General features: G+C 73.0%; 46 protein-coding genes and 2 pseudogenes. 35 read left to right on the top strand and 13 right to left on the bottom strand.

What is annotated here, in order from left to right:
- Nucleotides 1-30: 30 nt before the first annotated feature.
- Together EFE23_RS15770 and EFE23_RS15765 are read right to left on the bottom strand one after the other, a co-directional pair.
- A complete protein-coding gene (locus EFE23_RS15770; protein WP_123241686.1) occupies nucleotides 31-585 on the bottom strand; it encodes a PH domain-containing protein in 555 nt (184 codons plus the stop codon).
- 76 nt (nucleotides 586-661) lie between these two features.
- Nucleotides 662-892, bottom strand: coding sequence for a hypothetical protein (locus EFE23_RS15765; RefSeq protein ID WP_123241685.1), 231 nt, complete (start codon nucleotides 890-892; stop codon nucleotides 662-664).
- 239 nt (nucleotides 893-1,131) lie between these two features.
- Between EFE23_RS15765 and EFE23_RS15760 the strand changes: the two genes are divergently transcribed.
- The 7 genes from EFE23_RS15760 to EFE23_RS15730 all read left to right on the top strand — a co-directional run bounded on the left by EFE23_RS15760 (nucleotide 1,132) and on the right by EFE23_RS15730 (nucleotide 8,181).
- Nucleotides 1,132-2,241, top strand: a complete 1,110-nt coding sequence (locus tag EFE23_RS15760) for an AAA family ATPase (protein WP_123241684.1) — start codon at nucleotides 1,132-1,134, stop codon at nucleotides 2,239-2,241.
- Nucleotides 2,220-3,218 (top strand): DUF58 domain-containing protein, encoded by a 999-nt coding sequence (locus tag EFE23_RS15755; protein WP_199737095.1) that lies wholly within the window; start codon nucleotides 2,220-2,222, stop codon nucleotides 3,216-3,218. The genes EFE23_RS15760 and EFE23_RS15755 overlap by 22 nt, the downstream gene beginning before the upstream one ends.
- Nucleotides 3,215-4,165, top strand: coding sequence for a VWA domain-containing protein (locus EFE23_RS15750; RefSeq protein ID WP_123241682.1), 951 nt, complete (start codon nucleotides 3,215-3,217; stop codon nucleotides 4,163-4,165). Before EFE23_RS15755 ends, EFE23_RS15750 begins: the two co-directional genes overlap by 4 nt.
- Before the next feature lie 603 nt (nucleotides 4,166-4,768).
- Complete coding sequence (gene fabG / locus EFE23_RS15745; protein WP_123241681.1) at nucleotides 4,769-5,473, top strand: beta-ketoacyl-ACP reductase; 705 nt, start codon at nucleotides 4,769-4,771, stop codon at nucleotides 5,471-5,473.
- A gap of 23 nt (nucleotides 5,474-5,496) precedes the next feature.
- Entirely contained in the window at nucleotides 5,497-6,264 is a 768-nt protein-coding gene (gene fabI, locus EFE23_RS15740; RefSeq protein ID WP_123241680.1) for an enoyl-ACP reductase FabI, read from the top strand.
- A gap of 70 nt (nucleotides 6,265-6,334) precedes the next feature.
- The gene (locus tag EFE23_RS15735; protein ID WP_123241679.1) at nucleotides 6,335-7,366 is read left to right on the top strand and encodes a ferrochelatase; all 1,032 of its coding nucleotides are present in this window, start codon (nucleotides 6,335-6,337) and stop codon (nucleotides 7,364-7,366) included.
- On the top strand, nucleotides 7,315-8,181 hold the full coding sequence (locus EFE23_RS15730; RefSeq protein WP_199737094.1) for an HAD-IIA family hydrolase: 867 nt from the start codon (nucleotides 7,315-7,317) through the stop codon (nucleotides 8,179-8,181). Before EFE23_RS15735 ends, EFE23_RS15730 begins: the two co-directional genes overlap by 52 nt.
- A 21-nt stretch (nucleotides 8,182-8,202) precedes the next feature.
- On the opposite strand, the gene EFE23_RS15725 is transcribed toward EFE23_RS15730, so the two are convergent.
- Nucleotides 8,203-8,997, bottom strand: coding sequence for an Rv1486c family protein (locus EFE23_RS15725; protein ID WP_123241677.1), 795 nt, complete (start codon nucleotides 8,995-8,997; stop codon nucleotides 8,203-8,205).
- A 162-nt stretch (nucleotides 8,998-9,159) separates the two neighbouring features.
- Here EFE23_RS15725 and EFE23_RS15720 point away from each other — a divergent pair, with 162 nt between their 5' ends.
- On the top strand, nucleotides 9,160-9,972 hold the full coding sequence (locus tag EFE23_RS15720; RefSeq protein WP_123241690.1) for a DUF3097 domain-containing protein: 813 nt from the start codon (nucleotides 9,160-9,162) through the stop codon (nucleotides 9,970-9,972).
- Between the two features lie 391 nt (nucleotides 9,973-10,363).
- Here the strand turns inward: EFE23_RS15720 and EFE23_RS15715 are convergent, their stop codons facing one another.
- The gene (locus tag EFE23_RS15715) at nucleotides 10,364-11,677 is read right to left on the bottom strand and encodes a serine hydrolase domain-containing protein (protein ID WP_123241676.1); all 1,314 of its coding nucleotides are present in this window, start codon (nucleotides 11,675-11,677) and stop codon (nucleotides 10,364-10,366) included.
- Nucleotides 11,678-11,767: 90 nt separating this feature from the next.
- Between EFE23_RS15715 and EFE23_RS15710 the strand changes: the two genes are divergently transcribed.
- From EFE23_RS15710 to EFE23_RS15695, 4 genes are all read left to right on the top strand, one after another.
- Nucleotides 11,768-12,241 carry an NfeD family protein gene (locus tag EFE23_RS15710; RefSeq protein WP_123241675.1) on the top strand — a complete coding sequence of 158 codons (474 nt, stop codon included), beginning with the start codon at nucleotides 11,768-11,770 and terminating at the stop codon, nucleotides 12,239-12,241.
- A gap of 5 nt (nucleotides 12,242-12,246) precedes the next feature.
- Entirely contained in the window at nucleotides 12,247-13,353 is a 1,107-nt protein-coding gene (locus EFE23_RS15705) for an SPFH domain-containing protein (protein WP_123241674.1), read from the top strand.
- A gap of 150 nt (nucleotides 13,354-13,503) precedes the next feature.
- Complete coding sequence (locus tag EFE23_RS15700; protein WP_123241673.1) at nucleotides 13,504-14,313, top strand: hypothetical protein; 810 nt, start codon at nucleotides 13,504-13,506, stop codon at nucleotides 14,311-14,313.
- A 230-nt stretch (nucleotides 14,314-14,543) separates the two neighbouring features.
- The gene (locus tag EFE23_RS15695; protein ID WP_123241672.1) at nucleotides 14,544-16,754 is read left to right on the top strand and encodes a transglycosylase domain-containing protein; all 2,211 of its coding nucleotides are present in this window, start codon (nucleotides 14,544-14,546) and stop codon (nucleotides 16,752-16,754) included.
- A gap of 59 nt (nucleotides 16,755-16,813) precedes the next feature.
- Here the strand turns inward: EFE23_RS15695 and EFE23_RS15690 are convergent, their stop codons facing one another.
- A complete protein-coding gene (locus tag EFE23_RS15690) occupies nucleotides 16,814-17,224 on the bottom strand; it encodes a GNAT family N-acetyltransferase (protein WP_158675869.1) in 411 nt (136 codons plus the stop codon).
- Between the two features lie 73 nt (nucleotides 17,225-17,297).
- Here EFE23_RS15690 and EFE23_RS15685 point away from each other — a divergent pair, with 73 nt between their 5' ends.
- The 4 genes from EFE23_RS15685 to EFE23_RS15670 all read left to right on the top strand — a co-directional run bounded on the left by EFE23_RS15685 (nucleotide 17,298) and on the right by EFE23_RS15670 (nucleotide 22,296).
- The gene (locus tag EFE23_RS15685) at nucleotides 17,298-17,897 is read left to right on the top strand and encodes a dihydrofolate reductase family protein (RefSeq protein WP_233601007.1); all 600 of its coding nucleotides are present in this window, start codon (nucleotides 17,298-17,300) and stop codon (nucleotides 17,895-17,897) included.
- Nucleotides 17,898-17,960: 63 nt separating this feature from the next.
- Complete coding sequence (locus EFE23_RS15680; RefSeq protein ID WP_123241670.1) at nucleotides 17,961-18,782, top strand: TrmH family RNA methyltransferase; 822 nt, start codon at nucleotides 17,961-17,963, stop codon at nucleotides 18,780-18,782.
- Nucleotides 18,783-18,834: 52 nt separating this feature from the next.
- A complete protein-coding gene (gene argG, locus EFE23_RS15675) occupies nucleotides 18,835-20,286 on the top strand; it encodes an argininosuccinate synthase (protein WP_123241669.1) in 1,452 nt (483 codons plus the stop codon).
- 75 nt (nucleotides 20,287-20,361) lie between these two features.
- Nucleotides 20,362-22,296 carry a PucR family transcriptional regulator gene (locus tag EFE23_RS15670; protein ID WP_444939633.1) on the top strand — a complete coding sequence of 645 codons (1,935 nt, stop codon included), beginning with the start codon at nucleotides 20,362-20,364 and terminating at the stop codon, nucleotides 22,294-22,296.
- A gap of 167 nt (nucleotides 22,297-22,463) precedes the next feature.
- On the opposite strand, the gene EFE23_RS15665 is transcribed toward EFE23_RS15670, so the two are convergent.
- Nucleotides 22,464-23,813 carry a MurL-like N-terminal domain-containing gene (locus EFE23_RS15665; RefSeq protein ID WP_123241667.1) on the bottom strand — a complete coding sequence of 450 codons (1,350 nt, stop codon included), beginning with the start codon at nucleotides 23,811-23,813 and terminating at the stop codon, nucleotides 22,464-22,466.
- 88 nt (nucleotides 23,814-23,901) lie between these two features.
- Here EFE23_RS15665 and murD point away from each other — a divergent pair, with 88 nt between their 5' ends.
- The gene (murD, locus tag EFE23_RS15660; protein WP_123241666.1) at nucleotides 23,902-25,248 is read left to right on the top strand and encodes a UDP-N-acetylmuramoyl-L-alanine--D-glutamate ligase; all 1,347 of its coding nucleotides are present in this window, start codon (nucleotides 23,902-23,904) and stop codon (nucleotides 25,246-25,248) included.
- 1 nt (nucleotide 25,249) lies between these two features.
- Here murD and EFE23_RS15655 read toward each other — a convergent pair whose 3' ends face one another.
- The 3 genes from EFE23_RS15655 to EFE23_RS15645 form a co-directional block, all read right to left on the bottom strand.
- Complete coding sequence (locus EFE23_RS15655) at nucleotides 25,250-25,765, bottom strand: DUF6114 domain-containing protein (RefSeq protein WP_233601006.1); 516 nt, start codon at nucleotides 25,763-25,765, stop codon at nucleotides 25,250-25,252.
- A gap of 1 nt (nucleotide 25,766) precedes the next feature.
- Nucleotides 25,767-26,396 (bottom strand): DUF6230 family protein, encoded by a 630-nt coding sequence (locus EFE23_RS15650; protein ID WP_123241665.1) that lies wholly within the window; start codon nucleotides 26,394-26,396, stop codon nucleotides 25,767-25,769.
- A gap of 223 nt (nucleotides 26,397-26,619) precedes the next feature.
- Nucleotides 26,620-27,387 (bottom strand): TetR/AcrR family transcriptional regulator, encoded by a 768-nt coding sequence (locus EFE23_RS15645; RefSeq protein ID WP_123241664.1) that lies wholly within the window; start codon nucleotides 27,385-27,387, stop codon nucleotides 26,620-26,622.
- Between the two features lie 416 nt (nucleotides 27,388-27,803).
- Here EFE23_RS15645 and EFE23_RS15640 point away from each other — a divergent pair, with 416 nt between their 5' ends.
- Nucleotides 27,804-28,487, top strand: a complete 684-nt coding sequence (locus EFE23_RS15640; protein ID WP_123241663.1) for a Tat pathway signal sequence domain protein — start codon at nucleotides 27,804-27,806, stop codon at nucleotides 28,485-28,487.
- A gap of 78 nt (nucleotides 28,488-28,565) precedes the next feature.
- On the opposite strand, the gene EFE23_RS15635 is transcribed toward EFE23_RS15640, so the two are convergent.
- Nucleotides 28,566-29,537, bottom strand: a complete 972-nt coding sequence (locus tag EFE23_RS15635) for a hypothetical protein (protein WP_233601005.1) — start codon at nucleotides 29,535-29,537, stop codon at nucleotides 28,566-28,568.
- Between the two features lie 90 nt (nucleotides 29,538-29,627).
- Here EFE23_RS15635 and EFE23_RS15630 point away from each other — a divergent pair, with 90 nt between their 5' ends.
- Both EFE23_RS15630 and EFE23_RS15625 read left to right on the top strand, forming a co-directional pair.
- The gene (locus EFE23_RS15630) at nucleotides 29,628-30,500 is read left to right on the top strand and encodes a hypothetical protein (RefSeq protein WP_123241661.1); all 873 of its coding nucleotides are present in this window, start codon (nucleotides 29,628-29,630) and stop codon (nucleotides 30,498-30,500) included.
- Between the two features lie 12 nt (nucleotides 30,501-30,512).
- Entirely contained in the window at nucleotides 30,513-31,403 is an 891-nt protein-coding gene (locus EFE23_RS15625) for a hypothetical protein (protein WP_148058454.1), read from the top strand.
- A 193-nt stretch (nucleotides 31,404-31,596) separates the two neighbouring features.
- Here the strand turns inward: EFE23_RS15625 and EFE23_RS15620 are convergent.
- Nucleotides 31,597-32,491: pseudogene (locus EFE23_RS15620) on the bottom strand (glutamate cyclase domain-containing protein).
- 261 nt (nucleotides 32,492-32,752) lie between these two features.
- Between EFE23_RS15620 and EFE23_RS15615 the strand changes: the two are divergent.
- Together EFE23_RS15615 and EFE23_RS15610 are read left to right on the top strand one after the other, a co-directional pair.
- A complete protein-coding gene (locus tag EFE23_RS15615; protein ID WP_123241659.1) occupies nucleotides 32,753-34,060 on the top strand; it encodes an aspartate aminotransferase family protein in 1,308 nt (435 codons plus the stop codon).
- Complete coding sequence (locus EFE23_RS15610) at nucleotides 34,057-35,547, top strand: CoA-acylating methylmalonate-semialdehyde dehydrogenase (protein ID WP_123241658.1); 1,491 nt, start codon at nucleotides 34,057-34,059, stop codon at nucleotides 35,545-35,547. Before EFE23_RS15615 ends, EFE23_RS15610 begins: the two co-directional genes overlap by 4 nt.
- On the opposite strand, the gene EFE23_RS15605 is transcribed toward EFE23_RS15610, so the two are convergent.
- Nucleotides 35,483-36,865: an acyltransferase family protein gene (locus EFE23_RS15605; RefSeq protein ID WP_123241657.1), complete on the bottom strand. Its 1,383-nt coding sequence runs from the start codon at nucleotides 36,863-36,865 to the stop codon at nucleotides 35,483-35,485. The two genes, EFE23_RS15610 and EFE23_RS15605, sit on opposite strands and share 65 nt — an antisense overlap.
- A 202-nt stretch (nucleotides 36,866-37,067) precedes the next feature.
- Between EFE23_RS15605 and ngcE (EFE23_RS15600) the strand changes: the two genes are divergently transcribed.
- The 7 genes from ngcE (EFE23_RS15600) to EFE23_RS15570 all read left to right on the top strand — a co-directional run bounded on the left by ngcE (EFE23_RS15600) (nucleotide 37,068) and on the right by EFE23_RS15570 (nucleotide 42,143).
- On the top strand, nucleotides 37,068-38,483 hold the full coding sequence (gene ngcE, locus EFE23_RS15600) for an N-acetylglucosamine/diacetylchitobiose ABC transporter substrate-binding protein (protein WP_123241656.1): 1,416 nt from the start codon (nucleotides 37,068-37,070) through the stop codon (nucleotides 38,481-38,483).
- Nucleotides 38,484-38,550: 67 nt separating this feature from the next.
- Nucleotides 38,551-39,459 carry a carbohydrate ABC transporter permease gene (locus tag EFE23_RS15595; RefSeq protein WP_123241655.1) on the top strand — a complete coding sequence of 303 codons (909 nt, stop codon included), beginning with the start codon at nucleotides 38,551-38,553 and terminating at the stop codon, nucleotides 39,457-39,459.
- Nucleotides 39,460-39,464: 5 nt separating this feature from the next.
- Entirely contained in the window at nucleotides 39,465-40,361 is an 897-nt protein-coding gene (locus tag EFE23_RS15590) for a carbohydrate ABC transporter permease (RefSeq protein ID WP_123241688.1), read from the top strand.
- An 86-nt stretch (nucleotides 40,362-40,447) separates the two neighbouring features.
- On the top strand, nucleotides 40,448-40,936 hold the full coding sequence (locus EFE23_RS15585; RefSeq protein ID WP_123241654.1) for a hypothetical protein: 489 nt from the start codon (nucleotides 40,448-40,450) through the stop codon (nucleotides 40,934-40,936).
- A gap of 89 nt (nucleotides 40,937-41,025) precedes the next feature.
- Entirely contained in the window at nucleotides 41,026-41,403 is a 378-nt protein-coding gene (locus tag EFE23_RS15580; RefSeq protein WP_123241653.1) for a VOC family protein, read from the top strand.
- 1 nt (nucleotide 41,404) lies between these two features.
- Nucleotides 41,405-41,719 (top strand): ArsR/SmtB family transcription factor, encoded by a 315-nt coding sequence (locus EFE23_RS15575; protein ID WP_123241652.1) that lies wholly within the window; start codon nucleotides 41,405-41,407, stop codon nucleotides 41,717-41,719.
- Nucleotides 41,712-42,143: an SRPBCC family protein gene (locus tag EFE23_RS15570; protein ID WP_123241651.1), complete on the top strand. Its 432-nt coding sequence runs from the start codon at nucleotides 41,712-41,714 to the stop codon at nucleotides 42,141-42,143. Before EFE23_RS15575 ends, EFE23_RS15570 begins: the two co-directional genes overlap by 8 nt.
- A gap of 367 nt (nucleotides 42,144-42,510) precedes the next feature.
- Here EFE23_RS15570 and EFE23_RS15565 read toward each other — a convergent pair whose 3' ends face one another.
- Nucleotides 42,511-43,500, bottom strand: coding sequence for an N-acetylglucosamine kinase (locus tag EFE23_RS15565; protein WP_123241687.1), 990 nt, complete (start codon nucleotides 43,498-43,500; stop codon nucleotides 42,511-42,513).
- Between the two features lie 154 nt (nucleotides 43,501-43,654).
- On the opposite strand from EFE23_RS15565, the gene EFE23_RS15560 reads away from it, so the two are divergent.
- From EFE23_RS15560 to EFE23_RS15535, 6 genes and pseudogenes are all read left to right on the top strand, one after another.
- Nucleotides 43,655-44,617, top strand: coding sequence for a MurR/RpiR family transcriptional regulator (locus EFE23_RS15560; protein ID WP_123241650.1), 963 nt, complete (start codon nucleotides 43,655-43,657; stop codon nucleotides 44,615-44,617).
- Entirely contained in the window at nucleotides 44,614-45,363 is a 750-nt protein-coding gene (locus EFE23_RS15555) for an SIS domain-containing protein (RefSeq protein WP_123241649.1), read from the top strand. Before EFE23_RS15560 ends, EFE23_RS15555 begins: the two co-directional genes overlap by 4 nt.
- 25 nt (nucleotides 45,364-45,388) lie before the next feature.
- Nucleotides 45,389-46,804, top strand: a complete 1,416-nt coding sequence (ngcE, locus tag EFE23_RS15550; RefSeq protein WP_123241648.1) for an N-acetylglucosamine/diacetylchitobiose ABC transporter substrate-binding protein — start codon at nucleotides 45,389-45,391, stop codon at nucleotides 46,802-46,804.
- Nucleotides 46,805-46,826: 22 nt separating this feature from the next.
- Nucleotides 46,827-47,768 carry a carbohydrate ABC transporter permease gene (locus tag EFE23_RS15545; protein WP_123241647.1) on the top strand — a complete coding sequence of 314 codons (942 nt, stop codon included), beginning with the start codon at nucleotides 46,827-46,829 and terminating at the stop codon, nucleotides 47,766-47,768.
- 13 nt (nucleotides 47,769-47,781) lie between these two features.
- Nucleotides 47,782-48,735 carry a carbohydrate ABC transporter permease gene (locus EFE23_RS15540; protein ID WP_123241646.1) on the top strand — a complete coding sequence of 318 codons (954 nt, stop codon included), beginning with the start codon at nucleotides 47,782-47,784 and terminating at the stop codon, nucleotides 48,733-48,735.
- Between the two features lie 134 nt (nucleotides 48,736-48,869).
- Nucleotides 48,870-49,159 (top strand): annotated as a pseudogene (locus tag EFE23_RS15535) (bifunctional 3'-5' exonuclease/DNA polymerase); the annotation flags it as partial.

Genomic DNA, 49,159 nt, shown 5'->3' with positions numbered 1-49,159 from the left:
TGCCGGGCTCGGCGTCCGCCGGGCCGTGGCTCACAGCCCCTCCGCCCGGTCCTCGCCGAGCGCGGTGAGCCGGTCGCGAAGGCGGGACGCCTCCGCCGGCCGCAGGCCGGGTACCCGGGCGTCGCTCGCCGCCGCGGCGGTGTGCAGCTGCACGGTGGCCAGGTCGAAGGCGCGCTCCAGCGGCCCCGCGGTGACGTCCACGAACTGCATCCGCGAGTACGGCACGATGGACAGCCGCCGGACCAGCAACCCGTGCCGGACCAGCAGGTCGTTCTCGCGTTCCGCGTACCCCCAGGCGTGCACCGCCCGGACGATGGTGACCACCCGCCAGCCGGTCAGCAGCACGGTCACGCCGAGCGCCACGCCGAAGAGCCAGTGTCCGCTGATCGCCCAGCCGATGCCGAGCACCACCAGCCCGACGGCGAACAGCACGCCCAGCCGGATCAGCTCGACCCAGATCAGGTCACGGGAGATCGGCTGCCAGCGGACGGTGTCCGGCCAGGGCTCCAGCGGACCGGGTGGGGCCGGCGGGCGGCCGGCGAGGTCGCCACCGTCGGCCGGGCCGGGCTCGCTCCGCCCGCTCACGCCGCCGCCTCGCTTCGCTCGACGGCGGCGCGAGGCGCCGCGCTGCTGAGCTGACTGGCTCGCTCGCTCCGCTCGCTCACGCTTCGAGCGTAGGCGATCCGGGCAGCGCGACCACCTCGCGCAGGAAGCCGCGCGCGTCGAGGAAGTCGCCGAGCGACCCGCGGTGGTCGGCGCAGGCCAGCCAGCTCTTGCGCCGGTCGGGCTCGTGCAGGCGGGGATTGTTCCAGCGCAGCTCCCAGACGGCAGGGGCGCGACACCCCCGCGCCGAGCAGATCGGCGCCTCGTCGGCGGGAGTGGGAGTGGTCACCGGGCCCAGTCTAGGGCCGCACGGTGGAAGGTTTAGCGCCGGGCGGCCACGGGGGGAGCCGCCCGGCGACGGGGTGAATCGTACACACGCCGGCCCCCCTGTTGTCCACCCGTGTTCAGCGTTTTCCGTGCGCTGGGACGGCGCGGCAAAAATCGTCCCTCTCCCGGCCTCCCCTCCCAGGAAGGCATGACAGTCTTATACGCACCGCACCGAGACGACGACCAAGCTGTGGAGGACCGGTGGCCCAGCCGACCACGCCCGACGCCCCGACCCCGACCGAGGCCGTGCCGGACGCGCCGACCCCGGCCGCCACCACCCCGGCGCAGGACGCCGGCCTGCTGGAGCGGGCGCTGTTCGAGATCAAGCGGGTGATCGTCGGGCAGGACCGGATGGTCGAGCGGATGTTCGTCGCCCTGCTCGCCCGGGGCCACTGCCTGCTGGAAGGCGTGCCCGGCGTGGCCAAGACCCTCGCCGTGGAGACCCTGGCCAAGGTGGTCGGCGGGTCGTTCGCCCGGGTGCAGTTCACCCCGGACCTGGTTCCCGCCGACATCATGGGCACCCGGATCTACCGGCAGTCCAGCGAGAAGTTCGACGTCGAACTGGGCCCGGTGTTCGTGAACTTCCTGCTCGCCGACGAGATCAACCGGGCCCCGGCCAAGGTGCAGTCGGCGCTGCTGGAGGTGATGAGCGAGCGGCAGGTGTCCATCGGCGGGGAGACCCACCGGGTGCCCGACCCGTTCCTGGTGATGGCCACCCAGAACCCGATCGAGCAGGAGGGCGTGTACCCGCTGCCCGAGGCGCAGCGGGACCGCTTCCTGATGAAGATCCTGGTCGGCTATCCCACCGACGCCGAGGAGCGGGAGATCGTCTACCGGATGGGCGTCGCGGCGCCCGAGCCGGCGCGGGTCTTCGACACCGCCGACCTGATCGCCCTCCAGCACAAGGCCGACCAGGTCTTCGTGCACAACGCGCTGGTCGACTACGCGGTCCGGCTGGTGCTCGCCACCCGGGCCCCCGCCGAGCACGGCATGCCCGACGTGGCGCAGCTCATCCAGTACGGTGCCAGCCCGCGCGCCTCGCTCGGCCTGGTCCGGGCCACCCGGGCGCTGGCGCTGTTGCGCGGCCGGGACTACGCGCTCCCGCAGGACGTGCAGGACATCGCCCCGGACATCCTGCGCCACCGGCTGGTGCTCAGCTACGACGCGCTCGCCGACGACGTACCGGCCGACCACATCGTGCACCGGGTGATGTCGACCATCCCGCTGCCGGCCGTCGCGCCCCGGCAGCAGGCCACGCCGCCGCCACCGGCCGTGCCGAACGCCGCCGGCTGGCCCGGGCAGCGGCCGTGAGCCCAGCCACCCCGCTGCCGGCCAGCGGCGACCGCTCCGACGCCGTGCTGTCCCGACTGCAGCTGCTGGTCACCCGCAAGCTGGACGGGCTGCTCCAGGGCGACTACGCCGGGCTGCTGCCCGGGCCGGGCAGCGAGGCGGGGGAGTCCCGCGAGTACCGCCCCGGCGACGACGTACGCCGGATGGACTGGCCGGTGACCGCACGGACCACCATGCCGCACGTGCGGCGTACGGTGGCCGACCGGGAGCTGGAGACCTGGCTGGCGGTGGACCTGTCGGCGAGCCTGGACTTCGGCACCGGGAAGTGGCTCAAGCGGGACGTGGTGGTGGCCGCCGCCGCGGCCCTGGTCCATCTGACCGTCCGGGGCGGCAACCGGATCGGCGCGGTGGTCGGCACCGGGGCGCCGGTGCCGGCGCGGTCCGGGCGGTGGCGCGGCGCGCCCCCGGTCAGCGGGCCCGGCACCCTGGTGCGGCTGCCCGCCCGGTCCGGGCGCAAGGAGGCGCAGGGCCTGTTGCGGGCCATCGCCGGCACCGAGATCCGGCCCGGTCGCAGCGACCTCGGCGCGCTGGTCGACATGCTGAACCGGCCGCCCCGCCGACGCGGCGTGGCCGTGGTGATCTCCGACTTCCTCGCGCCGCCGCAGCAGTGGGGGCGGCCGGTCCGTAAGCTGCGGGTCCGGCACGACGTGCTGGCGATCGAGGTGGTCGACCCGCGCGAGCTGGAGCTGCCGGACGTGGGGGTGCTGCCGGTGGTCGACCCGGAGACGGGCGAGCTGCACGAGGTGCAGACCGCCGATCCCGGCCTGCGCCGACGGTACGCCGAGGCGGCGGCCGCCCAGCGTGGAGCGGTCGCCGCCGAGCTGCGCGCCGCCGGCGCGGGCCACCTGCGACTGCGTACCGACCGAGACTGGCTGCTGGACATGGTGCGATTCGTGGCCGCGCAGCGGCACGCCCGTACCCGAGGGACGACGCGATGATCCGTTTTCTGCAACCGTGGTGGCTGCTGGCCGTGCTGCCGGTGCTCGCCCTGGCCGCCGCGTACGTCTGGCGGCAGCTGCACCGCCGCGCGTACGCGATGCGGTTCACCAACGTGGACCTGCTGCGGACCCTCGCGCCGAAGGGGCTGGGCTGGCGGCGGCACGTGGCGGCCACCGCGTTCCTGCTCTGCCTGCTGGTGCTGGCGACCGCGCTGGCCCGCCCGGCGGTGGACACCAAGGAGCCGCTGGAGCGGGCCACGGTGATGCTGGCCATCGACGTGTCGCTGTCCATGCAGGCCGACGACGTGGCGCCGAACCGCCTGGAGGCCGCCCAGGAGGCGGCCAAGCAGTTCGTCGGGGAGCTGCCGGGAAGCTACAACCTCGGGCTGGTCTCGTTCGCGAAGTCGGCCAACGTGCTGGTGCCGCCGACCAAGGACCGGGGTGCGGTGACCACCGCCATCGACGGTCTGGTGCTGGCCGAGGCGACGGCCACCGGGGAGGCGGTGTTCACCTGCCTGGAGGCGATCCGTTCGGTGCCCGCCGACGGCGCGGCCGGGATCCCGCCGGCCCGGATCGTGCTGCTCTCCGACGGCTACCGCACCGCGGGGCGGTCGGTGGAGGAGGCGGCCGCGGCGGCACAGGCGGCCAACGTCCCGGTCTCCACCATCGCGTTCGGCACGGACTCCGGTCAGGTCGACATCGGCGGTCAGCTGCAGCGGGTGCCGGTCGACCGGATGGCGCTGTCGCAGCTCGCGGAGACCACCCAGGGCTACTTCTACGAGGCGGCCTCGGTCAGTGAGCTGAAGCAGGTCTACCAGGACATGGGCAGCTCGATCGGGTTCCGGACGGAACCGCGAGAGATCACCCAGTGGTACGCGGGCGTCGCGCTGCTGTTCGCCCTCTGCGCCGGTGCGCTGAGCCTGGTCTGGTCGTCCCGGCTGATCTGAGGCGGGTCCGGGGTCCGGCGGACGGCCGGGTCCCGGCCGGCGCGGTCAGTGACCGCCGCCGGCCAGGACGAAGAGGACGGCCACCCAGACGGCGGCGAGGGTGAAACCCAGCGGGGCGACGTAACGGCTCATGGGACTGCTCCGTGGCGACGGCGGTCCGGGCGGCACGGGGCCGGACCGCGGGGATGGCTCAGGACGTGCGCACACGAAGTCGTGACCGGGGTGCTCCACCGCGGCGGCCCGGGCGGGCCGCGCAGCACGGTCGGCCCCGGCCGGGTGGCCGAGGAGACGGGCGCTGCGCAGGGCGGGAAGCGGGTCAGCGCTGCCGGCTGAGTCGTGGCTCAGCGGGGCTGACGGTCGGCCCGGCCACGACTGGGAGGATCGCTATCTCGCACAGCGATCACCTCCTGCGGTCGGCGGGGTCCGAACGGCGGGCGATCATCGGCCCGCAAACGGGATCATCGTACACCCGATGTGCGCGTGGCACGCACTCGGCCGACCGGCCGACCGGACCCGCCCGAGCGGCCGCCGGGGTTAGCGCTTACCCCTCGGTAACCCCTAGGCTCGCCACCGACCGAGAGATCAGCTGACCGAGGGGGAACCGTGGCCCGTACCGTGCTGGTGACCGGCGGAAACCGGGGCATCGGCCTGGCCATCGCGCAGGCCTTCGCCAAGCAGGGTGACCGGGTGGCGGTGACCCACCGCAGCGGCGACGCTCCCGAGGGGCTGTTCGGCGTGAAGTGCGACGTCACCGACGCCGAGTCGGTGGACGCCGCGTTCGCCACCATCGAGGCGGAGCTGGGCCCGGTCGAGGTGCTGATCGCCAACGCCGGCATCACCGACGACACGCTCCTCATGCGGATGTCCGAGGAGCAGTTCACCCGGGTGCTCGACACCAACCTCACCGGCGCGTTCCGCTGCGCCAAGCGGGCCTCGACCAAGATGCTGCGGGCCAGGTGGGGCCGGATGATCTTCATCTCCTCGGTGGTCGGCCTCTACGGCGGCGTCGGCCAGGTCAACTACGCGGCCAGCAAGGCCGGCCTGGTCGGGGTGGCCCGCTCGATCACCCGCGAGCTGGGCAGCCGCAACATCACCGCGAACGTGGTGGCGCCGGGCTTCATCGAGACCGACATGACCGCCGCGCTGCCCGAGGAGCGCCAGACCGAGTACCGCAAGGCCATCCCGGCCGGCCGCTTCGCCCAGCCGGAGGAGGTCGCCGGCGTGGTCACCTGGCTCGCCTCGGACGCCGCCGGCTACATCTCCGGCGCGGTCATCCCGGTCGACGGCGGCCTCGGCATGGGCCACTGAGAAAGTACGGAGGAAACAACGCAATGTCCGGACTCCTGGCCGGTAAGCGGCTGCTGGTCACCGGCGTCATCACCGACGCCTCGATCGCCTTCTCGGTGGCGAAGCTCGCGCAGGAAAACGGCGCCCAGGTCGTGCTCACCGGCTACGGCCGGCTCTCCCTGGTCGAGCGGATCGCCAAGCGGCTGCCCGAGCCGGCCCCGGTGATCGAGCTGGACGTCACCAACGCCGAGCACCTGGCCGGCCTCGCCGACAAGGTGCGCGAGCACGTCGACGGGCTGGACGGGGTGGTGCACTCGATCGGCTTCGCCCCGCAGAGCTGCCTCGGCGGCGGCTTCCTCGACGCGCCGTGGGAGGACGTGGCCACCGCGCTGCAGGTCTCCACGTACTCGTACAAGTCCCTGGCGATGGCGGCGCTGCCGCTGATGTCCGCGGGCGGCGCGGTGGTCGGCCTCACCTTCGACGCCACCAAGGCCTGGCCGGTGTACGACTGGATGGGCGTGGCCAAGGCCGGGCTGGAGTCCGCCTCCCGCTACCTGGCGCTGCACCTGGGCAAGCGGGGCATCCGCAGCAACCTGGTCGCCGCCGGCCCGCTGCGCACCATCGCCGCCAAGTCGATCCCCGGCTTCGAGCAGTTCGAGGACGCCTGGGCCGAGCGCGCCCCGCTCGGCTGGAACCTCACCGACCAGGAGCCGGCCGCCCGGGCCTGCCTGGCGCTGCTGTCCGACTGGTTCCCGGCCACCACGGGCGAGATCGTCCACGTCGACGGCGGCTACCACGCGATCGGCGCCTGAGACCGGCCGGAAACCGGGCCGTCCCGGGGTGGTCGTCGGGCCGTCACGGCCGTCGGGGGAGAATGGCAGCATGGCGTACGACGCGTTGGTGCTGGTCTCCTTCGGCGGCCCGGAGCGGCCCGAGGACGTGCTGCCCTTCCTGCAGAACGTGACCCGGGGGCGGGGCGTGCCGCCCGAGCGGCTCGCCGAGGTCGCCGAGCACTACCTGCACTTCGGCGGGGTGTCCCCGATCAACCAGCAGTGCCGGGAGCTGCTCGCCGCGATCCGGGAGGACTTCGCCGCGCACGGCGTCGACCTGCCGGTCTACTGGGGCAACCGGAACTGGGACCCGATGCTCGCGGACACCGTGGCCCAGATGCGCGACGACGGGATCCAGCGGGCGCTCGCCTTCGTCACCAGCGCGTACGGCGGATACTCCTCCTGCCGCCAGTACCAGGAGGACATCGCCGCCGCCCGTGCCGCGGTCGGTCCGGACGCCCCGCTGATCGAGAAGCTGCGCCAGTTCTGGGACCACCCCGGCTTCGTCGAGCCGCACGCCGACGCGGTGAAGGCGGCGCTGGCGCAGCTCGACCCGGGCCGGCGGGACAGCACCCGGCTGGTGTTCACCGCCCACTCGATCCCGGTGTCGGCGGCCGCCACCGCCGGCCCGCACGGCGGCCGGTACACCGCCCAGCTCGAGGAGACCGCCCGGCTGGTGCACGCCGCCGCCGCGCCCGACCTGCCGTACGACCTGGTCTGGCAGAGCCGATCCGGGCCGCCGCAGGTGCCGTGGCTGGAGCCGGACATCAACGACCACCTGACCGCCCTCGCCGAGCAGGGCGTGACGAGCGTGGTGGTCAGCCCGATCGGGTTCGTCTCCGACCACCTGGAGGTGGTCTGGGACCTGGACACCGAGGCGCTCGACACTGCCAAGCAGCTCGGCCTGGACTTCGTCCGGGCGGCCACCCCCGGCACCGACCCCCGCTTCGTGGCGATGGTCCGGGAACTGGTCGAGGAGCGCACCGCCCCGGACGGCGCGGGGCTGCGCCGCCGGCTCGGCGAGCTGCCCGCCTGGGACACCTGCCCGGCGCTCTGCTGCGTGCCCCCGGCCCGCCGGCCCTGAGTCCGACCGACCTCCGACACCCCTGGGGACGACACATGCATGACCGCAAGCCGGTGCAGAGCTGGCTCACCGACATGGACGGCGTGCTGGTGCACGAGGGCCAGCCGGTGCCCGGCGCGCCCGAGTTCATCAAGAAGCTGCGTGCCTCCGGCAAGCCCTTCCTGGTGCTGACCAACAACTCCATCTACACCCCGCGGGACCTCCAGGCCCGGCTGGCCCGGATGGGGCTGGACGTGCCGGAGGAGTCGATCTGGTCGTCCGCCCTGGCCACCGCCCAGTTCCTGGCCGACCAGCGGCCCGGCGGCACCGCGTACGTGATCGGCGAGGCCGGCCTCACCACCGCCCTGCACGCGGTGGGTTACGTGCTCAGCGACTTCGCGCCGGACTACGTGGTGCTGGGGGAGACCCGCACCTACAGCTTCGAGGCGATCACCAAGGCGATCCGGCTGATCAACGACGGTGCCCGGTTCATCTGCACCAACCCGGACGCCACCGGCCCGTCGGTGGAGGGCGCGCTGCCCGCCGCCGGCTCGGTCGCCGCGATGATCTCCAAGGCGACCGGGGTGGAGCCGTACTTCGTCGGCAAGCCGAACCCGATGATGATGCGCTCGGCGTTGAACACCATCGACGCCCACTCGGAGACCACCGCGATGATCGGTGACCGGATGGACACCGACATCCTCTGCGGCCTGGAGGCGGGGTTGGAGACGATCCTGGTGCTCACCGGGATCAGCAGCCGGGCCGAGGCGGAGCGCTACCCGTACCGGCCGTCGCGGATCGTCACCTCGGTGGCCGACCTGATCGACGAGGTCTGAGCCCGGCGCGGTCCGCCGCGCTCAGGGGCGCAGCGGGGCGTTGCAGGCGGCCACCAGGGCCTGCCGGCAGGCGGTGGTGAGCGGCCGCAGCGCCGCGTCCCGCTGCTGCGCCTCGTAGGTGTTCACCGCGCCGCCCGGCGCGCTCTCCCCGGCCAGGGCGAGCACCCGGTCCAGCACGGCCGCCCGGGCGAACAGCCGCCGGGCCCGCGGGTCGAAGCCGGGTGGCAGGTCGGTGGCCCCGTCCGGGCGGCGCAGCGCCGCGAGGGCCCCGGCCAGCTCCGGCCGCCACTGCGCCACGTCGAGCCGGGTGAGGGCGGCGGTCGTCTCGGCGAGCGCGGCGGCCAGTTCGGCCTCCGCCTCGGCCGCGCCCGGCGCCGCCAGCGACGCCTTCAGCGCGTCGGCCGGCAGCGGATGGACCCGCCACAACACCGTCTCCCAGGTCATCCCCGAGCCCGAGGTGTGGGTGCGGACCTCCGGGACCAACCCGAGCCCGCTGGCCACGACCGCCTCCCCGGCCAGCAGCGCCGCGCCGGCGAACTCGCCCGGCCCGGGCAGGCCGCGCGGATCGCCGGGTGCGGGCAGCACCAGCCGGATCTCGTCCGGGGAGAGCTTGGCCAGACTGGGCAGTGCCTCCCGCAGGGAGACGTCGGTCCAGGTGCCGGGGGCGTCCGCGACCAGGTGCTCCTCGTCGCCGGCGATCTCGTCGGCGACCTCGTCGAAGGGCACCAGGCCGGCGCGCCAGGCGCGCACCCAGGCAACGAACCGGCTCGACCGGCGCGGAGCCAGTGTGGCCGCGCCCGTTGCGGGGAGGGACATGCCGAAAAGGGTACGTGCTCGCCGCCGCCCCTGTCTCGACTGCCGCACCGGTGGCGTGACCTGCCCTCAACTGCCCCCTTCGCCCCTTTTTGTGCCCGGGGTGAGCCGGCTGGTCGGCGCGTCGCCGGGCGACGCGCCGGGCCGGTGGCTAGCGTGATCGACATGGCGGGGCGATACGACGGGGATGTGCTGGCGGGCGACTGGCGGCGGCGGAAGGTCACCCCGGAGGTGGACGCCGTGCCGGATCTGGTCGTCGAGGACGCCGACTCCGGGTTCTGCGGTGCGGTGGTCGGCTTCGAGGCCGGGGCGGTCGTGCTGGAGGACCGGCACGGCCGGCGGCGCAACTTCCCGCTGCTGCCCGCCGCGTTCCTGCTCGACGGCCGGCCGGTCACCCTGCGCCGCCCGGCGCGCGCCCCGGTGCCCGCCGCCCGCCGGCGTACCGCGTCCGGCTCGATCGCACTCGACAACGTCCGGGCGCAGGTGGCCAAGGCCAGCCGGATCTGGGTGGAGGGCGTGCACGACGCCGCGCTGGTCGAGCGGATCTGGGGCGACGACCTGCGGATCGAGGGCGTGGTGGTGGAGCCCCTGGACGGCATCGACGACCTCGCCGCCGAGGTGGACGCCTTCGCGCCCGGCCCGGGCCGCCGGCTCGGCGTGCTCGTCGACCACCTGGTGCCCGGCTCCAAGGAGAGCCGGATCGTGGCGGCGGTGACCTCGCCGCACGTGCTGGTCACCGGGCACCCGTACGTGGACGTGTGGCAGGCGGTGAAACCGCGGGCGCTGGGCATCCGGGCCTGGCCGGTGGTGCCGCCCGGGCGGCCCTGGAAGGAGGGGGTCTGCGCGGCCCTCGGAGTGGCCGAACCGGCGGACCTGTGGCGGCACATCCTGTCCCGGGTGGACAGCTTCGCGGACGTGGAGACGCCGCTGATCAACGCCATGGAACGGTTGATCGACTTCGTCACCGAGCCTGCTTAGTGGTTGCGGTTCAGGGCCGGGGGCGACCGCGCCCGGCTTCGGGCGGTCAGGCTTGATCCCTCCGCCGGGCACGGTCGCCCCCGGCCCCGTCGTGGACTCGGTGCGCGGTTCGGTTCCGCCGTCGTGGGTGGTGTGGACCTCGGGGCGCCACGGGGTTGACGTGGACGGATCGTGGGGTGAGTCGTTCACGTCATCAAGTTCGTAGCTCCTGCACCCCTCCCGCCCGGCTCGTCCCCGTCCCGCCCGCCTGGGCCCGCGCCGCCCCCGCCCGCGCCGTCGATCTTGCACTCTGGGTTGCCGAGCTGGGGGGATTTGCGGCCTTTGTTCGGGCAGCAACTGCAAGATCGGCGGCGCGGGGGTGCGGCGCGGCGGGATGGGGCGGGGGGTGGGGTCAGGGTTGCTGGTCGGGGGTGCGGGTGAAGACGAAGGTGGCGATGTCGAGGGCCATCGGATGGCCGGAGCCGTCGCGGATGACCCTGAGGACCTCGCCGTCCTGGGAGCCGGAGCGGCCCCGCCAGCGGTCCGGGCCCTCCGGGGTGAACCGGAGTGTCGGCCGGCCGACCGGGCCGCCCACCAGCTCGCCGGCGGGGTCGATGCGGAACTCGTACTCGCCGCCCATCCACCACCAGCGCCCGGTCAGCTCGGTCAGCTCGGCGGGCGGCGCCTCGGCCGGACGCCACGGGGTGGGCGCTGCCGGCTCGGCGTCGAGCACCAGGGTGAGCACCTCGCGGGCCAGCCCCACGATGTGGTGCCCCCGGCAGAGGCCGTACGAGTTGGCGAAGTCGACCACGGCGGTGCGGCTGGGCCGGTGCACCGCGAGGCCGGCGACGTATCCGGGCATCGAGCCGCCGTGGCCCACGTACACCCGCTCGCCGACCCGGTAGAGCTCCACGCCGAGGCCGTGCCCGCCGGTCCAGGAGTCCAGGTCGCTGATCACCACCGGCGCGCACATCTCGGTGAGCGTGGCCGGGGCGAGCAGCGCCGGATCCGGCTCGGCCAGGAACGCCGCCCAGCGGGACAGGTCCGCCACGGTGGACCAGAGCTGGCCGGCCGGCGCCATCGCCCCGGTGTCGGTACGCGGCTCCTCCCGCAGCGTCTCGTGCCAGGGATGGACCACGTAACCGCGGGCGTACGGCTCGGTCGGGTGGTAGGTCGTCCGGCGCATCCCGAGCGGTTCGAGGAGCCGCTCGCGGAGCAGCTCCGCCCAGGGCGTGCCGGTGATCCGTTCCAGCACGCCGCCGAGCAGCCCGTACGCCAGGTTGGAGTAGTGGTACACGTGGTGCGGCGGGTGGGCGATCTTCTCCGGCGTCAGCCCGGCCAGCAGGGTGGCCAGGTCGGCGCCCTCGGTCCGCTCCCACCACTGGCCGTCGGGCTCGCGCTGCAGGCCGCTGGCGTGCCCGAGCAGCTGCCGCACGGTGAGCGCGCCGACCGGGGTGCCCGGGAGGTGCTTGTCCAGCGGGTCGTCCAGGGCCAGCCGACCGGCGTCGCGCTGCTGCATCACCAGCACGGCGGTCATGGTCTTGCTGATCGAGCCGATCCGGTACTGCAGGTCGGCGTCGGGCCGGGGTTGCGCGCCGGCGACCGCGACGTGGGCGAGGTCGCCGGCGCGCACCACGCCGAGGGCGAGCGAGGGGCCGCGTCCCTCGGCCTGGGCCCGCGCGACCAGCAGGTCCACTCGTCGGGCGGTCTCGGGCAGCAGGGCCATGATCGTCCTCCTCGTCGCGCCGGCGGCTCACCGGCATCACGCGATCATGACAGTTCGATGACACGTGCGTCGACGTGTCACGATCGTGGGGTGGACGCCGTGTTGTGGATCGTGTTGGGTGTGCTGCTGGCGGTCGCCGAGATCTTCACGACGACGCTCTTCCTGATCATGTTCGCGGTGGGGGCGTTCGCCGCCGCCGGGGCCGCCGCGCTGGGCGCCCCGGTCGCGCTCCAGGCGCTCGTCTTCGCGGTGGTCTCCGCGCTCTCCGTGGCGGTGGTCCGGCCGGTCATCCGCAAGCACGCCCTCCCGGCGTTGGAAAGTGGCGAGCAGCCGTTCGGCATCGAGGCGTTGGAGGGGGCGACGGCCCTGGTGCTGGAGCCGGTGGACGCCGAGCGCGGGCTGGTCAAGATCGACGGTGAGTTGTGGAGCGCCCGGTCGTACGACGCGACACGGAGTTACGCCGCCGGTGAGCGGGTGCAGGTGATAAAGGTCCGGGGCGCCACCGCCCTGGTCTGGCAGGACGAGATTTCCACCCCGGGCGGACTGCCCGAAGCGAAAAGGTGAGCGGTATGGAATTTGCAGCGGTCCTGTTGATCGCCGTCGCGGTGATCGTCGTGGTGACGCTGGTCAAGGCGGTGCGGATCGTCCCGCAGCAGCGGCAGGACGTGGTGGAACGGCTGGGCAAGTACAAGCGCACCTTGAACCCGGGGCTCAACCTGCTGGTGCCCTACATCGACGCGGTGCGGACCAAGGTCGACATGCGGGAGCAGGTGGTCAGCTTCCCGCCGCAGCCGGTGATCACCTCGGACAACCTGGTCGTCTCGATCGACACGGTGCTCTACTTCAAGGTGGTCGACTCGGTTCGCGCCACCTACGAGATCTCCAACTTCCTGCAGGCCATCGAGCAGCTCACCGTCACGACGCTGCGTAACGTGATCGGCTCGCTGGACCTGGAGCGGGCGCTGACCAGCCGGGAGGAGATCAACCGGCACCTGTCCGGCGTGCTGGACGAGACCACCGGCCGGTGGGGCATCAAGGTCACCCGGGTGGAGATCAAGGCGATCGAGCCGCCGCCGAGCATCCGCGACTCGATGGAGAAGCAGATGCGCGCCGAGCGGGACCGCCGCGCCGCCATCCTCAACGCCGAGGGGCACAAGCAGTCGCAGATCCTCACCGCCGAGGGTGAGAAGCAGGCCGCCGTGCTGCGCGCCGACGGTGACCGGCAGGCCCGGATCCTGCAGGCGGAGGGTCAGGCCAAGGCGATCCGTACCGTCTTCGACGCGATCCACCAGGCCAACCCGAGCCAGAAGGTGCTCGCCTACCAGTACCTGCAGGCCCTGCCGCAGATCGCCAACGGCTCGGCCAACAAGGTCTGGATCGTCCCGACCGAGCTGACCAAGGCCCTGGAGGGCATGGGCGGCGCGCTGGGCGGCCTGGCCAACATGGTCGGCGACGTGCCGTCGCCGGAGGCCACCAAGAGCGCCGGCGAGGTCGAGCGGGAGGCCGCCGAGGCCGCCCAGGCCGCCGCCAGCGCGGCGCAGGAGATCCACGACGAGGTACGCGTCGCCGAGGCGCAGGCCACCGGCGGTAACGCCCCGCAGGGGCTGCCGGCCCCTGAGCCGGTCTCCCCGGAGAGCCTGCTCCACGACACCACGGACCAGCGCGAGCGGGGCTGAGCGCGCGCCGCCCGGCCTCGGGCGGCAAATGCGAGAAAGCCTCATGCGGCGCCCCGGTGCCTGCCACGATCGGTCTGAGGACCGGGTGGTGAGCAGGGACCGGGGCGTCGCGTGCGTCCCACACCACCCGAAGGTGGAGCGAGGTGACGCATGAAGGACCCGGCGAACCGGCTGTTCTCCAAGGAACTGTTCTCCAACCAGCCGGTCCCCGGCGCCCACGACCCCGGCGGGCCGCTGGGCAGCCGGCGTACCGGGGGCGGGTTCGGGGTGCTGCCGTTCGTCTCCGAGCCGGGGCCGGGCACCCCGGCCACCGACGCCACCTGGGCCTGGTCGGTACGCCGGTTCGCCCGCGCGGCGGTCTGGCTGCTCCCGGCGTACGCGATCCTCTACGGCCTGGTGGCGATGGCCAGCGACGGCGGGGTGGGCAACGACCCGTACCCGGCCGACGGCCGGCCGCTCTACCTGGTGGGCTGGGTGGCCGCCGTCTGGCTGGGGCTGCTCGCGCTGCTGGCGCTCACCGGCCTGCTCGCCGCCACCCGGTGCCGGCGGGTCGCCCTCGCCGGGCTGCTGGCGAGCATCGGCGGGATGGTGCTGATGCTGCCGTTCGCCGGGCTGGCCGAGCAGACGCCGGTCTTCGGCCTCACCGCGCGAACCCTGGTCCTGTTCGGGGCCACCTGTTACAGCGTGGGGTGGTTCCTCAGCGGCTGGTCGGTGGGCCGCTCCGGGATGTTCGCCTACGGGGACGGGATCATGCTGATGATCGCCGCTCCGCTGCTCGGCCTGGGCGGCGCGCTGATCGGCTCCCTGCAGACCTTCGGGGCGATCTTCGTGCTGGTCGCCGGCATCGGCATCGGCTACCGCTCGGGTCGCCTGGTCCCGGCCGTCATCGCCCGGGACGCGGTCGCCGCCAGCGTGGCCGCCACCCCGGCCCCGCCGACCAACGGTCCGCTGCCGAGCTGACCCTCCGGCTGCCGGGGCGGTGCGGCGGCGCGCGTCCGCCGGCCGGTGGTCCGGGTGACCGCCCTTGCCGGGTTGCGACCCGGCGGACGGCGGGACCGGACACCCGGGGCGGGACCGGACGGGAACCCCTCCGCACTGGACGGGCGGGTAGCTGAGAGGTCACCGTGAGGTAACTGACAGTTGGCTGGCGAACTGGCCGGTTGGCGGCTTTCGCGGTAATCCTGGGGTGCATGCCGTCTCCCCGGACGCCGCTGTCGCGGCTCTTCACCGTGCTGCTCACCGGCCTCCTCGCCGGGCTCGTCCTCGCGGTCGCCGCGCTCCCCGGCAACCTGCTCGGCGGGTTCGTCACCAAGTCGGTCCTCGGCGCGTACGCGGAGCTGCCCGACGCGCTGCGCACCCCCGCACAGCCGCAGCGCTCCTACCTCTACGCCAACGACGGCAAGACCCTGATCACCACGTTCTACGACGTCAACCGCACCGACGTGCCCCTCGCGGAGATCGCGCCGGTGATGCGGCAGGCGATCGTCGCCGCCGAGGACCGTCGGTTCTACTCCCACGGCGGCGCCGACCTGCGGGGCATCGCCCGCGCGCTGGTCGCCAACGTCAAGGGCGGCGGCACCGAGCAGGGCGGCTCCACGCTGACCATGCAGTACGTCCGGAACGTGCTCAAGACCGACCCCACCCGCACCGCCGAGGAGCGGCAGGCCGCCACCGAGCAGACCGTCGGGCGCAAGCTCCAGGAGATCCGGTACGCGGGCGCGCTCGAGAAGACCCTCAGCAAGGACGAGATCCTCAACCGCTACCTCAACATCGCGTACTTCGGCTCCGGGGCGTACGGCGTGGCCGCGGCCAGCCAGCGCTACTTCGGCAAGGCGCCCGCGGACCTGACCCTGAGCGAGGCGGCGCTGATCGCCGGCCTGGTCCAGTCGCCCGACGAGTACAGCCCGATCGACGGGGACCAGGACAAGGCGCTGGCCCGGCGGGCGTACGTGCTCGACTCGATGGCCGACACCGGCGCCATCACCGCCCAGCAGGCCGCCGCGGCCAAGGCCGAGAAGCTCACCCTGCACCCGACCGCCCAGCCCAACGGCTGCACCGCGGTCGCCCAGGGGCACGACGACTGGGGCTTCTTCTGCGACTACCTGCGCCAGTGGTGGCTGCGCCAGCCGGAATTCGGCAACACCGTCAAGGAGCGCGAGCAGGCGCTGCGCCGGGGCGGCTACACGGTGGTGACCACCCTCGACCCGAAGATCCAGCAGACCGCCCAGCAGCAGGCCACCAAGGTCTACGGGTACGACAACAAGCGGGCCCTGCCCATCGCCGCGGTCGAGCCCGGCACCGGCCGGGTGCTCGCCATGGCGGTCAACCGGCACTACAGCCTGGCGGACAACCCGGCCGGGCAGGCCAACCACCCGAACACCGTCAACCCGCTGATCTCCGGCGGCGCCAGCGTGGCCGGCTACCAGGCCGGCTCGACCTTCAAGCTGTTCACCATGCTGGCCGCGCTGGAGGCCGGCAAGCCGCTCGCCACCGGCTTCGACGCCCCGGCCAAGCTGCCCACCCGTTACGCCTCGGACGCCGAGGGCAACTGCGACGGCAAGTGGTGCCCGGGCAACGCCAACCCGGAGTGGATGGACGGCTACCGGATGATGTGGGACGGCTTCGGCCGCTCCGTGAACACCTACTTCGTCTGGCTGGCCGAGCAGGTCGGCGAGGACAAGGTGGTGGAGATGGCGCAGCGGCTCGGCATCACCTTCCGGGCCGGCGCCGACGCCGACTTCGCCAAGAACGACGCGGCGAACTGGGGGGCGTTCACCCTCGGCGTCGCCGCCACCACCCCGCTCGACCTGGCCAACGCCTACGCGACCGTGGCCGCCGAGGGGACGTACTGCACCCCGCAGCCGGTGGTCTCGGTGACCGCCGCCAACGGTGACAAGGTCGACGTCGGCCAGCCCTCCTGCAAGAAGGTGCTGGACACCGACGTGGCGCGGGCCGCCACCGACGCGGCCCGCTGCCCGGTCGGCCAGCAGTCGGCGTACGGGCAGTGCAACGGCGGCACCGCCACCTCGGTGAACCGGATCGTCGGCCGGCCGGTCGCCGGCAAGACCGGCAGCTCCGAGCAGAACGCCACCGAGACCTTCGTCGGGTTCACCCCGCAGGCGGCGGTCGCCGGGATCGCGGCCAACCCCGACGACTCCACCGACCTGGTCGGCTCGGCCGTGCAGGCCAGGGTGATCGACGCGGTCGCCCGGACCATCCGCACGGCGGTGGACGGCAAGCCGGTGAAGGACTTCACCGCCCCCAGCCGGGAACTGGCCGGCGACCCGCAGCGCCCCCAGCCGCAGCCGAGCCCGTCGCCGCGGCCCCAGCAGAACCAGAACCAGGACCAGAACCTGCCGGGCGACCTCCTGCGCTGGCTCCAGGGCCGCGGCCGGGGCTGACGACGGGTGCCGTGGCCGGCCGTCCGAATCCGGGCGGCCGGCCGCGGCGTGCACCCGGCTCAGCGCGGGCCGACCCGGAACATCCCGGTCATGTCGTCGTGCACCGCGTACCCGAAGCGGCGGTAGAGGCCGACCGATTCGCCGGCCGCGAAGAGGCCGACGAAGGTACGGGACGAGGCCCGGCCGGCGATCCACTCCTCCAGCCGGCCGAGAATCGCCGCGCCCACCCCGCGCCGCTGCCGTTCCGGCACCACCGCCAGGTCCTGCAGGTAGTAGTAGATCGCGCCGTCGCCGACCAACCGGCCCAGCCCGATCACCCGGTCCCGCTCGACCGCCACCACGGCGTGCAGCGAGGCGGCCAGCGAGGCCGGGACCGCCGCCGGATCGTACGCGTCGGTCCAGCCGACCGCGGTGGTGACGGCGAGGAACTCCTCGACCGTTGGCAGCCGGTCCTCCAGGCGGTATTCCACGACCGGAATCTAGTGCGCCGCGGAAAAAATCCGCGGCCGTTGTCGGATCCGGTCCGGTGACTCCGACCCACCGGTGAGCGCGCCCGCCGGGGGCGCCACCGAGCAGGAGGACATCATGCGCAAGCTGGTCTACTGGGTGCACCAGTCCGTCGACGGATTCATCGAGGGGCCGAACGGCGAGTTCGACTGGGCGGCGATGGGGCCGGAGCTGTCCGCGTACTCCTTCGAGCTGACCGACCGGGCCGACGCCTTCCTCTACGGGCGCAAGGTGTGGGGCCTGATGTCCTGGTACTGGCCGCGCGCCGAGCAGATCTCGCAGGACCCGCACGACCTGAAATTCGCGCCGGTCTGGCAGCGCACCCCCAAGATCGTTATCTCCCGCAGCCTGGAGACCGCCGAGTACGGCGCCCGGGTGATCGGCCGCGACCTGGCGGCCGAAATCGCCGAGTTGAAGGCGCAACCCGGCCGCGAGCTGCTGCTCACCGGCGGCTCCGGCGCGGCGGCGGCGCTGACCGGGCTGGGGCTGATCGACGAGTACCAGGTGGTCGTGCATCCGGTCGTGCTGGGCGGGGGCACCCCGGTCTTTCCCGACAAGGCGCGACTGGACCTGCGGCTGGTGGAGACCAGGAGCTTCGACGGCCGGTCGGTGCTGCTGCGCTACGTCAAGGCGTGAGCCGCGCCGCGCGCGGCGCCGGGCCACGCCGGCCCGGCGCGGCGGACCGGGCAGAATCGTGCGGTGCCCGTCCATGAGATCACCGATCCCGACGACGACCGGATCGCCGACTACCGCGCGCTGACCGACGTCGAGCTGCGTACTCGCTGGGAGCCGCCGCACGGCCTGTTCATCGCCGAGGGGGAGCTGGTGCTGCGGCGGGCGCTGCGGGCCGGCTACCCGGCCCGGTCGTGCCTGGTCGACGCGAAGCGGGTGGACCAGCTCGCCGACCTGGACACCGGGGACGCGCCGGTCTACGCGGCCACCCCGGAGGTGCTCCAGCGGGCCACCGGCTTCCACGTGCACCGGGGCGTGCTCGCCTCGTTCCACCGCAAGCCGCTGCCGAGCGCCGCCGAGGTCCTCGCCACCGCCCGCCGGGTGGTGATCCTCGAGGACGTCAACAACCACACCAACCTCGGCGCGATCTTCCGGGCGGTGGCCGCGCTCGGCGTGGACGCCGTGCTGCTCTCACCGACCTGCGCCGACCCGCTCTACCGGCGCAGCGTCCGGGTCAGCATGGGGGAGGTCTTCGCCATCCCGTACGCGAAGCTGGAGCCCTGGCCGGACGCGCTGGCGCAGGTCCGGGCGGCCGGTTTCACCGTGCTGGCGATGACGCCCGCGCCGGACGCGGTGCCCATCCAGCGGCTCGACGCGGCGCGACGGGCCCGCGCGGCGCTGCTGATGGGCGCCGAGGGGGCCGGCCTGACCCGGGCCGCGATGGACGCCAGCGACGTCCGGGTGGTGATCCCGATGCGGCGCGGGGTGGACTCGCTCAACGTCGCGGCCGCCACCGCCGTCGCCTGCTGGGAGCTGGGCCGCGACGATCCACCGGACGGCGGCGAGTAGCAGGTCGGGCATTCGTTTGCATGACCATGCGCTCCGGTGCATAATCTTCCCTGTGTCCAAGGTTCTCACCTCCCTGCCCATCGGTGAACGAGTCGGTATCGCCTTCTCCGGCGGTCTCGACACCTCCGTCGCGGTCGCGTGGATGCGCGACAAGGGCGCGGTTCCCTGCGCCTACACCGCCGACATCGGCCAGTACGACGAGCCGGACATCGCCTCGGTGCCCGGTCGCGCGCTCAGCTACGGCGCCGAGGTCGCCCGCCTGGTCGACTGCCGCGCCGCCCTGGTCGAGGAGGGCCTGGCGGCGTTGACCTGCGGGGCCTTCCACATCCGCTCGGGCGGGCGGGCGTACTTCAACACCACCCCGCTGGGTCGGGCCGTGACCGGAACCCTGCTGGTGCGGGCGATGATCTCCGACGACGTGCAGATCTGGGGCGACGGCTCGACCTTCAAGGGCAACGACATCGAACGGTTCTACCGGTACGGCCTGCTGGCCAACCCGCAGCTGCGCATCTACAAGCCGTGGCTGGACACCGACTTCGTCACCGAGCTGGGCGGCCGTACGGAGATGTCGGAGTGGCTGCTCGAACGCGGCCTGCCGTACCGGGACAGCACCGAGAAGGCGTACTCGACCGACGCCAACATCTGGGGCGCCACGCACGAGGCGAAGACCCTGGAGCACCTCGACACCGGCATCGAGACGGTCGAGCCGATCATGGGGGTCCGGTTCTGGGACCCGTCGGTGGAGATCCCGACCGAGGACGTCACGATCGGCTTCGACCAGGGCCGCCCGGTGACGATCAACGGCAAGGAGTTCGGCAGTCCGGTGGACCTGGTGCTGGAGGCCAACGCCATCGGCGGCCGGCACGGCCTGGGCATGTCGGACCAGATCGAGAACCGGATCATCGAGGCGAAGAGCCGGGGCATCTACGAGGCGCCCGGCATGGCGTTGCTGCACGCCGCGTACGAGCGGCTGGTCAACGCCATCCACAACGAGGACACCCTGGCGAACTACCACAACGAGGGTCGCCGCCTCGGTCGGCTGATGTACGAGGGGCGCTGGCTGGACCCACAGGCGTTGATGCTGCGCGAGTCGTTGCAGCGCTGGGTCGGCACGGCGGTCACCGGCGAGGTGACGTTGCGGCTGCGCCGGGGCGAGGACTATTCGATCCTGGACACCACCGGCCCGGCGTTCAGCTACCACCCGGACAAGCTGTCGATGGAGCGTACCGAGGACTCGGCGTTCGGCCCGTCGGACCGGATCGGTCAGCTCACCATGCGCAACCTGGACATCGCCGACTCGCGGGCGAAGCTGGAGCAGTACGCCTCCCTCGGCATGGTGGGCGGCGCGGCCCCGCAGCGGATGGTCGGCGCCGCGCAGGCCGCCTCGACCGGACTGATCGGTGCGATGCCACAGGGCGGCGCGGAGGCCATCGCCTCCCGGGGCGTCCCCTCCGCCGAGGACGAGGCGCTCGACCGTGCCGCGATGGAGTTCGGCGTCGACTGAGCGACGGGGGCCAGGAGAACCCCGGGCGCGGCCGGGTCTTCTGGACCGAAGGTGACGCAGGGTAGCGTGTCGCCCGTGTTCCCTACCGTCCGTGAGGTGCTCGCCCTGGTGCCGGTGCGCCACGGCGCGCCGCGCCTGGTCGCGGGCGATGCGGGCCTGGACCGCCGGGTCCGCTGGGTGCACGTGGCGGAGGTGCCCGACATCGCCACCCTGCTCGGCGGCGGCGAGCTCGTGCTGACCACCGGCATCGGGCTGCCCGCCGACGACGCGGGGTTGCGCGCGTTCATCGGCGACCTGGCCGACGTCGGGGTCTCCGGGCTGGTGGTGGAGCTGGGCCGCCGCTACGTCAGCGGGGTGCCCCGGGTGATGGCCGCCGCCGCCGAGCGGCGCGGCCTGCCGCTGGTCGAGCTGCGCCGGGCCACCCCGTTCGTCCGGATCACCGAGGCGGTGCACGCGCTGATCGTGGACGCCCAGCTCACCGAGCTGCGCGCCACCGAGGAGATCCACCAGCGGTTCACCGAGCTGTCCGTGGAGGGCGCCGAGCCGGCCGAGGTGGTCCGGCAGGCCGCCGAGCTGGCCGGCTGCCCGGTCGTGCTGGAGAACCTGTCCCGGCAGGTGCTCGCGTACGACCCGGCGGGGGAGAGCGCCGAGCTGCTGCTGGACGGTTGGGAGCAGCACTCCCGGCGGATCCGGCCCGCCGGGCGCACCGCGTACGACCCGCACAGCGGGTGGCTGGTGACCACCGTCGGCGCGCGTGGCCAGGACTGGGGCCGGCTGCTGCTGCGCTGGCCGGCCGGCGGCGAGCTGACCAGCCCGGACCCGGGCGACCGGGTGGCCCGCGCGGAGCCGGAGTCCGGCCCGGTGGCGACGGTGGCCACCCCGCCCACCCGGCTCACCATCCTGATCGAACGGGCCGCCTCCACCCTCGCCCTCGGCCGGCTGATCCGGCGCGACGCCGAGGGGCTGGAACGGCAGATCCACCGCACCCTGCTCACCGCCCTGATCGACCACTCCCGCCCGGTCGACGAGGTGGCGCTGCGCGCCAAGGCGCTCGGCGTGACGCTCGACCGCCGGCACCTGGTCGGCGTGGTCGTCCGGCACCGGGCCGACGATCCGGCGGGGGAGGGCGCGGGCGTCGGTGGCGAGGCCGGTCCGGCGGCCGGTCCGGCCCGGCTGCGCGACCTCGCCGAAGCCGTCGGCCAGGCCCTGCGGGAGGCCAAACTCACGGCGTTGACCAGCGCCGTCGACGACCATGCGGTGGGCGCGCTGCTGGCCCTGTCCGACCCGGCCGCCGAGGAGAAGGCACTCGCCGCGTTCGCCGCCGCACTGCGCCGGGTACGTCTGGACGCCGACCCGGCCCGCCCGGCGGTACCCCGGCCCACCGCCCGCCCGGCCGACCCCGCCCCCCGCTCCGTCCCGGCGACCGCGGACGGCGCGTCCCGCCCGGTCACGGCCGGCACGGTACGCGCCACCGACGGTGCCCCCCGATCCGGCGGCGCCGCCGCCCCGCGGGTGGCCGAGGGTGCCGCCCGTGGCGGCGCGCTGCGGGCGGGCGGTCCGGCGGCGGTGATCATCGCGGCCGGTTCCGGGGTGGGCAGCCTGCGGGAGGCGCGCCGGTCACTGGTGGAGGCGCGGCAGATCGCCGAGGCGGCCCGCCGGGACCGGCGTGACCTGCCGATCTTCCGGCTGCCGCACGTCGGGCTGGCCGGCCTGCTGCACCTGCTGCGCGACGAGCCGCGCCTGCAGACCTTCGTCGAGCGGGAACTTGGCGCACTGCTCGGGTACGACGCGCAGCACCCCCGCGAGCAGTTGCTCGACACCCTGCGTGCGTACCTGGAGCAGGGCCGGAACAAGTCGGCGGCGGCCTCGGCGGCGCACCTGTCCCGCCCGGCGTTCTACGAGCGGCTGGCCCGGATCGGTCGCATCCTCGACGTCGACCTGGACTCGGTGGAGGCCTGCCTCTCCCTCCACGTAGCCCTCCTAGCCCTAGACGCCGTCCGCACCCCCTAACCCCACCCCCCACCCCCACCCCCACCCGGTCTGGTCGATCATGAAGTTAGCGGCGACGAATCGGACGAATCGCGCGGCTAACCTCATGATCGATCGAGCCAGGCCGGGCGCGGGCGCGGGCGCGGGCGCGGTGGGGTGGGTGGGGTGGGTGGGGTGGGGTGGGGGGGTTAGGTGAGGGCGGTGAGGGCTTTGGCGTAGGGGGCGGGGACGTAGGTCGGGCCGGCGGGGGTGAAGACGTCGGAGGTGGCGGCGGCCGTCCAGGCGGTCTCCGGGAGGGCCTCGACCAGGGCGCGGACCACCGGGGCGTCGCGCCACTGCTCCTGCTGGGCGAGCAGGCTCAGCGCCACCACGGACTCCTCGACCTCGCCGACGCACTCGAACGGCTTGTGCCCGTCCACGCCGAGCAGCTCCCGGTAGCCGGGGATCTGCGACTCGTCCGCGAGCAGGTCGCCGCCGAAGATGCCGGTGATCCGCTCCCGGGACATGAACGGGGCCATGGCCAGGAAGACGAACCGGCACTTCGGGCAGTCGCGGCACCACCGCTCGCTCGCGTCGCGCAGCTTGAACGCGGCGTTGCAGCTGGTCACCACGGCGTCGTACCGCTCGATCTCGGCGAAGAGCCGGGCGATGTGCAGCTCGGAGAGGGAGCGCAGCAGGGAGAAGTACGGCTCGGTGAGCCCGGCGTGCTCGGCCAGCGCCGCCCGCAGCAGCCCCTCGGCCTCCACCCCCTTGGACCACTGGTGGTTGATCTCGTGGCCGTTCCAGACCAGGTTCGGGTCGGAGGCCGACCGCTCGTTGGACATCACCACCGGGCCGAGACCGTGCAGCACGGCGGTGGCGACCGCGATCAGCGAGTTGATCGCGGTGACCGGGATGTGGCCGTTCAGCGCGCCGGCCGCGTTGAGGTCGAACAGCACCGGGTCAATCCGCCGCCGGGCGGCGAGGGGCACCAGGTCGGAGGCCTCGTTGACGGAGACGATCACGTGGTTCGGGTTGACCGAGAAGGGCACCGGGTCGAAGCCGGCCCGGCGCAGCGCCTCCAGGCTGACGATGGAGTCCTTGCCGCCGCCGACCGCGGACAGCGGACGCCGGTCCGAGTCGTCGTACACCCGGGGTGGGTCGACCTCGCCGGCCGGCATCTCCGGGCGCAGCTCCAGCACGTGCGGCAGCTGGTTGCGGTACGCGTACTCGGCCAGGCCCCGGGTGTAGACGGCGGTGACGAACTCGACGGCGGCCGTGCCCAGCGGCGCCGGCAGCACCAGGCGGGGCGGCGCGGCGGCCTTGTAGTAGCTGACCCCGGCCACGATGTGCAGCAGTTCGAGGACCCGGTCGAGGGTGGCCGCCGTCTCGTCGGAGACCGGCTCGGCCGGCAGCGGCAGGATGATCACCTCGGTGAACCGCTGCTCGCCGTCGGGGCCGGTGAGGGCGTAGTCCAGCAACACCTCGCCGGTGGCGAAGTCGATCGAGTAGGACGGGAAGGTGAAGGCGTCCATCCGCCGGAGCTGCTCGTTGGGCACACGCCATACTAGGCCCTGGTTCGTCCGCCGTGTCCGGCTGTGCCGGACCGCGCCCGCCCGTCGCCGTCGCAACCCCCGAGGAGAGCTCGTGCGCCTGTCTGATCTGCGCGGACGTCATGTCGCCGTCTGGGGAGCCGGCCGGGAGGGCCGGGCCGCGGTGACCGCGATCGCCGCGCACGGCCCGGCCGGCCTGGTGGCCGTCGACGACAGCGCGAACTTCCTCACCCTGCCCTGGGAGGGTCCGCTGGCGGAGGCCGCGCCACTGGTCACCGGGGAGGAGGGGTTCGACCGGCTGGCCGCCGCCGAGGTGGTGGTCCGGTCGCCGGGGGTGCCGAGCACCCACCCGTGGATGGTGGAGCTGCGCCGTCGCGGGGTCACCGTCACCCAGGGCAGCGCCCTGTGGATGGCCGACCACGCCGACCGGACGGTGGGGGTCACCGGCAGTAAGGGCAAGAGCACCACGTCCAGCCTGATCAGCCACCTGCTGACCGCGATGGACCGGCCGAACGTCTTCGGCGGCAACATCGGCGTGCCGCTGCTCGACCTGCCCGAGGCGGACCTGTACGTGCTGGAGCTGTCCAGCTACCAGTGCGCCGACCTGGCCGACTCGCCCCGGGTGGCGGTGGTCACCGCGCTCTTCCCGGAACACCTCGACGCGCACGGCGGGGAGCGGGAGTACTACCGGGACAAGCTCAACCTGCTCGCGCACGGCCCGCACGCGGTGGTGGTCAACGGCGCCGACCCGCGGCTCGCGGTGGAGTTGGGGGAGCGGGCCGCGATCCGGGCCGGCCTCCCGGACAGTGCCCACGTCGCGTCCGGCCCGGACGGCGCCCCCTGGTTCCACCTGCGGGACACGCCGCTCTTCCCGCGTGCGGTGCTGCCGCTGGTGGGCCGGCACAACGAGGGCAACCTCTGCGTCGCCCTGGCGGTGCTCGACGCGCTCGGCGTCGACGTGGTGGGCCGCAAGGACAGCCTCGCCGTGGCCGTGGCCGGCTTCCAGGGGCTGGCCCACCGGCTCACCGAGATCGCCGATCCCTCCGGCCTCACCTTCGTCGACGACACCCTGGCCACCAGCCCGTACGCGGCCATGCACGCGATCGACGCGTACGAGGGGCGGCCGCTGACCGTGATCGTCGGCGGGACCGACCGGGGTCTGGACTACGGCCCGCTGCGGGACCACCTGGCCGAGCGGGAGATCACCGTGATCGGCATCCCGGACAGCGGCCCGCGGATCGTGGCGGCGCTGGCCGGGCTGCCGGGGGTGCGTACCGAGATCGCCGAGGACCTGGTGGACGCGGTGGGGCTGTCCCGCAAGCTCACCCCGTCGGGCGGGGTGGTGCTGCTCTCGCCGGCCGCGCCGAGCTACGGCCGGTTCCGCAACTTCGAGCACCGCTCCGAGGTGTTCGCCCAGGCGGTCGCCGACACCGCCCGCTGAGTCAGGGCAGGTCGGCCGCGCTCCGGTCGGCCGGCTCGCGGGGCGCGGGCGGCGCGGGCGTGGCGTCGCCGGCCACGGGCGGCGCTTCGGCGGCCACGGGCTCGCCGGGTGCCGACGGCGTCGGCGCGGCGCGGCGCTTGTCCGGCGTCCAGGCGAACGCGAGCGCCCCGCCGACCAGGGCGAGGAGCATGCCGACCAGGAAGCCGCCGAGGTTCGAGGTGAGCCAGGAGGCCAGCCCGAGCACCAGGGTGAGTAGCGCGTAGAAGACCCGCTGCTGTGGGGTGGCGATCAGCAGCACCCCGCAGAGCACCAGGATGGTCGGCACCAGGTACGCGGCCAGGCCCTGCGGCCCGACGTGCAGCAGCACCCCGAGCGGCGCCCGCAGGGTCACCAGCATCTCGGCGCCGCCGAGCGTGATCAGCACCCCGGCGGTGAACGGGCGGCCCCGCCGCCAGTGGCGCCAGCGCCCGCCGGTGGGGCGGACGGCCGGCGCCGCGGGGTGGTCCGGGGTGGTCACGTCAGCACTCGTTGGAGCTGAACGACATGTGCAGGTTGGGCAGGGTGAACACGGCCGCGGTGGTGGCGTAGTTGTTCTGCCGCAGGTTGGTGATGGTCACCGTGTCGGCCTGCTGGGAGAAGACGCCCGGATTGCCGCGTACGCCGGGGACCTGGTCGAGTGTGCTGGCATCCTGCCCGACGTTGATCTTGTTGAACGAGGCGTTGCCGGCGACCTCGTCGCCGTCGACCACCAGGGTGCGGGCGGTGACCGGCTTGTTGCCGGTGCCGGCGGTGATCCGCAGGTTGATGCCACCGAGGCTGATGCTCTGGCAGAGGTTGGTCAACTGGGCCCGGTCGATCGCGGAGACCATCACCAGGACCTGGCCGCCGGTGTCACCCTCGTTCGGGCTGTTCTCGATCATGTGGTCGATCGTGGCGAACTGCTCGAAGCCGGTGCCGTCGAGGCGGTCGGCGGTGACGGTGAACGGCATGCCCGAGATGGCGAACTGCGCGCCGAGCGCGCCCTGCGCGGTCAGCGCGATCATGCCGGCCGCGCCCACCGCGACGGTGCCGAAGGTGACGGCGAACCGGCGCCAGCGCACGCCGCTCTGCGGCGGACCGGGTTCGATCGGGGTGATCTGCTCCGACATGGCGGCTCCTTTTCGAGATCAATTCATCGGCGCTGCCGGATGGCCGGTGGCCGGTGTGGTGGAAGAGATCTGAATTGGCTCGCATGGTGCGGCGCCGAGGGCGCAGGCCGAAGTTACCGCTGGGTAAAGGGTCGGTCAACACCGTGTAGCGGGAGCCGGTGGGCTTCATCTGCGAAATGCGGCCAACGGTGAAAAACCCCTGCGGTTTCCGATCGCGCCGGTGTCACGGCTGGCCGGTCGGCTCGGCACAGGGCGCCGCGGCGGCCGGCCCGTCCGCCGGATTCACCGGTCGGGTCGCCCGGGTCGCCTCCGCCGGCCCGAGGAACGGGGCGATGGCCGCGTAGGTGAGCACCGGCAGCAGCGCCGGCAGTTCCTCGATCGGCCCGTGCGCCACCCGGCCGCGGATGGTCGCGTGCAGGCCGCCGACCACCGTGGACACCAGCAGTTCCCGGTCCACGTCGCCGGAGCCGGGTCCCGGTCCGGCGTCGGCGAAGAACCGGCGGAAGCTGGTGAGCAGGGCGTCCCGCTCCCGGCGGGCGTCCGGGCCGGCCGCGTCGACCTCGACGAGGGCCATCCGGGCGAAGGCGGGCACGCTGGCCAGCACCTCGAGCAGGGTTCGCAGGGCGGCCCGGGCGGCGTCCGGCCAGTCCGGTCCGGCGTCCCGGTAGGCGTTCTCCATCAGCTGCGACACCACCGCGATCCCGTGCCGGTACGCGGCGAGGAAGGCGTCCTCCTTGCCGGTGAAGAGGGCGTAGAAGGCCGGCCGGGTCACCCCGGCGGCGCGGCAGATGTCGGTGACCCGGGCGTTGTCGTAGCCCTTCGTCGCCACCTCCTGCACGAGCCCGTCGAAGAGCCGGTCGCGCTGGGTCGCGGCCACCACCTCGGCGGAGACCCGGCGCGGCCCGCGCTTGATGGCCCGGCCGGGGTCGCGACCGGGGCGGGCGCCGGGCAGGGGGATCGGCGCCGGTTGCGGGCGGCGCAGGGTGGTCAAGTGATCGACCTCCTTTGATGCATTGACTTTACGACCCTCGGAGGTTTATAAATTCTGCACTCTGAGTTGACGCCCCGTCACGGTTGGTGATCTCCCCGAAACGGTCACCCCGAGCTCGCCGAAGGAGGGCGCGATGGCTGCCATTATCGCCAACCACGAGTGCCCTCCCAAGGTCGGAAAGGCGCAGGTGACGCGGCTGCGCCGCAGTGCGCCACCCCGGTTCGCGCGCTGACGTCGCGGCACCCGTCGCCGCCCGGCCGGCTCGCCGACGGGCCGTGCTCCGGTGGCGTCCACCACCGGCCGTCCCCCGTGGACGGCGTCCACCACCCCGCCCGGCCCGCACGGCCGCGCGGCGATCGCGCCCGAACCCCGTGGGGGCGCGATCCGTCCCGTCCCCACCATCGGAAGGAAGAACCATGCTCAGGTACGGACGAATCGGCGCGGGCCTCGCCGCCGTGGCGCTGCTGACCAGCCTGGTCGGGGCCGCCCCCGCTGCCGCCTCCCCGTCGTCCCAACTCGCCGGCGCCGTGCTCACCTATCCGACCCCCGGCGGCACCGCCGCGGCCGTCGGCGACGTGATCCAGGCCAGCCTGGCCAGCGGCACCAGTGCCACCTTCTACTCGTCGACCACGGGTACCAGCGGGCTGAAGTGCGCCGCGTCCAGCTTCAGCGCCGCGGTGCTGAGCAACCCGGCCGCGCCGGGCACGGCCACCGAGAGCCTCACCGCGCAGACCTTCACCAGCTGCACCAGCAACGTGCTCGGCACCACCGGGGTGAAGAGCGTGACGGTGAACAACCTGCCCTACGCCACCTCCGTCACCAGCGCGGGCGTGGTGACCATCTCCGGCACCGCCACCGCACCGATCCAGAGCACCGTCGTGCTCAACACGCTGCTCGGCACGATCACCTGCGTCTACCGGACCAGCAGCAACACCCTCACCGGCAGCGCGGACAACAACACCAACTCGATCACGTTCACCAACCAGGCGCTGACCAAGTACTCCGGGTCCAGCATCTGCTTCGGCACCGCGTACTTCAGCGCGCGGTACTCGCCGGTGGTGGACAGCACCCAGGGCGGCAGCCCGGTCTACGTGAACTGAACACCGGCGTACCGGCCGGCGTCCGGCGGTGCGCCGGGCGCCGGCCCCGGTGTGGCCGGCTCCCCGGTCCACGACGGGCTACGGCAGGACCGCGTGCAGGGCGCGCAGGGACCGGATCGCGGAGCGGATCTCCTGCAGGTACCGACCCGGGGTGAGGGTGGGCTCGGGCAGCCGGGCCAGCAGGGCCAGCGCCGGGTCCACCCCGACCGTGTCGATCCCGCAGGAGTACGGCACCGCGAGGGTGCGCAGCGCGTCGCAGTGCTGGAACGGCACGTAGATCGGCGCGGTCACCATGAGCACGGGGTCGCCCGCGCGCAGCCGCACGTGCTCGGCCCAGAACCGCTGGGTGTCCGCGGTGTGCGCCCGGCGCCGGTCCGGCTCGCTGGACGGGGCGGCGAGCACGCGTACCGGGGGCAGGCCGGCGGGGCGGTAGGTGCGGGAGGACCAGGCCCGGTGCGGGTGGTCCGCGTCCTCGCCGGTCTCCTCGCTCGGGACGCGCACCCCGAACGCCGCGCGGACCCCCGCGTCGAGGGCGTCCACCTCGGTGGCGCAGCCGGTCATCCCGGCGTCGGCGAGCATCCGCGTCTCGGCCGGGGACAGGGCCCGGTAGCTGCCCAGCACGGCCACCTCGCCGGTGACCCGGGCGACCGTCCGCACCAGGTGCGCCGCGTACGCGGTGCGCCGCAGGCAGGCGTGCGCGAGCCCGCCGAGCACCAGCAGATGGGCGTAGCGGGGCAGCGCCGGCGGGGCCGCCCGGACCAGGCCCAGCGCGTCGGCGGCGGCGAGCACCAGGCGGGACGTGGCCGGATCGAAGGCCGGCTCCCGCGCCTCGGGGCGCTCCCGTCCCTCCCGGAAGTCCCAGTGCCGGGCGGAGAAGTCGTCCAGCCCGGCCAGCACCGCCGGCACGTCCCCGGCCGGCCAGTCGCCGCCGAAGTGCCCGACCAGGGCGCGTAGCGGCGGCGACTCCACCCAGGCCCGTACCCCCGCGGCGAGCTCCGCCCCGACCGCCCCCGCCGCGCCGGCCGGCAGCGCCACCTCCGTCGTCCGCACCCGGCGGATGCTACCGCCGGCCGGTGGGCACGCACCGGCCGTTGTGGATCGTGGCTACCCTGGGGGCCAGGGCGGGATCGGAGGATGCCGATGGCGGGTGACGTGGTACGTCGACGTTCCAGGAGCCGGGCCGGGTCCGCCGACGGTTTCGCCCGGCTGGTCGCGCACACCGACCCGGTCGCGCTGATCGGCATCACGCTCTCCATCTTCCTGTCCGTGACGCTGGACCTGACCAACGCGGCGACCGGGGTCGAGTCGCTGCTGGCCGGGCTGATGGGCATCACCATCTCGCTGCTGGTCGACTCGCTGGCCCGGGCCGAGCGCCGGTTCCACCTGCGTACGCTGCTGGACGGGCCGCCCTGGCTGGTCCGGGCCACCCCGCAGCTCGCCGCGGCGATCCGCGAGGCGGCCGAACGGCACGCCGGGACCCGGGTGGCCGTCGAGGCGCAGCACCGCTACGAGGAGTTCCGGCTGGAGGCCGAGCAGCTCGCCGCGGGCCGCGTCATCCGGCGCGGCGACGACGACGAGGACCTGGTCGGCGCCACCCGGGACTGCGCCCGGGAGCTGCTCGGGCTGACCAACGTGATGCCCCGGGCCAGCGGCGAGTTGAGCTGGTGGCGCGGGGACGTCGGCCGGCGCTACTGGGAGGCGAACGTGGCCGCCCTCGCCCGGGGCGTACGGATCACCCGGATCTTCGTCTTCGCCACGCTCACCGACGAACTGACCGAACTGGTGGAGAAGCAACGCCGGGCCGGGGTCCGGGTGGGCCTGCTACCGTTCGGCGCGGTCAGCACGCACCTGCACGTCAACCTGACCATCTGGGACGGTTCGAGCTGCTGGGAGGCGAGGATGACCGCGCACGGCGAGATCAGCGAGAACCAGTTCTCGGTCAACCGGGCGGACGTGGACCGGCTCACCCGGATCTTCCGGCTCTGCGCCGACCGCGCCACCTTTCAGGACTGAGCAGGGGCCGCCGTGACGTGGAGTGCCGTGCTCCTGGTGACCGCCGTGGTCTGGGCGGTCAGCGTGATCCGCTCGGTCCGCGTCCGCGCCTTCGTCTACAGCCTGCCGCTGCCGATGACCCTCGCCCTGGTCACCACCGGCCACCGGGTGGACGGGGCGCAGCTGCTCGGGGTGGTCGGGCTCAACCTCTTCTTCGTCGCCGTGGCGGTCACCCACCGCCGGTGGCGCTGGCCGATCCTCCTCGCCGACCTGGCCGGGGTCGCGGCGTACGTGGCGCTGAGCGCGGGTGTGCTGGCGGTTCCGCTGCCCTTCGAGGCGACCCTCGCCGGCACCGCGGCGCTCTGGGCGGTCGCCATGGGGCTGCTCCGGCGCCGCGCGGCCGCCGCGCCGGCACCCGCCGGACCCGCGTCGGGGGAGCCCTCGGAGCGGCCGCCGGCCGCCGGGCGGGACGGCCTCGCGGCGCCGGCCAAGCTCCTCGTCATCTTCGTCGGCGCGGTGCTCACCGGGCTGCTCGGCGAACTGCTGCGCGGCATGGTGGTCACCTTCCCGTACTCCGGGGTGCTGGTCGCCGTGGAGGCCCGCCGGCAACTGGCCGACTTCACCCGGCACTTCGCCCGAAACAGCCTGGCCCTGGTCGGATTCCTCGCCGCCTACCACTATCTCCAGGACGTCTCGCCGGCCGTCGCCCTGGCCGTCGCCTGGGGCGCCTTCGGGCTGGTCGCCGCCGCGCTGCATCTGCCGCGCCGCCGGCCCGCCCGGCCGGCCGCGGCCGCGACGAGCCCGGACGACCCGCGGCCCGGACCGCGCGCCGCGGACGCGGGCGCGGACCGACCGGTCGGCCCCGGGACGCCGGGGCGAGAGCCCGGACCCCTGGCCGGACGCGAGCGCCGGGCCACCACCTGACCGGGGCGCGGTGGCGCGCCCGGTCGCCGTCCGGCGGGCACCGGACTCAGGAGCGACATGTCGCACAGACATGTTGATGTCGCGGAGACATGCCGGTCTCAGCGGCGATGCCGGCGCCGCCGGGGCGCGCACCCGCGTCCGGGGTCGGTCGGCGGCGTCGGGCGACGGTGCGGCCGACGAGGTCCGCGGGGCGTCAGGCCGCCGCGGCGACCAGCTCCGCGATCCGGGCCAGCGGCTCGGCGTACGCGGGCCAGTCCAGGCCGTCCACGCTCGGCTCCGCCCGGCGGCGTACGCCGTCCACCGCGCCGGCCTCCTCGACGATCGCGGCCAGCACCTGCCGCGACCACTCCGGGTGGAGCAGTTCGCGCAGGGCGGCCACCTCCGGGCGCAGCACGGCGAGGGCGCCGACCAGCGCCGCGGCCGCCCAGTTGGAGGTGCCGCCGACCAGCAGCGCCTCGCAGCCGACCACGCAGCGGATCTCGGCGCCCCGGTCGACCACCGACTCGACCAGCTCGGCGGGGAGTCGGCCCATGCCCAGCTCGTTGCCCCCGTCGCCGATGCCGATCCGGAAGGCGGGGCCGGCGGTGAAGAGCCGGTCCAGCGGGGCGGTGTGCCCGCCGATGTCCTCGCCGCGCATGTTCCGCGGCCGGCCGTCGACGCCCGGGCCGACCCGTTCGCAGGCGACCACGTGCGACAGCCGCGCGCACCGGGGCAGCATGCCGGCCGCCCAGTCGTCGTACCCCCGCAGTGGCGCCACGTCGAGCGCGACGCCGGGCGCGCCGGCGGCGATCGCGGCGGCGACCACCGGCGCGCAGGGGGTGTCGGTGACCAGCCGGGCCGCCGAGGGCGCGCAGCGCGGCGGCGATCTGCACCGCGCCGATCGGGCCGTCGGTCTCCGCGGCGGGCGGCGCGGCGGCCGGGATGAAGAATCCGGTGAGTACGGCGGCGTCGGGGGCGGGCCGGCCGGCGAGCGAGCGGGCGGCGGTGAGCAGGCCACCGGCCACCGGTACGGCGAGCCGTTCGCTGCCCCGACCCACTTCCCGCGCGGCCACCCGGGCCAGCTCGGCGACGGTTTCCTCCACCCGCATGGCGGCGCTCCCTCCCGACGGCGGCCGGACGGGCCCAGCGTAGGAGCGCCGCACCACGCGCGGATGCTGCGGATCTAGTGGTTGACCAGCCTGGACCCTGACGGAAAGGTGGGTGCCGAGCGCGTTCCGCTCCGGAAACCGCAATGGGATGGTTGACGTCGTGTCAGCCGTGGACGGTCGCTGCGCTACACACTGACAGTTGTCCCGGCGGTCACCCGGTGAGAGCGTGCGAGGACCAACCGCCGCTGAAGGGTGCGCCGAATGACCTCCGACGACCTGCTGGCCCGGCACCGGGCCGTGCTCCCGTCCTGGATGCCGCTCTACTACGCCGAACCGATCGAGCTGGTCGCCGGCTCCGGCCGTCGGGTCACCGACGCGCAGGGCCGCAGCTACCTGGACTTCTTCGGCGGGGTGCTGACCAACATGATCGGCTACGACATCCCGGAGATCCGCGAGGCGGTCGAGCGGCAGCTGTCCACCGGCATCGTGCACAGCTCCACCCTCTACCTGATCCGGCAGCAGGTGGAACTGGCCGAGAAGGTGGCCCGGCTCTCCGGCATCCCGGACGCCCGGGTGTTCTTCACCAACTCCGGCACCGAGGCGAACGAGGCGGCGCTGCTGGTCGCCACCAACCACCGCCGCTCGCACCAGATCCTCGCCGTGCGCAACAGCTACCACGGCCGCTCGTACGCGGCGATGGGGGTGACCGGCAACCGGAGCTGGTCGGCCAGCCCTCTCAACCCGCTCCAGGTGGCCTGGCTGCACTCCGGCGAGCGGCTGCGCGGCCTGCTGGCCCGCCTCGACGAGAGCGACCGGATCGACGCGGCGGTGGAGGACCTGCGCGAGGTGCTCGCCACCCAGACCTCCGGCGACGTGGCCTGCCTGATCGCCGAGCCGATCCAGGGCGTCGGCGGCTTCGTGCACGGCCCGGACGGGCTCTTCGCGGCGTGGCAGAAGGTGCTCGACGAGCACGGCATCCTGCTGATCAGCGACGAGGTGCAGACCGGCTGGGGCCGCACCGGCGAGCACTTCTGGGGCTACCAGGCGCACGGGGTCACCCCGGACCTGATCACCTTCGCCAAGGGCATCGGCAACGGCTTCGCCCTGGCCGGCGTGGTCGGCCGGGCCGACGTGCTGGAGTCGGTGCCGGCGATCAGCTTCTCCACCTTCGGCGGCAACCCGGTCTCCACCGCGGCCGGCAACGCGGTCCTGGACTACCTGCTCGACCACGACCTGCAGGCCAACGCCGCGCGGGTCGGCGCGATCCTCGGCGACGGCCTGCGCGCCGCGACCGCCGACCTGGACCGCGTCGCCGAGGTACGCGGCAAGGGCCTGATGCTCGGCGTGGAGTTCGTCCGGCCGGGCGGCACCGAACCGGACCCGGCGCTCACCACCCGGGTCTTCGAGGCCTGCCGGGCGGGTGGCCTGCTGGTCGGCAAGGGCGGCCTGTACGGCAACGTGGTGCGGATGGGACCGCCGCTGACCCTGACCGAGGACGAGGCCCGCGAGGGCCTGGCCATCCTGGTCGACGCGATCCGTACCTCCGTCGCCGCGGAGGTGGCCGCATGAACCGGATCGGGCACTACGTCGACGGCAAGCGAGTGGCCGGCGACTCGGAGCGGCGGGGCGACGTCTTCGACCCGGCCACCGGCCGGCGTACCGGTCAGGTGGCGCTGGCCTCCGCCGCGGACGTGGCGGGCGCGGTGGAGGCCGCCGAGCGGGCCGCGCGGACCTGGCGGGACACCTCGCTGGCCAAGCGCACGGCGGTGCTGTTCGCCTTCCGCGAGCTGGTCCACGCCCGCCGCGACCGGCTCGCCGAGGTGATCACCGCCGAGCACGGCAAGGTGCTCGCGGACGCCGCCGGCGAGGTGCAGCGCGGCCTGGAGGTGATCGAGTACGCCTGCGGGATCCCCTCGGCGCTGCGCGGCGGCTTCAGCGAGAACGTCTCCACCGAGGTCGACTCGTACAGCCTGCGGCAGCCGCTCGGCGTGGTGGCGGTGATCTCGCCGTTCAACTTCCCGGTGATGGTGCCGCTCTGGTTCATCCCGGTGGCGGTGGCCTGCGGCAACGCGGTGGTGCTCAAGCCGAGCGAGAAGGACCCGAGCGCGGCGCTGCTGCTGGCCGAGTGGTTCACCGAGGCGGGCCTGCCCGACGGCGTGCTGAACGTGGTCAACGGCGACAAGGAGGCGGTCGACGCGCTGCTCGACCACCCCGGCGTGAAGGCGGTGTCGTTCGTCGGCTCCACCCCGGTCGCGAGGTACGTGCACCAGCGCGGCGCGCTGAACGGCAAGCGGGTGCAGGCGCTCGGCGGGGCGAAGAACCACATGGTGGTGCTCCCCGACGCCGACCTGGACCTGGCCGCCGACGCGGCGGTCAACGCCGGCTTCGGCTCGGCGGGGGAGCGGTGCATGGCGATCTCCGCGCTGGTCGCGGTGGAGCCGGTCGCCGACGCCCTGGTCGCGAAGATCGCCGAGCGGATGGCCGGGCTGCGCACCGGCGACGGCCGGCGCGGCTGCGACATGGGCCCGCTGGTCACCGCCGCGCACGCCGAGCGGGTCCGCTCCTACGTGGAGTCCGGGATCACGGCCGGCGCGGTGCCGGTGGTGGACGGCCGTTCGGTCAGCCCCGACGGGGACCCGGACGGCTTCTGGCTCGGCCCGACCCTCTTCGACCACGTCACCCCGGAGATGTCGATCTACACCGACGAGATCTTCGGCCCGGTGCTCAGCGTCGTCCGGGTCGGCTCGTACGACGAGGCGGTGGAGCTGGTCAACGCCAACCCGTACGGCAACGGCACGGCGATCTTCACCAACGACGGCGGGGCCGCCCGGCGCTACCAGCACGAGGTGGAGGTCGGCATGGTCGGGATCAACGTGCCCATCCCGGTGCCGATGGCCTACTACTCCTTCGGCGGCTGGAAGGCCTCGCTCTTCGGCGACCTGCACGCGCACGGCGCCGACGGGGTCGCCTTCTTCACCCGGGGCAAGGTGGTCACGAGCCGGTGGCTGGATCCACGGCACGGCGGGGTGAACCTCGGCTTCCCGACCCAGACCTGAGCAGTCGCAGCGCCCCCGCCCCGGCCAGGTACGCCACCAGCGCCGGGGCGGGCAGCCCCAGCGGCTCGGCCGCGACCTTGCGGGTGAGGCTGTTCAGCAGCAGCCCGGCGACGATGCCCGCGTACCCCCCGGCGGCCAGTCCGGTGCGCCACGGGCGGGTCGGCGCGGCCCCGGTCGGGTGCCGCCGCGACCGGGCCTCGATCGGGCCGAAGACGGCGACCAGCGCGGCGAGCACCACGGCGAGGGCGAGCACCCAGGGGATCCGCCAGGCCCACCAGGCCGCCGACCCGACCCGGGGGGTGGGCAGCGCGCCGAGCGCGTCCAGCAGGCCGATCAGCAGCACCGCCGCGGTCAGGTGCCAGAGGAAGACGGTGAGCACCACCGAGTTCACCGCGATCACCGCCTGCCAGGGGCGGCACCGGCGCAGCCACCGCTCGGCCGGGCCGCGCAGCAGCAGGATCAGGCCGAGCTGCGCGGTGGCCGCCGCGAGCAGCGCCAGGCTCGGCGGCGCCGCGTTGTCCAGCCGGGTGCCCGGCACGTTGAGCATGACCACCGGGTACGGGCCGACGACCGTGAGCAGCACCAGCGCGGCCAGCCCGGCGGCCAGCAGCACCGCCCCGGCCCGCCGGGTCAGCGGCAGCCGTCGGCGGCGGGGCAGGTCCGGCGTGCGGGCGTCGTACCAGGCGAAGCCGAGCTGGTGGATGGCGAGCCAGCCGAACAGGTAGTTGCCGGTGGCGAGCCCGGCCGGCCCGAGCAGCCGGCCCAGGTCGCCGAGCGCGACGAACCCGACCAGCACCGCCGGCACGGCCCGCCCGAAGCGGCGGTGCAGCGCGTACATGGGTGGGGTCAGCGGCACCACGACCAGGTACGCCACCAGGAACCACAGCGGGATGGTGGCGAACCAGACCACGGTGCGCACCTGCACCGGGTCGGCGTGCCGGAGGCTCGCCACCGCGGCGCCGACCGCGAGCACCACCAGCAGCGCGGTGGTGGGGCGGACCAGCCGGGCGCTGCGGTCCACCAGCCAGCCGGTGGCATCACCACCTCTCCGTCTGCGGGCGGTCAACGAGGCGGCGTTGGCGTACCCGCCGACCAGGAAGAACACCGGCATCACCTGGCCCACCCAGGTCAGTGGCCAGACCCAGGGCAGGTCGCCGAGGGCGGAGTGCCCGGTGGGCCGGCCCGCCCGGTCGTACCCGATGACGGTGATCCCCCAGTGGCCGAGCACGACCATGGTGATCGCGAGGGCCCGGAGCAGGTCGACGTAGCGCTCCCGCCCGGCCGGCGTGCGCTCGGCGAGCTGCCGCAGGCGGCGCATGAGCCCAGGCTATGGCAGCCGGCGCGAACCTGTGGTGATAACGGTTCGGTCGTCGGGTCTTGTGGTCCACGCCCGGCTGTCGTAGAAATTCTTCATCAACTTCAAATCAAGTGAAGATGAGCAACACTTGCACCCCCGTGCCTCGATGTCGCGGCCGCCGTCCCCCTCGGCCGGCCGCCCATACCCGAACCGAGGAGATGCGATGAACAGGCGTGAGATTCTCCGGCGGAGCGCCGCCGCCGGTCTGCTGGCCACTCCCGCCGCCGGCCTGCTCGCCGGCTGCGCCACGTCCGGCGGCGACGACAAGGGCGACTCCGGCACCTACAAGGGCACCAAGAGCGAGCAGAACCCGCTCGGGGTCAAGGAGGACGCCCCGCTCGAGGTGGTGATCTTCAACGGCGGCTTCGGCGAGGACTACGCCAAGGCCCACGAGGCCATGTACAAGGAGAAGTACCCCAAGGCCGAGATCAAGCACTCCGCCACCCAGGAGATCAACAAGACCCTCCAGCCGCGCTTCGTCGACGGCACCCCGCCGGACGTGGTCAACAACTCCGGCGCCGGCCAGATCGACTTCAACGGCCTGGTCAGCCAGAACGCCATCGCCGACCTGGGCGCGCTGCTCGACGCGCCGAGCCTCGACCAGCCCGGCAAGAAGGTGCGGGACACGCTGCTGCCCGGTGCCGTCGAGGTCGGCTCGTACGACGGGAAGTTCCTGGTCCTCAACTACACCTACACCGCGTACGGCATCTGGTACTCCACCAAGCTGTTCGCCGAGCGGAACTGGCAGTACGCCAAGACCTGGGAAGAGCACATCGCGCTCTGCAAGCAGATCAAGGCCGCCGGCATCGCCCCCTGGACCTACGCGGGCAAGCACCCGCGCTACATGAGCTGGCCGCTGATCGCCAGCGCGATCAAGCTCGGCGGGCCGTCGGTGGCGATGGCGATCGACAACCTCGAGCCGAACGCCTGGAAGTCCGACGCCATGAAGGCCGCGGCCGACGCCTGGTACCAGATCGTCAAGGACAAGTACATCCTGGACGGCTCGCCGGGCCTGGACCACATCCAGTCGCAGACCGCCTGGTGCCAGGGCAAGGCCGCCTTCATCTCCTGCGGTTCCTGGCTGGAGAACGAGCAGGCCAAGGTCACCCCGGCCGGCTTCAACATGACGATCGCGCCGACGCCCAGCCTGACCAGCGGCGACAAGCTGCCGTTCGAGGCGATCCGGGGCACCGCCGGTGAGCCGTTCATGGTGCCGGCGAAGGCGAAGAACGTGGCCGGCGGCCTGGAGTACTTCCGGGTGATGCTCTCCAAGAAGGGCGCGCAGGACTTCACCAAGAAGGTCTCCAGCCTGACCGTGGTGGCCGGCACGACCGAGGGGGTCGACCTGCCGTTCGGGCTGACCAGCGTGGTCAAGGCGCTGGAGGCGTCCGGCAGCAACGGCTTCAACTGGGTCTACAACAACTACTACCGCAAGCTCGAGCGCGAGCTGGTCGACGCGGCGTGCGGCGAGTTCTTCAGCGGCCGGAGCACCCCGACCGAGTTCCTCGACGCGTGCCAGAAGGGCGCCGACTCGATCGCCCAGGACAGCTCCGTCAAGAAGTACAAGCGGGCCGCGTGACGTTCGGCCGGTGGGGGCGGGCACGGTACCGTCCCCACCGGTCCACCGCTGGGGAGTAGGTCTTCTCGTGAGGCATGGCAAGTACCCGCTGATCATCACCTTCCTGGTGCCGCCGCTGGTGCTCTACGGCGTCTTCGTGCTCTCGCCGTACCTGCAGGCGTTCCAGATCTCCACCACCAACTGGCTGGGCTACTCCGCCCACGCCGATTCGGTGGGGATGGCGAACTTCCGGACACTGTGGCACGACGGCCAGGTGTGGAACGCGATCAAGAACAACGCGATCATGCTCGCCGTGGTGCCGGTGGTGACCATCGGACTCGGCCTGTTCTTCGCCACCATGCTCAACATGGGCGGGCGCAAGGGCCGCGCCGGGGTGACCGGGGTACGGGGCACCGCGGTCTACCGGATGGTCTACTTCTTCCCCCAGGTGCTCTCCGTGGTGATCATCGCGCTGCTCTGGAAGGAGGTCTACCACCCCAACAACGGCCTGCTCAACGGCGCGCTGCGGGCGTTCGGCCTGCCCGCGCCGACCTGGCTGGGCGACCCGCGCACCGCGTTCTGGTGCGTGCTGGCCGTGATGGTCTGGAGCAACGTCGGGTTCTACGTGGTGCTCTTCGGCGCCGCCATGGCGGCGATCCCGCGGGACATCTACGAGGCGGTGCTGCTCGACGGCGCGTCGCGCTGGACCACCCTGCGTCGGATCACCGTCCCGCTGCTCTGGGACACCGTGCAGGTCGCCTGGATCTACCTGGCCATCGCCGCCCTGGACGGGTTCATCCTGGTCCAGCAGATGACCAACGGCGGCCCCAACTTCTCCTCCGACGTCATCGGGCTGCGGATGTACGAGACCGCGTTCGGCAGCGAGAGCAAGTTCGGCTACGCCTCCGCGATCGGCGTGGTGATGCTGTTCCTGACCCTGTCGGTCGCGGTGCTGGCGCTGCGTACCGGCCGTCGTGATCGGATCGAGTACTCGTGACCACCATGGATCGCGCCACCGCCACCGGGGCGGAGCAGGCCGAGCGCCCCCGCGCGGACGAGCGGCCGCCCCGCGACCGGGGCGTGGCCAACCTCTTCTCGCACGGGTTCCTGCTGTTCTGGGCGGCGCTGACCGCGCTGCCGCTGCTGTGGATGTTCCTCAGCTCGTTCAAGAGCGACGGCGAGATCCTCTCCGATCCCTGGGGACTGCCCGGCGCGCTGCGCTTCGAGAACTGGTCCCGCGCCTGGACCGAGGCGCACATCGGCCGGTACTTCCTGAACAGCGGCATCGTGGTGGCCGGTTCGCTCACCCTCACCATGCTCCTCGGCGCGACCGCCGCCTACGTCTTCGCCCGGTACGAGTTCCGCGGCCGGCAGGTCGTCTACTACCTGTTCGTCGGCGGGATGATGTTCCCGGTCTTCCTCGCCCTGGTGCCACTCTTCTTCGTGGTGCGCAACGCCGGCCTGTTCGGCAGCTGGACCGGCCTGATCCTGGTCTACGCCGCCTACTCGCTGCCGTTCACGGTCTTCTTCCTGACCGCCTTCTTTCGGACCCTGCCGACGTCGGTCGCGGAGGCGGCGCTGATCGACGGGTGTGGACACTTCCGGCTCTTCTTCCGGGTGATGCTGCCGATGGCGCGACCGGGACTGATCAGTGTGGCGATCTTCAACTTCCTCAGCCACTGGAACCAGTTCATCCTGCCGCAGGTGCTCATGCAGGGCGACGACTCCAAGTGGGTGCTGGCCCAGGGCCTCACCGCGCTCGCGGTCAGCCAGGGCTACCAGGGCGACTTCAGCGGCCTGTTCGCGGGGCTGACCATCGCCACCCTGCCGGTGCTGGCGGTCTACGTCGCCTTCCAGCGGCAGATCCAGACCGGACTGACCGCCGGCCAGCTCAAGTGAGGTCGTTGCCACAGGCAACGGGGCAGCGCGACCGCTGACGCCTCCTCTATCGTGGGCCGGCACCGTTATCGATCGACAGGAATCACATGTTTCTCCTCATCTACGAACTGTTGCTGCTGCTCGGCGGCATCGCGATGGTCGTCGTCGGCCTGGCGCTCAAGGAGCAGTCCACCCTCTCGCGGGTCGCGAACATCGTCGTCGGCATCGCCTTCTTCTGCTACGGCTTCTACCTCATGTTCCTCTTCGAGGGCGGGCGGTACCGCGTCTTCATCTACGTCTTCATCCTGCCGATCCTGCTGATCGTGCAGGCGTTCAAGTCGCGCAAGGAGGCCCAGGAGGCGGCCCAGGCGCAGCAGTTCGCCGGGGCTCCGCAGGCCGGCCAGTACGCCCAGCCGGGCCAGCAGTCGTTCCCCGGCCAGCCCGCCCGGGGCTACCCCGCGCAGCCCGGCTACCCACAGCCCGGCCAGCCGGCCCCCCAGGGGCAGTACGGCCCGCAGCAGCAGCAGCCGTACGGCCAGCCGCCGCAGCAGCCGCAGTACGGCCAGCCGCAGGGGCAGCCCTACCCGGGCGCCTGACGTCCGTCTTGGTCGCGGGCCGGTCGACGGGGTCGGCCGGCCCGCGCTCGGCTTGACTGGTAGGAAATCTCCTACCTATTCTGGTGGCCATGACCGTGACCCACGTGAAACTCGTCTCCGTACCCGTCAGTGACCAGGACCGGGCCCGCGACTTCTACCTCGACGTGCTCGACTTCGACCTGATCTTCGACAACCCGATGGGACCCGACGGCGGCCGCTGGATCCAGGTGGCCCCGAAGGGCGCGGACACCGCGCTGACCCTGGTCACCTGGTTCCCGACCATGCCGCCCGGCTCGCTCAAGGGCCTGGTGCTGGAGACCGACGACCTCGACGCCGACGTGGCCCGGCTGCGCGAGCGGGGAGTGGACTTCCCCGACGGCGGCATCCAGACCGCCCCCTGGGGCCGGTACGCCACCTACCACGACCCGGACGGCAACGGGATCGTGCTCCAGTCGACCCGGATCTGACGTGGCGGACGTCTTCGCGGCGCTGGCCAACCCCACCCGGCGCGAGCTGCTCCGGCTGCTGCTCGAGCGGGGCGAGCAGCCCGTGCAACAGCTCGCCGACCACTTCGACATGCGCCGGCCGAGCCTGTCCGAGCACCTGCGGGTGCTCAAGGACGCCGGTCTGGTGACCGAGCAGCCGATCGGCCGGCAGCGGTTCTACGCGCTGCGCCCGGAGCCGTTGCGCGAGGTCTCCGACTGGCTCGGCCCGTACGAGCGGTTCTGGCGGGCCCGCCTCGCCGACCTGCGCGAGGTGCTGGACGGGCTGCCCGATGAGTGAGCCGGCCACCATCGCGGTGGACCAGTTCCTGGCCCACCCGCCGGCGAAGGTCTGGCGGGCGTTGACCGATTCTGATCTCCTGGCCCGCTGGTTGATGCCGAACGACTTCCGGCCGGCTCCCGGGCACCGGTTCACCTTCCGCACCACGCCCCGACCGGGTCAGGGCTTCGACGGCCTGATCCACTGCGAGGTGCTGGAGCTGGACGAGCCCCGCCGGCTGCGCTGGTCCTGGCGCGGCGGCCGGCTGGACACCGTGGTCACCTGGACGCTGGTGCCGGAGGGCCGGGGGACCCGGCTCTTCCTGGAACACGCCGGCTTCGACCCGGACGACCCGGTGCAGCGGCGCACCTTCGCCCTGCTGGACGGCGGCTGGCGCAGCCACGTCTGGCCCCGCCTGACGCGGGCCCTCGTCGACCTCGCCTGACCGCGTGGTCGGTCCACGATCGGCGGGCCGCCGAGCGGTGGGGCCCGGGCCGCTCCCGGATCCGTGGGCGGGCTGGGCAATCCGGCGGTGCCGGGCGCGGCGACCAGGGGTCGGCTCCGTGCGCAGTGCCCCCTTGGGGTGCATGCCGCTACGAACTTGATGACGCAGACGGATCGGGCGTGCCGGGGCGGCTGGTCCGGTCCACGCTGGTGCCCACCGGCGTGAGTCGTTCGCGTCATCAAGTTCGTAGCCTCCTGCGGGCGTCTGTCCGCCCCGGGTGCCCGGCTCCCCGCCGGGCCCCACCGGATGCTGCCGGTGACGGAGTGAGCGCCGTCCGGTGGAGGGCGGCGAGTCCGGCCGCCGGCGGTCAGGCCGCTGCCGGCAGCAGCAGGGCGTGCAGGGCGGTCGGGTCGGTGACCTCCGGGAGGTCGCGGGCGGCGAGCCAGGCCGCTGCGGCGGCCCCGTCCCCCGCCGTGCACAGCGGCGCGTCGGGCCACCGGCGGGCCAGTTCGGGGCGGACCGCCTCGGCCAGCGGGGTGTCGCCGGTGAGCAGGCCGCCACCGAGCACCACCGGGTCGGTGGCCCCGGCCGGCCGGATCCGGCTCACGCTCTCGGCCAGCAGCGCGGCGGCCTCCGTGATGAGCGACGTCGCGACGGGTTCACCCTCCCGGGCGGCCGTCACGACGAGGGGCGCGAGCCGGGCCAGCTCCACCGGCGGCCGTCGGGTCACCGCCTGCACCACCGCGTCGGCGGTGGTCCGGAAACGCTCCGCCACCTCGGGCGACCCGGTCAGCTCGGCGAGCACGCGGCGGGCCAGCTCGCCCGGTGTCGCAGCCCGGTCCAGGTCGGCGAGCAGCCGGCGGACCGCCTCCCGGCCGAGCCAGAATCCGGAGCCGGCGTCGCCGAGCAGCCAGCCGTGCCCGTCCGCGACCCGGTCCAGCCGGAGGTCGCGGACCTGCGCGGCGATCGCGCCGGTGCCGGCGATGAGCACGGTGCCGTCCGGGGCCGCGGTGCCCGAGGCGTACGCGACCAGGGCGTCGCCGTGGACGGCGTACGGGCAGCGCAGGCCGGCGTCGGACCAGGCCCGGTCGAAGGCGGCCCGGCCCTGCGGATCGGCGAGGAGGCGGCCGGCCCCGGCGAGCCCGATGCAGCCCGCCCGGACCCGGGCCGGATCGACGCCGGCGAGGGCGGCCCGCAGCGCGGCCAGCAGTTCCCCGGCGGCCCGGTCGGCGCCGTGGCTGGTCGGGTTGCCGCCGCCGGCCCGGCCGGTGCCCAGCCGTACGCCGTCGAGGGTGACGGCGGCGGCGCGGGTGGACGTACCCCCGATGTCGAGGCCGACCACGACGGTGTCCGACATGACCTTCATGCTGGTGGGCCGCGCTCCGGGAAGCAAGATCCGGGCTGTGCGCCAGGTAACAGTTTGAAAACTTCGCCCACGGCCTTGACACGGAGGGGCCTTCAGTAAGAACTTTTACCACTAACAGTTAACACTCTTTTCCGAAAGGCGTCCCATGGTTGATCACGAGGTGGAGACCCCCGCGGGGACCGCGGTGGCCGACGCCGACGCGGTCGACCGGCGGGGTGCGGTGGCGGTCTCCTCCGACGGGGTGCTGGCCAGGGTCCGGGCCGGGGCGGGGGAGCTGACCGGGGCACTGCGTCGGGTCGCTGAGCACGTGCTCAGCGACCCGGAGGCGGCGGCCCGGGCCACCATCGTGGAGCTGGCCGAGCGCAGCGGCACCTCACCGGCGACCATCACCCGGTTCTGTCGGGCCATGGGCTTCGAGGGCTACGCCGACCTGCGGCTCGGCATCGCCGCCGAGACCGGCCGGGCCCGCTCGGCCGGCTGGACCGTCGACATCGGCCGGGAGATCCAGCCCAGCGACCCGCTGTCCCGGGTGCTCGACCAGATCATGGCCGCCGACACCCGGGCGATGCACGACACCGCCGCGCTGCTCGACCTCGCCGAGGTGGAACGGGCGGCCGTGGCGATCGCCGGGGCGAGCCGGGTGAACATCTTCGGCGCCAGCGGCAGCGCGCTGGTCGGCGAGGAGATGCAGTTCAGCCTGCACCGGATCGGGGTGGCGGCCTGGGCCTGGAGCGACGTGCACGAGGGACTGGCCAGCGCGGCGCTGCTCGGCGTCGGCGACGTCGCCCTCGGCATCTCGCACACCGGACAGACCCGGGAAACCATCGAGATGCTCGCCGAGGCCGGCAGCCGGGGGGCGACCACGATCGCGCTGACCGGGTTCCCCCGCTCGCCGTTGGCCGAGCTGGCCGACATCGTGCTGGTCACCGCCAGCCAGGCCACCACCTTCCGGCCGGACGCGCTCTCCGCCCGGCACCCCCAGCTCGTCGTGCTCGACCTGCTCTACATCGCGGTGGCGCAGCGTACCCACGACCGTGCCCACGCGGCCTTCCGGCGTACCGCCCAGGCCGTGGACGGGCACAAGGACGCGAAGGGGGCCACCTCATGATCAGTGCCCAGCGGTATGCGGACGCCGTCCGGCCGGTGCTCGACCGGGTGGTCGACACGCAGGCCGAGGCCGTCGACCGGGCGGCCGACCTGATCGCCGGCGGACTGCGCCGTGGCGGCGTGCTGCAGGCCTTCGGCGCCGGCCACTCCGAGGCGTTCGCCGCCGAGCTGGTGGCCCGGGCCGGTGGCCTGGTCCCCACCAACCGACTCTCCCTGCACGACCTCGTGCTGCACGGCGACGCGCCCCGCGACGTGCTCGCCGACCCGAAGCTGGAACGCGACCCGACGGTCGCGCACCAGCTCTACGCCCTGGCGGCGCCGCAGCCGGAGGACGTGTTCGTGGTCGCCTCCCAGTCCGGCATCAACGGCTCGGTGGTCGAGCTGGCGACGCTGGTCCGGGAGCAGGGCCACCCGTTGATCGCGGTCACTTCGGTCGAGCACACCGCCCGGGTCGCCCCGCGCCACCCGAGCGGGCACCGGCTCGCCGACCTCGCCGACGTCGTGCTGGACAACGGCGCGCCGTACGGTGACGCACTGCTGCCGCTCGAGGGCGGCGGCGCGGTCTGTGCGGTCTCGTCGGTCACCGCGGCGCTGCTGGCGCAGCTGCTGACCGCCGAGGTCGTACGACGGTTCCACCAGGCCGGAGAGGTGCCCCCTATCTACCTCTCCGCCAACGTCCCCGGTGGGGACGAGCACAACCTCGCCCTCGAGTCGCGGTACGCCGGGCGCCTCCGGCGGACCGCCTGACCCGACACCACAAGGAGAGACAAAGATGTCGGTTACCCCCGAGAAGCCCGGCGACCTCAGCCGCCGGATCCTGCTGCAGCGCGCCGCGGCGGCCGGCCTGCTGGCCGTCCCGGCGGCCGGTCTGCTCAGCGCCTGCGCCGGCAGCGAGCCGAGCAAGTCCGACAACAACGGCGGCGCGGCCAAGAGCAAGGACAACCCGTTCGGTGTGAAGGACGGCAGCGCCGTCAAGGTGGTCATCTTCAACGGCGGCCTGGGCGACCAGTGGGCCAAGGAGGACAAGACCGTCTTCAACGCCAAGCACCCGAACATCACGGTCAACATGTCTTCCACCCAGAAGATCAAGACCGAAGAGCAGCCGAAGATGGCGACGCAGCCGAGCGACCTGGTGATGAACTCGGGCGCGGACAGCATGGACCGCAGCACCCTGATCAACGAGGGCGCCATCGAGCCGCTCGACGACCTGCTCACCGCGCCGGCCTGGGACGGCGAGGGCACGGTCGCCGACACCCTGCTGCCGGGCACCGTCGGCGACGGCACCCAGAACGGCAAGTTCTACGTCGTCAACGTGGCCTACACGGTCTGGGGCAACTGGTACAACGCCGCCCTGTTCAAGAAGGAGGGGTGGCAGGCCCCGACCACCTGGGACGAGTTCTTCGCGCTCGCCCCGAAGATCAAGGCCAAGGGCATGGCGCCGTACGTGCACGACGCCGTGCACGGCTACTACCCGCGCTGGGGGCTCTTCGCGAGCATCTGGAAGGCGGTCGGCAAGCAGGCGGTCATCGACATCGACAACCTCAAGGACGGCGCCTGGAAGGTCGACGGCATCGTCGCGGCGCTGGAGCCGTGGGAGAAGATGGTCAAGGACAAGCTGCTCCTGCCCGGCAACCTCAACCACACCCAGTCGCAGCAGGCGTGGCTCGACGGCAAGGCGGCCTTCATCCAGGTCGGCACCTGGCTGAAGAACGAGATGGCCGCCACCATCCCGCCGGGCTTCGAGCTGACCCTGTCCGACTACTGGAGCAACGCCGGGGACAAGGCCGCCAAGGACGTCTTCGCCGGCTCCGGCGAGGGCTTCGTGGTGCCGAGCAAGGCGCCCAACAAGGAGGCCGCGAAGGAGTTCCTGCGGGCCATCCTGTCCAAGGCCGGCTCGGCGAAGTTCGCCGAGCTGACCAAGTCGCTGGCCTCCACCAAGGGCTCCGGCGACAACGTGCAGGACTCGGCGCTGGCGTCGGCGAACGCGCTGATGAAGAACGCCTCGGCGGACCTGATCTCGGTCAAGTTCCCGGACTTCTACGCCGACCTGGACAAGGAGAGCCAGAACCTCTCCGAGGAGCTGATGGCGGGGCGGCTCACGGCACAGCAGTTCGTCGACAAGATGCAGGCGGCCGCCGACAAGGTCGCCAAGGACTCGTCGATCAAGAAGCAGACCCGCACCGCCTGATCCGACGGAGAGAGTGAGTCCAATGCGGCACGGAGTCGCGCGTTTCGTCACGGGCTTCCTGGCCCTGCCCGTCGCGCTGTACCTGTTCTACGTGGTGTGGCCGTTCGCGCAGGCGGCGGGATACTCGCTGACCGACTGGGGTGGGTACTCCGATTCCCAGCACTTCGTCGGTCTGGACAACTACGTCCGGCTGCTCTCCGACGAGCTGATCCGGAAGGCGTTCTGGCACAACGTGTTCTTCCTGGTCACCGTGCCGCTGTTCACCATCGCGCTGGCCCTGTTCCTCGCGTTCCTGCTCAACGTGGGCGGACGCGAGGACAGGGCCGGCATCCGCGGGGTGTTCGGGTCCGGGCTCTACAAGGTGATCTTCTTCTTCCCGCAGGTGCTGTCGCTGGTGGTCGTCGCCGTGATGTGGCAGCAGATCTACCGCTCCGACAACCAGGGTCTGATCAACGGCCTGTTGATGAAGGTGGGTCTGGTCGACCCGGAGAACCCGATCGCGTTCACCGCCGACCCGGAGCCGTTCCTCGGCGTGCCGGCGGTGCTCTGGTGGCTGCTGCTCATCGCGGTGTGGAGCGGCGCCGGCTTCTACATGGTGCTCTTCTCCGCGGCCATGCAGTCGATCCCGAAGGACATCTACGAGGCGGCGATCCTGGACGGCGCGGGCCGGTTCCACACCTTCTTCAAGGTGACCCTGCCGCTGCTCCGGGAGACCATCTCGGTCGCCTGGGTCTACCTGGGCTTCATCGCCCTGGACATGTACGCCCTGGTCTTCGTCATGACCCCGAGCCAGGGCGGCCCGAACCACGCCAGCGAGATCTTCGCGTCGGTGCTCAACTTCACCGCGTTCCAGAAGGGCCAGTTCGGCTACGCCTGCGCGATGGGTGTCGCGCTGGCCATCTTCACCATCCTGCTCGCCGCGCTGCAGCTGAGGATCACCCGTCGTGACCGTATCGAGTTCTGAAGGAGGGGCGACGATGAGCACCGCGACGCACGGCCCCGTCCGGGCCGACCAGGCTCCCCCGTCCCGCCCGGCGCCCGTACGAGGGTCCGACACCCGCGGGCGCGGCTGGGGCGGCCGGATCTTCAACGGCTTCTCCCACGCGTTCCTGGTGGTGTGGGCCGTGATGGTCCTCTACCCGCTGCTGTGGGTGGTGATGTCGGCCTTCAAGGACGACTCGCAGGTGATCCGGGAACCGCTGTCGCTGATCCCGCACAAGCTGCACTGGGGCAACTTCGCGCGCGCGTGGGGGGAGGGGCACCTCGGGGCGTTCTTCCTCAACACCGTGCTGGTGATGGTCGGCAGCGTCACCCTGACCATGCTGCTCGGCTCGATGGCCGCGTACGCGCTGGCGCGCTACGAGTTCCCCGGCAACCGGCTGATCTACTACATGTTCCTCTCCGGCCTGACCCTGCCGATCTACCTGGCCGCGGTGCCGCTGTTCAAGGGGGTCTACAACACCGGGATCAGCTTCCCGCTGCTCGGGCCGAACAAGCACCTGATGTTGATCCTGGTCTACGTGGCCTGGTCGCTGTCCTTCACGATCTTCTTCATGCACTCGTTCTTCCGGACGCTGCCCGACTCGATCGCCGAGGCGGCCCAGGTCGACGGGGCCTCGCACACCCGGACCTTCTTCAGCGTGATGCTGCCGATGGCCAGGCCCGGCCTGATCAGCATCGGCATCTTCAACGTGCTGGGCCAGTGGAACCAGTGGTACCTGCCGACCCTGCTCATGCAGTCGGTGGCCGGCGAGCCGAAGCACCAGGTGATCGCCCAGGGCCTGATCGAGCTGTCCGTCAACCAGGGCTACAAGTCCGACTGGTCCGGCCTCTTCGCCGGGGTCACCATGGCGATGCTCCCGGTCCTGATCGTGTACATCGTCTTCCAACGCCAGGTCCAGTCCGGCCTCACCGCCGGCGTCAGCAAGTAGCCGGGCCGGTGCCCGCCCGCTGAGGGCGCAGACTCACGGAAAGAGTGGCCATTCGATGCGGAATGGCCACTCTTTCCGTGCAAGAGGGCGCTCGTGATGAGGCGCGGGGGGTGCGGGCGTGGTCGGGGTGGGGAGTGTCGGACCGGCGAGGCAGAATCGCGTTCGTGCTGGTGGCGGTGGTGGGGGACGAGCGGGGCGGGGGAGTCCTGCAACCGCTCGACGACGGTGGGCGCCCGGCCGGCCCGGCGGAGCCGGTGGCCGACCTGGCCGCCGCCGTGGCCGCCCGCGAGGCCGCCGAGCGGCCCCGCTGGGTCTGGGCCAGCGCCGCCACCGTCTACCCCGCGCTGCTGCGGGCCGGGATCCGGCTGGACCGCTGCCACGACGTGGAGCTGACCGAGGCGCTGCTGCTCGGGCACGCCGGGCG

This window comes from Micromonospora solifontis, assembly GCF_003725545.1.
In the GTDB taxonomy this organism is placed as follows: domain Bacteria; phylum Actinomycetota; class Actinomycetes; order Mycobacteriales; family Micromonosporaceae; genus Micromonospora; species Micromonospora solifontis.
Note: the sequence above shows the minus strand (reverse complement) of the source record. Positions and strands in the feature narration are given on the sequence as shown.

What these genes read in the sequence shown, in the direction of transcription:
- EFE23_RS15605 (WP_123241657.1), bottom strand. Translation starts at nt 36,865, where the DNA reads ATGCGCCGCCTGCGGCAGCTCGCCGAGCGCACGCCGGCCGGGCGGGAG.
- EFE23_RS15565 (WP_123241687.1), bottom strand. Translation starts at nt 43,500, where the DNA reads ATGTCGGACACCGTCGTGGTCGGCCTCGACATCGGGGGTACGTCCACC.
- EFE23_RS15705 (WP_123241674.1), top strand. Translation starts at nt 12,247, where the DNA reads ATGGAATTTGCAGCGGTCCTGTTGATCGCCGTCGCGGTGATCGTCGTG.
- ngcE (WP_123241656.1), top strand. Translation starts at nt 37,068, where the DNA reads ATGAACAGGCGTGAGATTCTCCGGCGGAGCGCCGCCGCCGGTCTGCTG.
- EFE23_RS15720 (WP_123241690.1), top strand. Translation starts at nt 9,160, where the DNA reads ATGGCGGGGCGATACGACGGGGATGTGCTGGCGGGCGACTGGCGGCGG.
- ngcE (WP_123241648.1), top strand. Translation starts at nt 45,389, where the DNA reads ATGTCGGTTACCCCCGAGAAGCCCGGCGACCTCAGCCGCCGGATCCTG.
- fabI (WP_123241680.1), top strand. Translation starts at nt 5,497, where the DNA reads ATGTCCGGACTCCTGGCCGGTAAGCGGCTGCTGGTCACCGGCGTCATC.
- EFE23_RS15695 (WP_123241672.1), top strand. Translation starts at nt 14,544, where the DNA reads ATGCCGTCTCCCCGGACGCCGCTGTCGCGGCTCTTCACCGTGCTGCTC.
- EFE23_RS15540 (WP_123241646.1), top strand. Translation starts at nt 47,782, where the DNA reads ATGAGCACCGCGACGCACGGCCCCGTCCGGGCCGACCAGGCTCCCCCG.
- EFE23_RS15570 (WP_123241651.1), top strand. Translation starts at nt 41,712, where the DNA reads ATGAGTGAGCCGGCCACCATCGCGGTGGACCAGTTCCTGGCCCACCCG.
- EFE23_RS15650 (WP_123241665.1), bottom strand. Translation starts at nt 26,396, where the DNA reads ATGTCGGAGCAGATCACCCCGATCGAACCCGGTCCGCCGCAGAGCGGC.
- EFE23_RS15700 (WP_123241673.1), top strand. Translation starts at nt 13,504, where the DNA reads ATGAAGGACCCGGCGAACCGGCTGTTCTCCAAGGAACTGTTCTCCAAC.
- EFE23_RS15750 (WP_123241682.1), top strand. Translation starts at nt 3,215, where the DNA reads ATGATCCGTTTTCTGCAACCGTGGTGGCTGCTGGCCGTGCTGCCGGTG.
- EFE23_RS15590 (WP_123241688.1), top strand. Translation starts at nt 39,465, where the DNA reads ATGGATCGCGCCACCGCCACCGGGGCGGAGCAGGCCGAGCGCCCCCGC.
- EFE23_RS15555 (WP_123241649.1), top strand. Translation starts at nt 44,614, where the DNA reads ATGATCAGTGCCCAGCGGTATGCGGACGCCGTCCGGCCGGTGCTCGAC.
- EFE23_RS15610 (WP_123241658.1), top strand. Translation starts at nt 34,057, where the DNA reads ATGAACCGGATCGGGCACTACGTCGACGGCAAGCGAGTGGCCGGCGAC.
- EFE23_RS15725 (WP_123241677.1), bottom strand. Translation starts at nt 8,997, where the DNA reads ATGTCCCTCCCCGCAACGGGCGCGGCCACACTGGCTCCGCGCCGGTCG.
- EFE23_RS15585 (WP_123241654.1), top strand. Translation starts at nt 40,448, where the DNA reads ATGTTTCTCCTCATCTACGAACTGTTGCTGCTGCTCGGCGGCATCGCG.
- EFE23_RS15560 (WP_123241650.1), top strand. Translation starts at nt 43,655, where the DNA reads ATGGTTGATCACGAGGTGGAGACCCCCGCGGGGACCGCGGTGGCCGAC.
- EFE23_RS15630 (WP_123241661.1), top strand. Translation starts at nt 29,628, where the DNA reads ATGGCGGGTGACGTGGTACGTCGACGTTCCAGGAGCCGGGCCGGGTCC.
- EFE23_RS15615 (WP_123241659.1), top strand. Translation starts at nt 32,753, where the DNA reads ATGACCTCCGACGACCTGCTGGCCCGGCACCGGGCCGTGCTCCCGTCC.
- EFE23_RS15580 (WP_123241653.1), top strand. Translation starts at nt 41,026, where the DNA reads ATGACCGTGACCCACGTGAAACTCGTCTCCGTACCCGTCAGTGACCAG.
- EFE23_RS15715 (WP_123241676.1), bottom strand. Translation starts at nt 11,677, where the DNA reads ATGGCCCTGCTGCCCGAGACCGCCCGACGAGTGGACCTGCTGGTCGCG.
- EFE23_RS15640 (WP_123241663.1), top strand. Translation starts at nt 27,804, where the DNA reads ATGCTCAGGTACGGACGAATCGGCGCGGGCCTCGCCGCCGTGGCGCTG.
- EFE23_RS15735 (WP_123241679.1), top strand. Translation starts at nt 6,335, where the DNA reads ATGGCGTACGACGCGTTGGTGCTGGTCTCCTTCGGCGGCCCGGAGCGG.
- EFE23_RS15545 (WP_123241647.1), top strand. Translation starts at nt 46,827, where the DNA reads ATGCGGCACGGAGTCGCGCGTTTCGTCACGGGCTTCCTGGCCCTGCCC.